This is a genomic window from Paenibacillus helianthi (genome assembly GCF_001909055.1).
Lineage (GTDB): Bacteria > Bacillota > Bacilli > Paenibacillales > Paenibacillaceae > Paenibacillus_AQ > Paenibacillus_AQ helianthi.
In genome coordinates, this window is sequence record NZ_LVWI01000035.1 from 1 (window position 1) to 57,671 (window position 57,671).

At 52.2% G+C, this 57,671-nt stretch carries 35 protein-coding genes and 1 pseudogene (1 of these 36 running past the window's edge); 7 read left to right on the forward strand and 29 right to left on the reverse strand.

All coding sequences use genetic code 11. The annotated features are described in order from the left end of the window. From A3844_RS31855 to A3844_RS10755, 9 genes are all read right to left on the reverse strand, one after another. Nucleotides 1–2,341: glycoside hydrolase family 3 N-terminal domain-containing protein (locus A3844_RS31855; protein ID WP_083606800.1), on the reverse strand; the 2,341-nt coding region annotated here is incomplete at its 3' end. Between the two features lie 28 nt (nucleotides 2,342–2,369). Then, nucleotides 2,370–3,254: a carbohydrate ABC transporter permease gene (locus tag A3844_RS10720; RefSeq protein WP_074107384.1), complete on the reverse strand. Its 885-nt coding sequence runs from the start codon at nucleotides 3,252–3,254 to the stop codon at nucleotides 2,370–2,372. A 17-nt stretch (nucleotides 3,255–3,271) separates the two neighbouring features. Continuing rightward, a complete protein-coding gene (locus A3844_RS10725) occupies nucleotides 3,272–4,174 on the reverse strand; it encodes an ABC transporter permease (protein WP_074085908.1) in 903 nt (300 codons plus the stop codon). Between the two features lie 92 nt (nucleotides 4,175–4,266). Beyond that, nucleotides 4,267–5,970 (reverse strand): extracellular solute-binding protein, encoded by a 1,704-nt coding sequence (locus A3844_RS10730; RefSeq protein ID WP_074107385.1) that lies wholly within the window; start codon nucleotides 5,968–5,970, stop codon nucleotides 4,267–4,269. A gap of 23 nt (nucleotides 5,971–5,993) precedes the next feature. Further along, nucleotides 5,994–8,726, reverse strand: a complete 2,733-nt coding sequence (locus A3844_RS10735) for an endo-beta-N-acetylglucosaminidase (protein WP_341864889.1) — start codon at nucleotides 8,724–8,726, stop codon at nucleotides 5,994–5,996. A gap of 141 nt (nucleotides 8,727–8,867) precedes the next feature. Further along, a complete protein-coding gene (locus A3844_RS10740; RefSeq protein ID WP_074100247.1) occupies nucleotides 8,868–10,526 on the reverse strand; it encodes a response regulator in 1,659 nt (552 codons plus the stop codon). A gap of 23 nt (nucleotides 10,527–10,549) precedes the next feature. Continuing rightward, nucleotides 10,550–12,289 carry a sensor histidine kinase gene (locus A3844_RS10745; RefSeq protein WP_074107387.1) on the reverse strand — a complete coding sequence of 580 codons (1,740 nt, stop codon included), beginning with the start codon at nucleotides 12,287–12,289 and terminating at the stop codon, nucleotides 10,550–10,552. A gap of 190 nt (nucleotides 12,290–12,479) precedes the next feature. Then, on the reverse strand, nucleotides 12,480–16,478 hold the full coding sequence (locus tag A3844_RS10750) for an endo-1,4-beta-xylanase (protein WP_074107388.1): 3,999 nt from the start codon (nucleotides 16,476–16,478) through the stop codon (nucleotides 12,480–12,482). Nucleotides 16,479–16,792: 314 nt separating this feature from the next. Then, nucleotides 16,793–17,983, reverse strand: a complete 1,191-nt coding sequence (locus A3844_RS10755; protein ID WP_208619413.1) for an Acg family FMN-binding oxidoreductase — start codon at nucleotides 17,981–17,983, stop codon at nucleotides 16,793–16,795. A gap of 229 nt (nucleotides 17,984–18,212) precedes the next feature. On the opposite strand from A3844_RS10755, the gene A3844_RS10760 reads away from it, so the two are divergent. Further along, nucleotides 18,213–18,794, forward strand: a complete 582-nt coding sequence (locus A3844_RS10760; RefSeq protein ID WP_074107390.1) for an LOG family protein — start codon at nucleotides 18,213–18,215, stop codon at nucleotides 18,792–18,794. 218 nt (nucleotides 18,795–19,012) lie between these two features. On the opposite strand, the gene tyrS is transcribed toward A3844_RS10760, so the two are convergent. Then, nucleotides 19,013–20,272, reverse strand: a complete 1,260-nt coding sequence (tyrS, locus tag A3844_RS10765) for a tyrosine--tRNA ligase (RefSeq protein ID WP_074085916.1) — start codon at nucleotides 20,270–20,272, stop codon at nucleotides 19,013–19,015. 611 nt (nucleotides 20,273–20,883) lie between these two features. Between tyrS and A3844_RS10770 the strand changes: the two genes are divergently transcribed. Together A3844_RS10770 and A3844_RS10775 are read left to right on the forward strand one after the other, a co-directional pair. Then, a complete protein-coding gene (locus A3844_RS10770; protein WP_074107391.1) occupies nucleotides 20,884–22,518 on the forward strand; it encodes a cellulase family glycosylhydrolase in 1,635 nt (544 codons plus the stop codon). A gap of 273 nt (nucleotides 22,519–22,791) precedes the next feature. Further along, nucleotides 22,792–24,291 carry an amidase gene (locus tag A3844_RS10775; RefSeq protein ID WP_074100252.1) on the forward strand — a complete coding sequence of 500 codons (1,500 nt, stop codon included), beginning with the start codon at nucleotides 22,792–22,794 and terminating at the stop codon, nucleotides 24,289–24,291. A 222-nt stretch (nucleotides 24,292–24,513) separates the two neighbouring features. Here A3844_RS10775 and A3844_RS10780 read toward each other — a convergent pair whose 3' ends face one another. From A3844_RS10780 to A3844_RS10790, 3 genes and pseudogenes are all read right to left on the reverse strand, one after another. Continuing rightward, entirely contained in the window at nucleotides 24,514–25,125 is a 612-nt protein-coding gene (locus tag A3844_RS10780) for a sugar O-acetyltransferase (protein ID WP_074107438.1), read from the reverse strand. A 448-nt stretch (nucleotides 25,126–25,573) separates the two neighbouring features. Then, nucleotides 25,574–25,735 (reverse strand): annotated as a pseudogene (locus A3844_RS10785) (DapH/DapD/GlmU-related protein); the annotation flags it as partial. Between the two features lie 28 nt (nucleotides 25,736–25,763). Next, on the reverse strand, nucleotides 25,764–26,795 hold the full coding sequence (locus tag A3844_RS10790) for an ROK family protein (protein WP_074107392.1): 1,032 nt from the start codon (nucleotides 26,793–26,795) through the stop codon (nucleotides 25,764–25,766). 208 nt (nucleotides 26,796–27,003) lie between these two features. Here A3844_RS10790 and A3844_RS33725 point away from each other — a divergent pair, with 208 nt between their 5' ends. Beyond that, nucleotides 27,004–27,126, forward strand: a complete 123-nt coding sequence (locus tag A3844_RS33725) for a hypothetical protein (protein WP_279629260.1) — start codon at nucleotides 27,004–27,006, stop codon at nucleotides 27,124–27,126. A 56-nt stretch (nucleotides 27,127–27,182) separates the two neighbouring features. On the opposite strand, the gene A3844_RS10795 is transcribed toward A3844_RS33725, so the two are convergent. Both A3844_RS10795 and A3844_RS10800 read right to left on the reverse strand, forming a co-directional pair. Continuing rightward, complete coding sequence (locus tag A3844_RS10795; protein ID WP_074107393.1) at nucleotides 27,183–28,040, reverse strand: AraC family transcriptional regulator; 858 nt, start codon at nucleotides 28,038–28,040, stop codon at nucleotides 27,183–27,185. A gap of 21 nt (nucleotides 28,041–28,061) precedes the next feature. Further along, a complete protein-coding gene (locus A3844_RS10800; protein WP_083606803.1) occupies nucleotides 28,062–28,874 on the reverse strand; it encodes a DsbA family protein in 813 nt (270 codons plus the stop codon). A 294-nt stretch (nucleotides 28,875–29,168) separates the two neighbouring features. Here A3844_RS10800 and A3844_RS10805 point away from each other — a divergent pair, with 294 nt between their 5' ends. Further along, the gene (locus A3844_RS10805; RefSeq protein WP_208619415.1) at nucleotides 29,169–31,673 is read left to right on the forward strand and encodes a glycosyl hydrolase family 95 catalytic domain-containing protein; all 2,505 of its coding nucleotides are present in this window, start codon (nucleotides 29,169–29,171) and stop codon (nucleotides 31,671–31,673) included. Nucleotides 31,674–31,793: 120 nt separating this feature from the next. Here the strand turns inward: A3844_RS10805 and A3844_RS10810 are convergent, their stop codons facing one another. From A3844_RS10810 to A3844_RS10845, 7 genes are all read right to left on the reverse strand, one after another. Next, a complete protein-coding gene (locus A3844_RS10810) occupies nucleotides 31,794–34,157 on the reverse strand; it encodes a glycoside hydrolase family 95 protein (protein ID WP_074107394.1) in 2,364 nt (787 codons plus the stop codon). Between the two features lie 263 nt (nucleotides 34,158–34,420). Next, a complete protein-coding gene (locus A3844_RS10815; protein ID WP_074107395.1) occupies nucleotides 34,421–36,100 on the reverse strand; it encodes an extracellular solute-binding protein in 1,680 nt (559 codons plus the stop codon). Nucleotides 36,101–36,287: 187 nt separating this feature from the next. Beyond that, nucleotides 36,288–37,193: a carbohydrate ABC transporter permease gene (locus tag A3844_RS10820; RefSeq protein WP_074085922.1), complete on the reverse strand. Its 906-nt coding sequence runs from the start codon at nucleotides 37,191–37,193 to the stop codon at nucleotides 36,288–36,290. Nucleotides 37,194–37,208: 15 nt separating this feature from the next. Next, complete coding sequence (locus A3844_RS10825) at nucleotides 37,209–38,156, reverse strand: ABC transporter permease (protein WP_083606809.1); 948 nt, start codon at nucleotides 38,154–38,156, stop codon at nucleotides 37,209–37,211. Between the two features lie 674 nt (nucleotides 38,157–38,830). Beyond that, nucleotides 38,831–41,119: a helix-turn-helix domain-containing protein gene (locus A3844_RS10835; RefSeq protein ID WP_074107397.1), complete on the reverse strand. Its 2,289-nt coding sequence runs from the start codon at nucleotides 41,117–41,119 to the stop codon at nucleotides 38,831–38,833. A 431-nt stretch (nucleotides 41,120–41,550) separates the two neighbouring features. Then, a complete protein-coding gene (locus tag A3844_RS10840; RefSeq protein WP_074107398.1) occupies nucleotides 41,551–45,414 on the reverse strand; it encodes a X2-like carbohydrate binding domain-containing protein in 3,864 nt (1,287 codons plus the stop codon). Nucleotides 45,415–45,769: 355 nt separating this feature from the next. Continuing rightward, the gene (locus tag A3844_RS10845) at nucleotides 45,770–46,204 is read right to left on the reverse strand and encodes a MarR family winged helix-turn-helix transcriptional regulator (protein WP_305953364.1); all 435 of its coding nucleotides are present in this window, start codon (nucleotides 46,202–46,204) and stop codon (nucleotides 45,770–45,772) included. Nucleotides 46,205–46,335: 131 nt separating this feature from the next. Between A3844_RS10845 and A3844_RS10850 the strand changes: the two genes are divergently transcribed. Both A3844_RS10850 and A3844_RS10855 read left to right on the forward strand, forming a co-directional pair. Continuing rightward, nucleotides 46,336–46,791 (forward strand): CBS domain-containing protein, encoded by a 456-nt coding sequence (locus tag A3844_RS10850; protein WP_074085926.1) that lies wholly within the window; start codon nucleotides 46,336–46,338, stop codon nucleotides 46,789–46,791. A 334-nt stretch (nucleotides 46,792–47,125) separates the two neighbouring features. Then, on the forward strand, nucleotides 47,126–48,331 hold the full coding sequence (locus A3844_RS10855) for an ROK family protein (protein ID WP_244169748.1): 1,206 nt from the start codon (nucleotides 47,126–47,128) through the stop codon (nucleotides 48,329–48,331). Nucleotides 48,332–48,444: 113 nt separating this feature from the next. Here A3844_RS10855 and A3844_RS10860 read toward each other — a convergent pair whose 3' ends face one another. From A3844_RS10860 to A3844_RS10895, 7 genes are all read right to left on the reverse strand, one after another. Then, entirely contained in the window at nucleotides 48,445–49,212 is a 768-nt protein-coding gene (locus tag A3844_RS10860; protein WP_074107399.1) for a DUF817 domain-containing protein, read from the reverse strand. A gap of 709 nt (nucleotides 49,213–49,921) precedes the next feature. After that, nucleotides 49,922–50,794, reverse strand: a complete 873-nt coding sequence (locus tag A3844_RS10870) for a PhzF family phenazine biosynthesis protein (protein WP_074107401.1) — start codon at nucleotides 50,792–50,794, stop codon at nucleotides 49,922–49,924. 219 nt (nucleotides 50,795–51,013) lie between these two features. Further along, nucleotides 51,014–54,121: a glycosyl hydrolase gene (locus A3844_RS10875; protein WP_167374666.1), complete on the reverse strand. Its 3,108-nt coding sequence runs from the start codon at nucleotides 54,119–54,121 to the stop codon at nucleotides 51,014–51,016. A gap of 44 nt (nucleotides 54,122–54,165) precedes the next feature. Next, a complete protein-coding gene (locus tag A3844_RS10880) occupies nucleotides 54,166–55,167 on the reverse strand; it encodes a glycoside hydrolase family 130 protein (protein ID WP_074107403.1) in 1,002 nt (333 codons plus the stop codon). Between the two features lie 115 nt (nucleotides 55,168–55,282). Beyond that, complete coding sequence (locus tag A3844_RS10885) at nucleotides 55,283–56,119, reverse strand: carbohydrate ABC transporter permease (protein WP_074107404.1); 837 nt, start codon at nucleotides 56,117–56,119, stop codon at nucleotides 55,283–55,285. Between the two features lie 13 nt (nucleotides 56,120–56,132). Further along, nucleotides 56,133–57,035: a carbohydrate ABC transporter permease gene (locus A3844_RS10890; RefSeq protein WP_074100261.1), complete on the reverse strand. Its 903-nt coding sequence runs from the start codon at nucleotides 57,033–57,035 to the stop codon at nucleotides 56,133–56,135. Between the two features lie 109 nt (nucleotides 57,036–57,144). Continuing rightward, nucleotides 57,145–57,671: the final stretch of an ABC transporter substrate-binding protein gene (locus A3844_RS10895; protein ID WP_074107405.1), read on the reverse strand. The gene runs 859 nt beyond the window's last position; the window shows 527 of its 1,386 coding nt (coding positions 860–1,386); its start codon lies off the right edge, out of view — the gene reads right to left on this strand; its stop codon occupies nucleotides 57,145–57,147.

Sequence of the window (57,671 nt, forward strand, 5' to 3'; positions counted from 1 at the left end):
CGACTTCAAATTCCACGATTTGCGCTGCGCCTGGAGCCAGCGTGATTTTGCGGAAGCCTTTGAGTTCCTTCGCGGGTCTGGACACCTTGCTCACCACGTCGGAAATGTAGAGCTGAACGACCTCGGCGCCTTCCCGTTCTCCCGTGTTGGTCACGGTGACCCGTACGGTTGCGGTTTGGTCTGCCGTGATTGCCTGCGGCTCCACCTGGAGTTCTGAGTAGCGGAAGCTCGTATAGCTCAGTCCGAACCCGAACGGGTAGCGGGGCTGCGAATCGGCTTCCAGATATTGTTTGCCGCGTGAACGCTTGCCGTTGTAGTACACCGGAAGCTGACCCACATCCTTCGGCCAGGAGATGGTCAGCCGGCCGGAGGGATTCACGTCTCCGAACAGAATATCCGCCACCGCATGGCCGCCCTCCTGGCCGGGATACCAGGCTTCCAAAATGGCATCTGCGTGCTCTTCAATCCAGGGCTCGCTCACCGGACGGCCGTTGATATAGACTACAATGACCGGCTTGCCCAGCTGATGAATTTCCTTGAACAGTTCCCGCTGCACACCTGAGAGGGCCAGCGAGATCCGGTCAATCCCTTCGCCGCAGTCCATATCGCTCCAGGCATGCTCTGTCACCTTTGACGCTCCGGTCTTCAGGTCGATGCTGCCTTCGCCGAAATCGCGGGCACTTGAGCCGCCGAGCACCATGACCACCGTGTCGGCCTGTGCGGCGCAAGCCAAGGCGGCTTCGAAGCCTTCTCTGTCGTCGCCTTTGATCCGGCAGCCGGGGGCATACAGCACCCGCTCCGCTCCAAGCTTGCTGCGGACCCCGTCTAAGACGGTGACGATGCTGGACCGCGGCTGCGGTGAGGTATAATCCCCCAGCTGATTGTACGGTGCATCGGCGTTCGGGCCGATGACCGCAACCTTGCCGGTGCTCCCGCTGCCGCTATTGCCTGTGGCACTCGAACTGACGCAGCCACTCAGGCTGTTGTCCGCGCCACTCGAACTAATGCTGCCACTCCTACCGTTGCCTACGCCGCTCGCACGGACGCGGCCATCGCTGCCAGGATTGCCTACACCGCTCGCACGGACGCCGTCACCGGTGCCCCCGCTGACCTTTAGCGGCAGCGTCCCGCCTTCATTCTTCAGCAGGATGATGCTCTCCGCAGCCAGCTTCCGGGCCAGCTCCCGGTGCTTCGCGCTGCCGATGAACTTCTCGGCCGCTTCCGGATCGGCGTATGGCTGCTCGAACAGGCCGAGCTTGAACTTCAGCTCCAGCACCCGCTGCACGGCGCGGTCCAGAACCTCCACCGCCAGCTTGCCGCTGCGGACAGCACCGACGAGATGTTCTCCGAACATGACGCCAGACATCTCCATATCGATGCCTGCCGTGATGGCTTGCACCGACGCATCCAAACCGTCCTCAGCGACGTCATGGCCGGCGGCCAGCATTTCGATGGCGCCGCAATCGGTAATCACGAGGCCGTCAAAGCCCCAGCCCCCCCGGAGAATCTCCTCCAGGAGTGCGGTATTCGTTGTACAGGGCACGCCGTCAATCTCATGGTAGGCGGGCATAATGGACACCGCGCCGGCTTCCACCGCCTTCTTGAACGGCAGCAGATCCACTTCCAGCAGCTCGCGCCAGCCCATATGCACCGGACCGGCATTGCGGCCGCCCTCGGAGCTGCCGTACCCGGCGAAGTGCTTCAGTGTAGCACCCACACTATCCGGGCTGCTCAGCGATTCTCCCTGCAGCCCCTCCACGGCGGCCACCGCCAGCTCGCTGATCAGGTAGGCATCTTCGCCAAAGCATTCCTCCGTCCGGCCCCACCGGGGATCGCGCACCACATCCAGCACCGGCGAGTAGGTCACCGTTCCACCCTGGCTCCGGGTTTCCAGCGCCACCGCCCGGCACATCTCCCGGTACAGGTCCACATTCCACGAGCTGCCCAGTGACAGCGGAACCGGGAATACGGTCGCCCCGATGGCCATATGGCCGTGCGAGCACTCTTCCCCGATCAGGATCGGGATGCCAAGGCGCGAGTTCCCGATGGCATAACGCTGAATCGCATTCACTGCCTCCGCCCCCTGGCGCGGGGACAGCCCGCTGGCCAGGGTCACTCCCGTCCACGGATCCGCGCGGAGCATGCCGTAGAGCGAGCCGATGCCCGTTTCTGCCACCTGACGTTTGAAATCCTCAGTAAGAGTAATCTTTCCTTCGGTATGTTCGTAGACTTGCCAGCCGAAGGGCTGAACCAGCTGCGCGGCCTTTTCTTCCAAGGTCATCTGTCCCAGCAGATGCTCTGCCCGTTCTTGGGGGGAGCGCTGATTAGACTTGTCACTCATAAGCTTCTCTGACCTCCCTTTCCTGGAGTTATCCCTTAACACTGCCGAGTACGAGACCCTTCACAAAATACTTTTGTAAAAATGGATAAACAAGCAGAATGGGGAGCGCTGTCAGAAAGATCTGAGCTGCCCGTCCCGTACGGTCCGACACGAATTTCAAGGTATCCGGGTCCTGCATTTTCATATTTTTCAGCGAATTGGCATCTATTGTAACGGCTTGAAGATAAGTCGCGAGCGGATAATGCTCCGGGCTTTTCATATAGATCAGTCCGTCGAACCAGGAATTCCAATGGAATACCATTGTTAACAGCGCAACGGTCGCAAGCGAAGGAAGTGAAACGGGCAGATAGATGCGGAAGAGCACGGTCAAATGGTTCGCACCATCCATCAAGGCCGATTCTTCCAGTTCTTTAGGCAACCCCCTGAAAAAATTCAGGACAAGAATGACATTGAACACGTTAACGGCACCAGGGAGAACCAGGGCCCAAATCGTATCCAGCAGCCCCGTCTGTTTTACTGCCAGATAGGAAGGGATCAGACCCCCGTTGAACAATATCGTAATGACGAAAATCCATGCATAAATGCTTCTCCAGGGAAACTTATCGTTTTCCTTGGAGAGCGGGTAAGCGGTAAGGACACAAATGAAAAGACTCAGCACAGAGCCGAGTACAAGCCGTTCCGCTGAGTTGAACAGGGAATGCATGAATGTGCCGTACTTCATCACGACTGCATAAGAGTGGAGATTGAAATCCACCGGCCAGAAGTTGACCTGACCTGCACTCACCGCGCCCGAAGAACTAAAGGAGACCGCCAGCACATTGAGCATAGGCAGGAGACAAACGATAGATAAGGCAATCAGGAAGACATAATTGCAGATCATAAACAGCATCCGGGATTTTGAACGTTTATACATATCAGGAACCCCTTTGGTTAGAAGATTCGGTAATTCGCCAGGCGATAGGCCAGATAATAGGAGCTCGAAATGAAGAATAGCGAAATCAGCGATTTGAATAGTCCGATAGCCGTAGATACGCTGTACTGGGCATCAACAATCCCAATACGGTAAATCAGTGTATCCAGCACATCTCCCGAAGAATAGGTGGCAGGTGTGTACAGGTTGAAGATCTGGTCAAAGCCTGCATTCAGCACATTGCCCAGGCTCAGTGTCCCCAGGAGAATAATAATCGGCAATATCCCCGGGAGGGTCACATTCAGCGTCTGCTTCCATCGCGAGGCACCATCCATCAGTGCGGCTTCGTACAGGGAAGGATTAATTGCGGTAAGTGCTGCCAGATAAACAATCGTATTGAAGCCAAATTCTTTCCAGATATCGGTGGCTACCAGTACAAAACGGAACCATTGATTATCCCCCAGAAAGAACACCGGATTGAACCCGAAGAAGGTAATCACCTGATTGACCACACCGGAGGAGGGCGAAAGAATATCCTTCAGAATCCCGGCCAGAATGACCCACGAGAGGAAGTGGGGAAGATAGATCAGGGTCTGAACACCTTTTTTGATAAAAGTGTGCACCACCTCGTTGAGCAGCAGGGCAATGAGGATGGGCACAATCAAATTCCCAATCATTTTCATCACGGCGATCCATACCGTATTTCGCAGCACCGGCAGAAACTCCGGCATTTTAAACACATAGGTGAAATTATCGAAGCCCACCCAGGGGGAATGGAGCATCCCTTTAAATCCTGAGAACTTCTCAAACGCTATCACAATGCCGGCCATAGGATAATAGCAGTAGACCAGCACGAGAATTATAGCGGGAAGCAGCATCAGGTGCAGGATTGTATGTTCTTTGAAACTCCTCAGATAGCGCATTCTCTTCGTCTCCCTCAATCCATTTATTGATATGAGGCCATTCAAATAAGGCGAAGGGGAAGAATCCTCCCCCTCCGCTCACCGATATTCTTTTAATGTGAGGCTTTCCAATCATTCACTTCCTTGGTGATTTGCTCACCGCCGAGAGAGTTCCAGTCCGCTACGAACTTGTCAAAATCCTCGCCGGAGCCTTTATTCATAATAATTTTCGTAAAGACCTCCTGCTCCAGCTTATCCAGCGAGCTTTTCTTGGTCACCATCGTTGGGGTAGGCGCGCCGTAAAACTCGGATTTCAGCTGATTCGGCAAATTATCTTTTTTGATAATGGCAAAAGCGTCAAATTGGCGCATGGTGCCGTAGCCCTTGGCGATATCTCCTTTTTTGAAAGCTTGAATTGCGTTGAAGGCTTCGATCTGCTCGGAGTTCAGTTTGGAGGAATCTCCAGAGGCGAGCGCTGCTTCCACTGCATCGAGATTATCGGGAATATCTTTGGTGGTCGGCCAGGATTGCACGAGCGGATATTTAAAGTAGCTGACAACTGGTGTAACATTCATATTTGCTCCGAATTTGGCATTCTCGGACGTTGCTCCCCACATTTTTTCCTGGAATTCATTCAACAGCTTCACTGCCGCCTCCGGATGCTCGTATCCTTTGCGGATGACCGTATAGGAGTTGACGGTTGGGTTGACCGCTTGAACCACGGGCTTGCTGCCATCTACAGATACGATGGAATAAGGCTTCAAGTTGACCAGATCGGCATTCTTACTGACATCAATGGGCCAGAGTGAATTCCAGTTCCCGCCATACCACATGCCAAGCTTATTGCCAATGATATCCTCGCCCAGCTTGCCTCCATCCTTGACAATCCATTCCTTGTCGATGAGTCCGTTTTTGTACAGCTCCTGCAGCTTAAGCAGAGCTTCCTTGACTTGAGGCTGAATGCCGCCATAGACAATCTTGCCGTCGCTGCCCTTCACCCACATTCCGGGATAGGCCTTAAATCCGGCAAACCAGCCGCCGAGATCGGCAACATCTCCTCCAGTCATTACCGGACCCTGGGCGATGCCCAGCCCGTAGCTGTCCTTCTTGCCGTTTCCATCCGGGTCCTTGTTGACAAAGGCATCAGCGATAGCCTCCAAATCTCCGATGCTTGCAGGTTCGGCCAGTCCCAGCTTCTTCAGCCAGTCCGATCTCAGCCAGAGCACATCATTATTGGTTATGGTTCCCGCCAGATTAGGCAGCGCCATAAGCTTGCCGTCAAAAGTAGCGGAGCTGATCCCGATGCCTCCGTCCTTGTTCATCAGCTCTTTGGTGAACGGCTTGGCAGATTGCTCAAAGGCTTCTGTCAAATCGGCAAGCTGGCCCTCCTCAACAAGCTGCTGCAGTTGAGTGGAATTGACCTGAAACATATCCGGCAGATTATCTCCCGAGCCGATGATGACATTCAGTTTGTTGGTATAATCCTCTGCCTTGGCCGCGGTCCAATCCAGCTTCACCTTGATGCCAAGGGTATCGCTGAAATAACGGCTCCACACATTGTTGTTAATATCATCTCCGGAATCATATACCCAGTTGGATTCTGCCAGCTGTGCCGCTACAATCTCAACCGGAGGATCATACTTCCCGTCCTTTTGTCCTGCAGGGGCATTGGTTCCGGCAGTGCCGGCCGCTGTTTCCTGTGCCTTCGGTTCATTGTTCACTTGGGCCTCATTGTCGGAACAGCCTGACAATACCAATACCATGGCCAGAATAAGAGCTAGACCACTGCTTCCTATCACCTTTTTGCTCGTGTGCATGTAATAGCCTCCCTAGAATTCGTCTATCTAAGTGTAAGCGGAGCCGAAAGATTGCCCGCATAGTCTTCCATGACCACGTATACAGAAGTAGCCGTGGAGGTGAAGCTCAGGCTTGCCTTGGTTGTGCGCCCCCGGATAATACGGGGTTTGCTGCCGCTGCTGTAAGTGGTGTCGAAGGATCTTGGCGTTCCGTTCTCATACACGTACAGATAACGCCAATCCCGGGTCGTAGGCATAGGCAGATTCAGCGTATTCCCGCTCCATGACCAGCTCTCGGCATAAGGAGCACAGACCACATCAATGAAATTGCCGCTTTTGGATACCGGCAGATTGCTGCCGATGGCTACAGTTACCTCATAATCATCCCCGTTCACCGGCATATTGCTGAAGGTAGCCGAGGTCGTTCCTTGGGCAACTGTGGTTTGAGCCGAGACAGCCGCCGGAGTCGTGATTTGATTCAATGATTTAACAGTTACCTTGACCGGGCCTGCCACCCCGGCCGGATTCGTCCAGGATACGGTCAAATCACCATTCGACTGTGAGCTTGCGCTCAGATTCGAAACCGCATTATTCAGGTTGTAGGCGAGGGTCGCAGCCGTTCCTTCACTACCGTCAGCACCTACAGGAACAACCTTGATGGTGCCTGATTGGGCAGGTAATTTCTTAATATAGAACATACTGTCATATTTGCCGCCCATAAAAATGTCATTAACATACACGTTATACTGTTTGACCTGGGCATAGTTGGTGTTCATATCCCAGTTGAGCACCATTTCTCCGGTACCCGGATAAGCAGAAGCGATGGCAAGTCCGGTTGGAGCTGCCGGGGAAACTGCTGATCCGTCATACACGCGGAGCTGGCCGACGTTCATCTGATAATTGGCAACTGCGGCGGAGCCAGGGTTATAGACAAGGCCGAGCGCAGCGATTTTTTGGCCTGCATAGGCGCTCAAATTGAGCTCAGCAGTGGTCCAGCCTGTGGTCTTGTTGCCGCTGCCGGGAACAGCGATTTTGACAACTGTAGTTGGATTGGCTGCCGTTACAAGTCCGATATACATCGTGGAGGTGTCAGTATTGGAAGGCTTATTGTAGGTAACAGATACCTTGGAATTGGCATTTACGCTAAGGTCGGTCTTATACAAACGGAGAAAATTCTCCGCATTCAGATTTCCTTTGACCACAAGTGAACTGCCGCCTTTGTAGCCTCCGATTTGCTGATAGCTGAACCGGGTTGTGCCGGTAAGGTCATAGGAAGGGCCATAGTCAAAATCAACAGCGAGCCGGTTACCGGTTGTATCCTGCCACCACTCCCAGGTCACCGGAATGTCCTGCAAGCTCATGTTAGACCATTCCGCTGTATTGGAGACCGCTCCGTTCACGTAGTAAGACAGCCCGTGTCCCGTATTGAAGCTGGTGCTGAAGTTGTTCCCGCCGATTACCGAGCGTTCAGCAATAACCGAGGCTACACCCGGCCAATTACGGTTATCTGCGTATACATCAGTAACTGTATTGGTGGAAGATGGGGTTGTGTTCTTCGGATTAACATTAGGACCGGACCACCACAGCTGCTCACGCAAGGTCGTCATCCACTGATATTTATTCTCTGACCGGTGGCTGACCGGATAAGACAATCCCATATCCTCATCCAGGCCGGAATGCACAAAATCTGCCCCGAGCGTAGACAGGCTGACTCTGGGCACGCCTCCGCTCAGCTTGCTGCTCAGCTGCGAACTGTTCGTGGTGCTCCAGCGGTTGGCGCCCGCTTCAATCCCTGCGAATCCATTCTTAAGAATGTTATAGCTGGTGCCATTGGTGGTATTGAAGCTGTTAAGATAATTGATTGCATTGGTAATCTGTGTGCCGGTCATCCCGTAATCGAAAAAGAAGGAATTGGATACCTGCTTCCCGCCGTTATACAGGAAGGAAATATTATTGGCATTGAAGGTGCGGGCGAATGTATTGGCACCTGTACTGGTATTGACCGAATCATCCCACTGCACATAAAGTCCGGCGTCCTGAAGAACTTTCATAAATGCGATGTAATTCGGAATGTCCGCGACGGCGATATCTGGACTCAGCTCTTCCTGGTTGATGAAGAACCCGTCAAAGCCATAGTATTGGGCCATTTCAATCAGCTTGAGGGCTACCGTGAACTGGCCGCTGGCATTCTTAACGAGCATCTGCTTATAGGTCTGCTGACCGCGGTCATTATTGGAGAAGAAGATGCCTGCCAGGGAGAGAACCCCATTCTTGTGCGCGGCATCGGTATAGGTTGGATTCGGGATGTTCAGCATCCCGAACTCGAACCACTTCTCCTGCCAGTTGGACTGCGCCAGGCTGTCGTAATAGGAAGGAGGGGTATATGCGGTGGCTGTTCCATGCCAGTAAGAGTAATAATCGGTGTACTGCCAGAAGTTGAAATGGTATTGGGCAAACTTGTTAGTATAGGGGGCATTCTCAATGAAAGCATTTCCATAATCCCCGGCAATGGTTCCCATTTGCACACTAGGATTCAGCGTCTGATTCGCCTGTGTTGCCGTAAACGGGGCGATTCGGGTCTGCAGTGGCACGCGGGACCGGAGCAGCGCAGAATCAGGATCCGTTTGCGGGGTCCAGTTGGCAATCTGACTGCTGGTATAGCCATGTACACTAGGCTGGTTGGCTCCGTGAGCGCTTTCACCAGTGAACGGCCAGGTGTCGCCGGCACTCACTGTGGTTGCCCCTAGCAGCACTAAGGCTATCACAGCTGGAAGCAAAGAGGCCCTCTTTCTTTTTCCCGTCCATGCGTTTCTACTCAATGTCATCACCCATTTCTATAATAATGGTGTTGCCAAAATAACCATAGCATGGGGGAAATCAGCCTCTCTACTATTCAATTTACAGATGAACTGTCTTATTTACAGTTTGGGCTTCTCGCGGTATTCACTCGGCGTCATTCCTACTGTTTTCTTGAAAAAACGGTAAAAATACCCTTCAGAAATAAAGCCGACTGCTTGGGAAACCTCCTGAACACGCAAGTCGCTCTCTTGCAGCAGCAGCTTCGCTTTATTCAGCCGCAGCTCTGTTATGTAATCCAGCAGACCAGTCTTTGTGGTCTGCTTGTACAATCGGGAGAGATAATAGGGATGATGGTTGAAGACCATGCCCAGTCTGGTCATGGATAAATCCTCCGCTAAATGACTGCTGATATAATGCTCCAGTTTCTCAACGATGTCATTCTCCTGATTCGTACTTTGAAGGGTCCGGCAATCAAACAACACATCGGCCAGTTGAATAAAGTAAGCTTTGTATTCATTCCAATCCCTCTCTGCCCCTATACGGAAGAGCAGATCCAGATCCAGCTGTCTGGCAATCTCCTGCCAGATCCCCCACCGGTTAATGGCTGACAAATACATCCCGCCGAGTGATAAGGCAACCTCCAGCCGGATCATCTCTTCATTTCCGTCCGCCCGCACCGGCAGCCCGAGAATATGACCAAGCAGATCGTAGAACTCTCCCCGCTCCCCATTCTCCAAATGCTCCTGCAATTTATGTATCTGAAAGGAAATTGCCGGTGCATGTCTCGGGGTGCTCTCTCCGGGAGCGGGATGGACGGCATCCGCAGTCTCAAGCAGAATCGCTTCCTCCTTGATGCCAAGCCCCCGGTTCAGCAGCAGCTTCAGCGATTCGAAAGGCTCCTGCAGTGCGTCCCATTCGTGAAAGGAGTTGCCGACGGCAAAGGAAAGTGTAATATTCAGCAGTTGATGGCAAGCCGCCTGAATATCCTCCAGCGAGTGCTGGAGGAACAGCAGAGAACGCCGCCGCAGCTTGTCCGTCTCCGTAAGACTCTCGTCCTCTCTGGGTTGAACAAACCAGATCATCCGTGAAGCTTCATAGGGGTAAGAGTAGCACGACAAGAACGGATGGAGATATTCTGCGGCGATATTCTGGATGGAATAGATGATCAGCGCCCGGTCAGACGGGGCGGTTATTCCCCGCCAATGATCGATACGTGTGAGGAACAGCAGCACCGGAGACTGGCTGTCCAGATGAATCTGAAGATGCTCGAACTGTTTCACACGCTGGGTCAGTGCAACCGGGTCCCCTTGCAGCAGACGATTCATCAGTTCTTTGCCCATATACGGCAGTGTGGAGCGAAACTGCTCTCTGGAGCGCTCGATCAAGCTCTGGAAGCGGACAGCTTCCTGCAGCTGCTGGAGTGCAGCTATGACTGCCGCTCCAATAACCTCATACCCTTCGGTCTTCAGAATATAATTACCGGCCCCTCCGCGCATAGCCTGCTGGATCAGCTGAAAATCATCATAGCCGGAGAGAAAAATCATACGGCAATGCGGCCATCGCTGTGATACCTGCTGCTGCAGCTCCAGCCCGCTCATTCCCGGCATACGGATATCGGACAGCACAATATCCACCTTGGTCTCTTCCAGCAGCCGGAGCGCTTCCTTACCGGAATGCGTGCCATACACCTCCAGCGCATCCAGCTTCAGATCCAGAAAATACCCAACCAGTCCGTCCACAATAATCTTCTCATTGTCCACAATCAATAACTTACTCATGAAATCCTCCTTCTATAGCAGGGCTAGAGCGGGATGCGCAGCGTTACACAGAGCCCTCCCGAATGACCTATTGCGAGCTCCAGACCGTAGGCTTGCCCATATCTGAGCTGCAGGCGGCGGTGTACATTGAACATTCCGGTTGTTTCCCCCGAATAAGCGATCGTGTGCAGCCGGTGGTTCAGCTCCTCAATCATTTCCGGATTCAGATGCCCGCTGTTATCCTCTACTCGAATCATCAGTAGATTCTCATGGTGCTCCACTTCAATTAGCAGCAGCCCAGGTCCCTCCATCTTCTCCAGTCCATGCAGATACGCATTCTCTACCAGAGGCTGCAGGATGAGCCGGGGAACCCGGACAATCCGGCAAGCCTCCGGTATTTCACCCCAGCGGATCTGAATATCCGGGAATCTTAAGGACTGGATACCTGCGTAGGCCTGGGTATGCATCATTTCATTCTCCAGTGATACCTCGTCCTCGCCGGTACGGGTGATATAACGAAAGTAATTGCCCATGTGAAGCACCAGCCGCTCCGCACTGTCTTTATCTTCCTGCCGGATTAGCGTCAGCAGAATAAAGAGACTGTTATATAAAAAATGAGGATTGATCTGGGACTGGAGCTGCTTCAGTTCTGCATGCTGAGAGCGTGTCTGCTGCTCCGATACCTCCCCGATCAGGGTGCCGATCCGGCTTACCATCGTATTGAACTGCTGAAATACATCCTGAAATTCATCATTGTAACGGTGCTGTAGGCGGAGCTCCAGATTCCCTTCCCCCACCTGTGCCAGAGAGTTGACCAGCCGCCGCATCGGCTTATGGATAAGCAGAAAGATTCCATAGGAAAATATGTAAACAATCAGAATAGAGACCAGCGTAATGACCCAATACCAGCTCTGATACTGCTTCAACACACCTAATGCTTCCGCTTCCGGCACATAATGGACAAGCGTGAGGCCAAGAGACTCCGATTGCTCATAATAAATCAGATACATTTTATGGTCCATTTCAATCCGGTCCATTCCGCTTGCCGTCTGACGCTTCTGTTGTCCGGATACCCATTGGCGGATCGATTGGGTGATGGATTCATCCTTCGTATCCCCTATAACCCACTGTTCAGGTTCATTCAAGAGAATGGAGCCGGCATTTTTCTTGCCTGACATTTGTGCCATGGACTGCTGCAATAGCGGTATAGACAGCTCTACCTCTATCATAAACATCATGTCATTTCCCGTAGTCGGATACAGCATTCCAAGAATCAGACGATTATTCACAAAAGTAAACGGAGATTGCGTCCGCTTGTCTTTACCGGCTATCACTCTGATCTCATCATCGGGGATGGTGCTGCTGAAGCTTGTTGTCCAAATCGTACGGCCAAGACTGGGGAAATAGATACGGATATCCTTGATGTACGGGCTTGAGCTTTTGAGAATGGAGAGCTTGTTCTCAATTCGTAATATGGTCTGGCCCCGTTCATAATCGTCCATCGAATCGGGAATGACCCCCGCCTTGAGGAAATCACCGTCACTGCTGATATATTCCCGCTCCAGGCGGAGAATCCGGTTGATCTCCGTTTCCAGCGAGCTGAGATAAAAATGCACATTGGAGGCGCTGGATTGCAGGATTTCGTTCTGAACCTTGTTTACACTCGAATGGTTCATCATCAGACTGAGCGTTTGAATGGGAATAAGCACAACCAGGAAGGAGATAATGATTTTGGGCAGAATGGTTAAGCGTTGTCCGAATAGATTGAAAGAAACAGGCTTCATAGGCAGGCTCCTTAAACACTCAAGTGGACGGAAACATCTCGATGGAATGATTATAGGCCTGTCCGTTTGAAAATACATCCGTTTGCCTGCAAATAATTGTCTGTTAGAATTCACAAAACAGCCAGCCGCCGGAAATTTTACCCGCGGCTGGCTGTTTTCTATTAAAGGATAATGTGTGTATGAGCTGTGATTACAGCTTCCAAATACGGTACACAATGACTGCCGCTTCAGCGCGGGTGAGCGCTTCACCCGGAGCAAGCTTGCCGTTCTTCCCGTTCACGATGCCGTATTTCACCAGGGATGCCAGGCTCTCTCTGGCATAATCAGAGATTTGGTCTGCATCCGAATATGCACTCAGTGTTCCGCTGCCGCTGGCCTTCTTACCGGCTGCTGCCAGAGCGCGGGCAGCGATCACCATCATATCCTGGCGGGAAATCGCCTGATCCGGTTGGAAGGTGTTATCTTCATAGCCGGAGACGATGCCCAGTTGCTTCGCGGCAGCAAATTCTTTGCTGTAATAAGCGTCCCTCTGGACATCGCTGAATGCGGTTTGATCCTGGCCTAAGCCGTTCAGCTCAAGGGCTCTCATAAGAAGTGCGATGAAGTCCCCCCGCTGCATCGAAGCAGCTGGCGAGAAGCTGCTCCGGGAGGTGCCCTGGATAATATCACGGGCTGACATGGCGGACACTGCCTGCTGTGCCCAAGGCACGTTCCCCATATCTTCAAAGCCTATGGACGTATACGCTGCCGCATAAGTACCAACTTGGGCGGTCTGGAATACAAGCGCTCCGCTTCCTATGTCATATCGGCCATTAGGGATCGGGGTCATGCTGCCGTTGTCAGCGAGGTTCAGGGCCACTAGCGAATCTGAATGGCTAAGCTGCTCCGCCGTTGGCGTGTAGGGAATAGATACCTTAACAGGCGCATTCGGATTGCTCCATGCCATAACCTGGCCGCCAGTAAGCACGCTCAGTTCGATCACTGGACCGCTGCCAATCCGGTCACGGGCTGCCGCTCCCAGACGGTCTTTGGAGCCTTCTTTTACTCGGATGGACACGTATTCCAAGTTTTCAGTCATGCTGGTCAGCATGTTGCTTGGAATCTCAAGGATTGCTTGGTCTGTCTTCAGTAAAAGAACGAAGTTTTCCGTCCCCTTTAAATGTTGGGCCGGCAATTGCACTTCATACGATAGGGCTTTGGCCTGTTTCGGCACTTCGATGATGACCTGTTTCTTGCCGTTTGCTGACAGAGCGGCTTGTTCAAGCGCTTTGTTCAGGTCGGTGCCCAAAACTGCTGCCTTGGCCCCTCCGCCATCAGTCTTCACTTCGGGTTTGATCGTAACCACGCCGTCCTTGCCCACAACACTTCCCGGCTGTGGAGTAGATCCGCTAACGCTGCCGTTGCCGGTAACGACGGGTGCCATCGGTGTCGGTGTAGGTGTAGGTGTCAGTGTAGGTGTTGCCGTTGGTGTCGCTGTCGGTTCTGAACCGGCGGGTTTACCGGATAGGGTCAATACGCCGTACACAGAGGTGTCCTGATAGCCGTTTCCGGTCGTATCATTCCATGCGGCAACACTTTGACGGGCGCCGTTTTTGGCATCATTAATCTGTATGTCAAATCCCAGTTTCTTGTTATTGCCGGCTGTTATTTTTTTAAAGGGAATCTTCATTTCAACCGTGTAGTTGGTTCCGGTAACCTGGGTGGCCGATTGGAAGCCTTCAGCGATGCTTGCCGGATTGAAGGTCGTTTCGTTGTCAAAATTAACCCTGAATTGTCCGTCATCGTCCTGGTAGAACGTTGTTTTCCCGTTGTTTTCGTCCAGGAACATTTCGACGGAATCCTGTTCCCATACGTTAGCACTGCTTTTATCGAGCTGGGCATCGCTAACCTGGATGAGCACATACAGATTCTGATCATCCCACAGGGTTCTCGCCACACCACTTGCACCCTGCCAAGCCATCTGGTACCGGTTAACCTGCATTTGGGCCGCATTGCTCCAGACCGCATCAACCGTCCCGTCCACAACAGGTGTGGCATAATTCGCGGTGGACTGGTAGGCATCCGTGGGATCAGGCTGGTGCTCTACCCTATACTTTGCAGGATCAATGACGCCATAGTACGCCGGTTTAGCCTGCAGGTTCTTGTCGAACAGAAGCGGGTTGGACGCGGCCCTCCAGCTCGTATGGTCATCCAGTCCCCAGAAGGTCACGCGCTTGATATGGGCTGCATGAGCCCTGAAGATATCCATCAGCTGTGCGTACAGATAACCCTGGGCATCCGCCAGCTTATCAGTAAGCTGATTGTTGCTGCCAGCCTGAATGTCCAGCTCGGTGATACTTACTTCGACGCCCAGGGAAATAAACTTTTCCAAGGTCAATTTCACGTTCTCCGGGTTCGTGTTCACATTGTAGTGCGCCTGCATGCCGATGCCATCGATCAGGAGCTTTCCCGGATGGGTAAGCGCATACTTTTCGTTGATGGATTTAACCATATTGTAAATGGCCTGTGCTTTCTTCTGGTTATCTTCGTTGTAGTCGTTGTAGTACAGCTTAATATCCCAATCGGGATGTTCGTCCAGCACTTCTCTCGCTGTCAGGAAAGCCTGCTCCAAATAGTCTGGTCCAATGGCATCGTACCATGGAGATTGACGGAGGGACCCTTCCCAATCGGAGGGATTCGCCGGGTTATCGTTCATCGCTTCATTGACGACATCCCAGGAAATTACCTTGTCACCAAAGTGCTCCATCACGGTTCGGATATGGGTCTTCAAGTTAACGAGCGCTTCGTCCCGTCCCAAGGGAATGGTATTCCCAGCTCCATCCTTTGCCGTATTCATCCATACCGGAGACTGCTGATGCCATACCAGTACATGTCCATGCATCTGCATCCCTTCAGCCAGAACCTTATCTACCATTGCATCCGCTGCCTCAAAGGTAAACTTCCCCTTCACCTGCTGCAGCGCATCCGGTTTCATGGCATTGCCAGCGGTAGCGACATTGTGGTGCATTTTTAGAAGCTCAAGCCGGACGCCTTCGAGATCCTCACTTGTGATGGCGTTGCCGATCAAAAAATTGTTTTGATAGGCATTTTTTACAGGAATCAGGTCCTTCTGTATGGCAATTGGGCCTGTGCCGGTTTTCTCAAAGCTGATGTCATCGATATAAAAGGACGCGGTTGCCTGATTTGAGCTTTCGATATAGAGGGTCAAATATTCGCCGCCTACACTGTTATAGCGGTAGCTTCCCTCGAATTTAACCCAGCCGTCGCTGGTGCTGATGGTTTTGGGTGAAAGAGCCACATAATTCGCGCTGCTTCCACTGCCGGTCTGCGTAGACAGCTGGAGCTGGGAGCTTGCGGGATCCAACAGCTTGACCCAGGCCGATATGGTATATTCGCTTCCCTTGTCTACATATTTCTCCACACGCAATGAAGGCCCGTTCCAGGTAGCAGATCTGTTCTCTACCTTCAAAGCATAAGAACCATTCCGGGTATGGTTCTCCTCCCTTGTGATGGTCAGCTTCTCTGTCCCGGCTCTGCCTTCAAAACCGCCCGAGGTCTGGTCTTCAAAGGTAATGGTGTTGAAAGGCAGCGCTGGGTCTCTAGGCGGCTCTTCTCCACCGTCCGAAGCTCCCTTCCCGGTAATGCGGAGGTCTCCGATGTAGAACGGAATCGCAGCCCCGGCTGCATTGGAGTTCATGCGCAAGGCTTGATCTTTGCTCGTATCAACGGTAAATTCCTTAGTCAAAATAACGGCTGCACCAGCTTCATAAGGCACTTCTGCATAATTCCCGTAGCTGCTTACGGTTTGGAGCGCCGCATTGGCACCACCCGGCAGATTTACACCCGCATCAACATAAACGACAGCGGTCACCGTGTAGGTTTTTCCGTTCTCGAGTCCAAGGCTGCTGAATTTAAAATCAGCCGCATCCCAGTTGTTCGCCCTGTTGCTTACGTATAACGCTGCTCCGTCAGCATTGCCGGCAAAACCTTTACCGGTGACAGCCGTCAGGCTTGCACCACCCGACTGAACGGCCCCGCCTGCCCCCCCTGCAAAGGTTTCATGATAAACCGTAGTGGTCTCTTCTTGTTGCAGAGTTTCAGCTTTCACATCCGGAGCAAGCCCGCCAAATGGAATCAGCAGGATCACCGCCAGGAAAACCGGGAAGAAATGTTTGAACATTTTGATCATGTTTGCACTCCTCTAAACGGATTTTGTTAAAGCGCTTACAACAATAGAAAAGCCGCCCCCTTTCTCAACCCAAATCGTAGCATAATCCAATTATTGCGTCTTACTCCAAATTAAAGATTGTGTCGTGGTTTTTTTAGTTCATTTCGCTGAGTCTTTGTTCTTTGGAAAAGAGCAAAAAAAATACCGCAAGACATCATCTGTCTTTGCGGTACCCATGAAGACACCAGGGAATTCCATCTAAAATACATGGCTGGAAGTTCATCCATTCAAACTTGCTCTTACTCAAGCTTGCTCTTACTCAAACTTACTCCTACTCAGTCCGCAATAAGATCCGTAACCTCTCTTCTCATACTCAGCGGGGTATCCTGTGTCGGCTGGCCCACGCGGACCAGGAGCTGAATCGTTCCGCCACCCGGAGCATACTCCTTGTGAATCCTCGTGTAAGGCTCCTTCATTTCAGGGTATTCCTCCAGCACCTGGCTCAGAGGCTGCATCACCAGTCCTTCCTCATGTCCGGCCAGAATCAGCCTGCTGTAGAGCATGCCCGCCTTAACCTGACTAGTGCGGCTATTGTCCTTGCTCACAATCAGAGCGTAGGCCGGTGAGTGGTCCGCTGCCTCCCGGGCTGCCTGAACGGCAAGCTTGGTTGATGCTTTCTCGTTATTAAACGACGGAAAGAGGGTAATCATCCCCTGAAGGAGATGTTTCTTCACACCTGTGGTTCCTTGTCCTTCAAAGGAGAACCCGTAGCGGTATTTATTCTTCTGATATTCATTGGAACGGAATATGCGTGCTGATTCGTCATTCATCCGCGCAAGTCCGGTTTCGATATTCGTCCCCTCTACTCCATAGGCTCCCAGTTTCTGAATGCTGGCAGAATCCTCCAGTAGGGTTAGGGTTAAATCCTTATCATCATTGATCTGCTTCAGCTGAGCTGTCTGCTCCGGTGTCAGCGGATCAGGCTTATAGGCCATCCGGTTCGTATCCGGCAAAAACAGATAGTCGAACAACGGATTCACCTGAGGTGCTGTCTTGGTGAGTGTAATGTCCGCCACAGCCTTCTGATCCATGCTCTCGCTTAAGTTCTGCTCATCGTATTCACCATCCGGGAACAGCTTAATCTCCGTCTGATACCCAAGCTGCTCACCGGCAACCTTAAGGTATTCCAAAAAGGTTCCCTGCGAGACTAGGGTCTGCCGGGCCAATGGGTCTGTTTCCAGCGCAAGCCTCGTATGATCTGTATACAAGGAGAGCTTAAGTGGATTTTGCTTGTCTAGGCGGATTTTCCAGGGCTGCATATTGTGTCCATTCGCTGCCAGGAGCCCGTATGCTGCCAATTGCAGGCGTGGATCTTCGAATTGTCCGGCATAATCCCGCTTCCAGGGATCCAAATACTTCGCCTTCTTGAATACACCGCTTGCCGTGAATAGTACGCTAACCAGAAGCACGAACAGAACAACAACAGACAGAAGTACAATCATTGATCTTTTGGTACGCTTACTCATAGCCATCTCCCTTTGTACATCTCTATTTGTTAAGCCTATTCCCATTCAGACGGAATGCCACCCCGGATACAATGACAAGCCGCACATTCCCCCGGGTCCATTACATCAATGCCCGCTTTCTATCCTACCTGAGTGCAATAAGTGGATTGATGTGCTACCGTTAAGAAGTCTGCTCCGGGAGACGGCTTCCGGTAAGTGAATTTACTATGCAAAGGAGAGTTATTCACCTATGAAAAGTATCGCTGTATTTTGCGGATCGCGTGACGGAGCTTCCCCCGTCTACAAGGAAAGCGCCCATGCGCTGGGAAAAGCACTGGCAGAACACGGCATCACCCTGATCTACGGCGGGGCAACGGTTGGCCTCATGGGCGAGGTGGCGGACGCCGCTCTGGGAGCCGGAGGGAACGTTATCGGGGTCATCCCCCATTTTCTCAAAAGCCGGGAAATTGAGCACAAGCAGCTCACGGAACTGATCGTGGTGGATTCGATGCATGAACGCAAATTAAAAATGTCGGAGCTGGCTGAAGGATTCATCGCTTTGCCGGGCGGCCCGGGGACAATGGAGGAATACTTTGAGATTTTTACGTGGGCGCAATTGGGACTGCATCAGAAGCCTTGCGGCATATTGAACGTCCAGCATTATTATGATCCGCTGATTACCCTGTTCGACCAGATGGCCCAGGAGCAGTTCATGCTGGAAAAGCACCGCTCAATGGTCCTCACCGACACCACTCCAGAGGGTATGATCCAGCAATTCCTGAGCTATTCCCCGCCACCAGTGAAAACGTACCTTACGGATGAGCGTACCTGATCAGAGATTAAAGAATTCTATAGCCGGGGCTTCCGGCGGTAATCTAATGAAGCAAGCCGCAAATGACCAAAAACGAAAAACAGCGATCCTCCAATGACCGGAGGATCGCTATTTTGCTGCTTTTTACTCTTTTAAGAACATAAGACGCTGTCTCTGTTGTAGGCGTATCTATTTATGAGACAGCGGCTTTTTCCTGCTGAAGATCATCTGTATACTGCCTAGGCCAGCTTAACCAGACTGTAGTTTTTCTTGCCTTTGCGGATGATGATGAACCGCCCACCGATGGCGTCTTCGGCAGTGACCTCCGCCCCGATATCGGTAACGCGCTCACCATTAAGTGAAATGGCTCCCTTGGTGATGTCTTCACGTGCCTGGCGCTTGGACGGCTCAATACCCAGATCGACCAGCCAATCCACGATATTCTTCGAATCTCTGCCTGATGTGAAGGTCGGCATTTCCTTGAAGCCTTCCTCGATTTCCTCCGCAGTCAGGGAACGGATATCTCCGCTGAACAGGGCTGCGGTAATACGCTTCGCCTGCTCCAGCAGTTCCTCACCGTGCACGAAGCGGGTCATTTCCTCCGCCAGTGCCTTCTGCGCTTCGCGCTTATGCGGCTCGTTCTGTACCTTTTCCTCCAGGACGCCGATTTCCTCTTGGGTCAAGAAGGTGAAGTATTTGAGGTATTTCACCACATCGCGGTCGTCGGCATTCGCCCAGAACTGGTAGAACTCGTACGGTGTTGTTTTTTTCGGATCAAGCCATATTGCGCCGCCAGCACTTTTGCCGAATTTGGTGCCGTCCGATTTGAGCATCAGCGGGATGGTCAGGCCGAACACCTTGGCGTCCGCCCCTTCTTTTTTACGGATCAGGTCCAGTCCGCTTGTGATATTACCCCATTGGTCGGAACCGCCGACCTGCAGCTGCACATCCTCGTGCTGGTACAAATGCAGGTAGTCAAGCGATTGCAGAATCTGGTAGGAGAATTCCGTGAACGAAATCCCGCTCTCCAGACGGCTGGACACCACATCCTTGGCGAGCATAGTGTTGATGCTGAAGTTTTTGCCATAATCTCTTAGAAATTCGATGACGTTAATCTTATGGGTCCAGTCATAGTTGTTGACCATACGGACTTGATTGTCGCTTTCGGTCACAAACAGCTTCTTCATCTGCGCCGTCAGCGCATCCACATTCGCCTGAATTTGCTCCATGGTCTGGAGGGAACGCTCACTCTGGCGGCCGCTCGGATCACCGATGGTTCCTGTTGCCCCGCCAATCAGAATGACCGGACGGTGTCCGGCAAGCTGGAAGCGTTTCAGTACCATGAAGGGAATTAAATGGCCGATATGCATGCTGTCGCCCGTTGGATCTACGCCGCAATAGAGTGAAACTGCCTTCGTGTTCGTTAACTCCCGCAGTCCTTCTGCATCTGTCTGCTGATTGATGGCATCGCGCCATTCCAGTTCATCGATAATGTTCAAGCTGATACAGCCCCTTTAATATGATTTTCGTATTCGTCTGATGTACGTTGAATCAGGTAACTCGTACCTCTTTACGGTGGACCAGGCAACAACAAAAAAATCGCCCCCTTGTCTATACAGACACAGGGACGATTATGATTAACCGTGTTACCACCCAAATTGCACAGACCGCCTGACGGCAGGGCCCGCACCACTCACAGCGAGGTATCGTTCGCTTGATTTCCGCTTGGCATTACCCAAGATACTCCAGAGTGTAATTCGCAGTCCATGTGTGTGCCAGGGTTCCATCCCCCCCGGCTTTCTGTGACAGGGACAAAGGCTGCTACTGTCTCGTTCATCGCATATCAGCTATAAGATTACTGAAAGTATAGTCAATTCAAAATTTGTTGTCAATGCCGGACCCGCCAGTTCTCCAAAGTGTAGACCAGCTTGCCTCCATAAAATCAGATTTTTTTGTTATCTATTTTTAATAACTATTCCCAAACAAACCCTTATATGTTATGTTGGATATATATGGATATTGGGAGGTGGTCTGGTCCGGGTACCGAATACACTTCTGGGAGCATGCAGAAAATTGAAAGCAAATCTAAATCCGCAAAGGAGGAACTACCATGAAACCGAGCAAGTATTTTTCGTTCCGCAGCTTTTGTTTTTTGGCCCTAACGTGTGTCCTTATCCTCTCCCTCTCAATCCCCCAGAAGCAGGCAGCAGCAGCAGGAGTCTCAGTCAAGGGCTTTCATGTAAGCGGTACCAAATTAATTGACGCAACAGGCAGCCCTTTTGTCATGCGGGGTATAAATCATGCGCACACCTGGTATAAAAATGACCTGGCAACCGTTATCCCTGCCATTGCAGCCACCGGCGCTAATGTAGTGCGGATCGTGCTCTCCGATGGGGGCCAGTGGTCCCTCGACAGTCTGTCCGATGTGCAGAATATACTTGCCCTTTGTGATCAGTACAAGCTGACCGCCATGCTTGAGGTGCATGACGCAACAGGCTCGGATAACGTTTCTACGCTGAATGCAGCTGTCAACTATTGGATCAGCATCAAGGATGCGCTAATCGGCAAGGAAGACCGGGTCATCGTTAATATTGCCAACGAATGGTTCGGCTCCTGGAGCACCCAGGCCTGGGCCAGCGGCTATCAATCCGCCATTCCAGCCCTTCGGGCCGCAGGCATCAAGAATACGCTGGTCGTGGATGCCGCAGGCTGGGGACAGTATCCGTCCTCTATTTTCACTAGCGGGAACGCCGTGTTCAATTCCGATCCGCTTGCAAACACGATCTTCTCCATTCATATGTACGAATATGCCGGAGGTTCAGCCGCCACGGTAAAGGGCAATATTGACAATGCCCTGGCCATAGGGGTACCGGTCATCGTCGGGGAGTTCGGCTGGAAGCATACAAGCGGAGATGTCGATGAAGCAACTATTATGAGCTATGGGCAGGAAAAAGGCGTTGGCTGGCTCGCGTGGTCCTGGTATGGAAACGGCGGCGGCGTAGAATATCTCGATATGGCCAGCGGCCCTGCAGGCAGCCTCTCGGATTGGGGAAATTCCATTGTGAACGGTCCCTATGGCACGAAGGCAACCTCAGTACTCAACAAAATCTATACCACACCCGGTTACGTGCCTGTTCCGGACAATGGGACAACACCTACACCTACACCTACACCGACACCGACTGCAACACCGACACCAACCGCAACGCCAACACCTACTGCAACACCTACACCTACTGCCACACCGACACCTACTGCCACTGCAACTCCAACAGTTTCGCCAACAGCCGCTCCAGCCGGTCTTGAACTCTATTACCGCGCCGGTAATACGAATACCACGGACAACGTGATCAAACCCCAATTCAATATCAAGAACAACGGCACCTCTGCCGTCAACTTGAGCGGGCTGAAGATACGGTACTATTTCACCAAAGACGGATCGCAGACGCTTAATGGTGCAATGGACTGGGCACAGATGGGTGCAGCCAACATTACCATTACTTTTGGAACTGCCAATGCCGCAGGTGCTGATTCCTATCTAGAAGTCGGCTTTACCCCCGGAGCAGGTTCTTTGCCAGCCGGAGGACAGACCGGAGATATCCAGCTGCGGCTATTCAAAGGCGACTGGAGTAATTTTAACGAAGCAGATGATTATTCCTTTGATGCCACCAAAACAGCATTCAGTCCCTGGAATCATGTAACGCTGTATCAAAACGGCACACTCGTGTCGGGCGTACAGCCTTAAGCGCAGTCGTTATCACCTGAATCTGTATAAAAACAAAGGGGAGTACCTTCGGCCGCTGCCGGCCCGCAGTACTCCCCTTTACTTATCGATTCGATGACAAACGGGCGGGACAGGGTTGTCCTCTGATTCTTCAATTAAGCACCGGCTGGTGTATAATGCAAGGAGCATCTCTGATATTCACTGGTATAGTGATACATAAGGCATACCAATTCCAATACTACAGATCAGCGGACCTTGCCGTTCAAGTGTCCCTGCCGAAAAGAGGTTATCATCATGACATTGTCTGCTTATTCCACCTATGATGCGCTGGGACTTGCCGCGCTGGTCCGTGCGCGGGAGGTGTCGCCGCGTGAGCTTGTAGAGGCGGCTTTCGCCAGATTGGACGAGGTCAATCCCCTGCTGAATGCCGTTGTCCGCACCCGCCGGGAGGCGGCCTTGAAGGAGGCCGATGCCATGCCGGCAGATGATCCGTCCCGGCCGTTTGCCGGTGTGCCCTTTCTGCTGAAGGATATCTCCCAGGCGATTGGTGGTGAGCCGCTCACTTCTGGCGCCCTCCTGCTGAAGAATAACATTGCCAAACGCGATTCGAACTATGTCGCCCGTATCCGAAACGGCGGGTTTATTCCGCTCGGGCACACGAATACCCCCGAGTTCGGGCTGAAAAATATCACCGAGCCGCTCCTGCACGGGCCTGCACGGAATCCCTGGAGCACGGACCGCTCGCCCGGAGGCTCCAGCGGCGGAGCTGCCGCCGCAGTGGCTTCCGGAATCGTACCTGCTGCGGGCGCCAGCGACGGAGGCGGCTCAATCCGCATCCCGGCCTCCTTCACCGGCCTGTTCGGACTGAAGCCTACCCGCGGCCGTACGCCGGTAGGGCCGGGAGTCGGCCGCCAATGGCAGGGCGCCTCCATTGATTTTGCGCTGACGCGTTCCGTGCGCGACAGCGCAGCCATGCTGGATCTGCTGCAGATTGTGCAGCCGGAGGCCGCGTTTCAGACGCCGCTGTATCCGGGCGTCTATCTGGACGATCTTATAAATCCCGCACCGCGCAAGCTGCGGATTGCTTTCACAACAGCCTCGCCTGTCGGAACCCCAGTCACCGGAGAGGCGGCTGCAGCTGTATTAAAAACCGTAAAATGGCTCCAGGAAGAAGGCCATGAGGTCGAAGAGAAGCTTAGTCCGGTAAACGGCGTGCGGCTGATGGAAAATTACTATACGATGAACGCCGGAGAAGTGGCGGCCATGTTCCTGTCTCTGGAAACCGGGATGGGCCGCAGCATTGCGGCACATGAGGTGGACATCGTGACCTGGGTGCTGGGGGAAGCCGGTAAAAAGGTCTCCGCCGCCGAATTCGTGCACAGCCTGAACGAATGGGATGTGGCTGCCGCACAAATGGCGGGCCTGCTGAGCCGCTTTGACCTCTACATCACACCTGCGAATGCGGATTCCGCACCTAAGATAGGAGAGCTTACCCAGCAGCCGGAGGAAATAGAAGCTTTGCTGCACGTAAGTGAGCTGCCGAAGGATGCGCAGCGGCGGATGATCTACGAAATGTTCGAGCCCAGCCTGACTTATACCCCTTTTACACAGCTGTCCAATCTCACGGGTCAGCCCGCCATGAGCGTTCCCCTGCACCTTACACCGGCAGGCCTGCCTATTGGAGTTCAGGTGATGGCTTCCAAGGGCCGCGAGGATTTGCTGCTGCAGCTGGCCGCCCAATTGGAGCAGTCGGAGCTGTGGGTGGGGATGAAGGGGAATCCAATGTTTCCTTGAGTGGTGTGACAGCATTTCGTGCACGCCTGTTGATTAGCCAAAAAAGGTAGAAAAAAGGTCGCCTATTCGTTAAAGTGTTTGTACCCCTACAAACATCCGAAACGAGGCGACCTCATAAAAAAGTCTTCCATCTCGAAAAGTTCCGCAAGGCCATCCGGTAATTCTCACTCCTGACAACCTCTCCCCTTTTCAGTCAACAAATCCTCATCCCCAATAACCGTATTAAATATAATCCGACACGTCAAACTCTTTGTCTTTAAAATAATATTTCCGGTCCTCTTCCGTGATTTCACGAATAATCTTGCAGGGACTACCCGCTGCGATAACATTATCAGGTATGTCTTTGGTTACCACACTGCCTGCTCCAATCACAACATTGTTGCCGATGGTCACGCCGGGATTAAGGATAACATTGCCGCCGATCCACACATTATCTCCGATCGTAATCGCAATACCGTATTCATATCCTGAGTTTCTGGAATCCGGATGAATGGGATGACCTGCCGTATAGATCGATACATTCGGAGCAAACATGACATTATCACCAATAACAACCTTGCCGACGTCAAGAATGGTACAGTTATAATTAGCATAGAAATTTTTCCCTACCGTGATATTTGTTCCGTAATCACAGCGGAAGGGGGATTCAATATGCACATTTCCACCTGATTCACCAAGAATATCACGTATCAATTCCCCTCTTCTGTCGCTTTCATCGGGGCGAAGCAGATTATATTCATGAATTTTGAGTTTATTGGCGATCCTCTCTTCACTTAATCCATCCAGCCAAGCTTTGTACGGGAGTCCTACAAGCATTCTTTCTTTTTGATTCATTTTCATTTCCTGCCTTTCTTATGCTTCTTGATGTCTTTGATTTATTTTTATAGGTTCTTTGTAGTGGGTAGCTGTAACGCGGTACCCTTAGCAACCATTAACGATCTGTAGCGTGGCAATTCGAACCGGATACTCTTTTTCGGGAACCACGTCATACCTGTACTCCCGCTAACGTAATTGGCACACATATTAATTAAGATCAATCCGGCAAAAATAAAGGTGACCGAATGTGAAGTAAGCTTCTTATTCATGAGAACTCACTGTAATTGTACCTTTTACTCCTTCACTCGCTTCATACTAGGTTATGCTCTGAATAGAGGTTAGATAGAGTACGGATTATACCTTTTCTAATTATGAGATCATCATCAACAATCAGGATGTTCATTGTCGCAATCCCTCCTGGCCGTCTAAAAAATTATATAGCCTTAATTATTTGAGCCGAATTACCTCAGACTACAACGTTATCCGGAACATCACGTACGACCACAGCCCCTGCAGCAATCACTGCGCTATTTCCAATAGTCACTCCTGGTGCAATCACAGCATTCCCGCAAATCCACACATTGTTCCCGATCGTAACGGGCTTTCCGTATTCCAGGCCAGAATTCCGAGTTTCAAAAGATACATTCTTGCATTTTTTACTTACGTATCTCCACCAATTGGTATGAATATGACAAGCTTTCCAGCGCCATTGTTATTAAACCGTGCATGTAGTCTTCTTCCTGATGTTTGAGCAGCGTAAGCTGCGGCATATGCATCTCCGGTATATCCTTTAGACACTCCTGACGAATCAGGTCGACATCAGCAGGCTGTACCAGACTTCCTGTTAAAGCAATCATTTCCGGATTCATGACCGCGATTAGGCTGCTCACTGCACGCGCGGCCACAGAATGAAAAGTGTTCCGATCATGCAATTGCTGAAACTGTTCTTCCCGCGTCAATCCATAAGGTAAAAAGGAGATTTCTCCGGCAAAATGTGTGCTCCCTCTATGGATATGCCCGTTAATCATCATGCCTGCTCCAGGGAAACAGCCTTCGATAAAAGTCGCAACAGCAACAGATTTTTCTTCTTCATGTTCCTGTTTGTGGTAAAAACCATACACGGTTAAGTTCATATCATTCTCTAAAATAACTTCAATCTCATATTTCTCACGGATTAATTTCTCAATTTCAACGCCAATTAATTCTTCAATATCGCTGGTATTCATAACTCCATGATTGACTGCCCCTGGAACACCAATTCCTACCGCTTGAATCTCCGGATAGAGGGTAATAAGGCGGCCGATGATCTGATCGATAGCTGCAAAATCCAGTCGCAAATGTTCTTCATGTCCATGGTCCACTGCATCCCCGGCCAAATTAGCCACCATGAAATCAATGGAGTGTTTCTTCAATCCAGCCTTGATGATAATACAAGCAATATAGGCAAAATCCATGTTATACTGGTATACTTTTGCCGGCCGTCCGCCATTAGATTCTTCTGTTTCCAGCTCCAGCACTTCACCTGTTGCTAAAAGTTCATTCAGAATGCTCCCGCAAGTGCCTATGCTCAGGCCTGTGGATTTTGCCACAGCAGCTTTTGTAACCTTATTATTTGCTTTGAGTGTCCGCCGGACAAGCTCCTGGTTCATTTTCTTAACACGTATCGTGTTATTTGTAATTGGATTCATAGCTCCCCCTTATTGCATCACTTATTATAATACTTATTTTAAGTATAAACATAAATCCTTTTCCTCATTCTGTCTACTCTTTATTTACTCAAATAAAGTACACTCCTGATTGTGTCTTTTTCGGAGAGATCCAGAGAAATGGACAAGAACTTGATCCCACAAAATAGAAAACCCGCGCCAAGCGCGGGTTGTATGGGGCTATGTTTTTGTGTCTATTGACTTTCGCCTTCGCATACCCGGCAATCCGGTCCATAAAGAACCGGCCCCTGCCTCTTCCACGCTCCGCAGCGGCAACAATGTAGTCCTCCAGCATGATGACCGGCCCGGATGATTTAGAATCAACTGAAGCCCCTTCAGTATGACTTTTGGGAGCTGTGGGAGCAGACCTTACCCCGAGCGGAATTCCCGGGGTGTCTGTCCGGTCTCACGGTGGAACAGGCGGGAGAAGTAATGGACCGAGCTGAAATGATATTTCCCGGCAATTTCTGTGATACTCAGCGAGGTATGCAGCAGATCCTCCTTGGCCCGGTTCAGCCGGAAGCGGTTCATATACTGGACGGGCGAACAGCCGGCTGACTTTCTGAACAGCTCGAAGAAATGCCCCCGGCTCAGCTTCAATTCCCGGTAATAACATTCCAGCGGCCTCGGCACTTCATGCAGCAAATCCTGTTCGAGCCGCTCCAGCAGCGCGCTGATCCGGCGGTCCGGGAACGGCGGGTCCCTCAGCATCTGTTGGAGGAAAAAATCAATAAACTCCTGGAAGTTCCGCTGAATGCTCAAATTGCGGATAAACGTCTGCTCATTTACAAATTGACCTGAAGTGTAGAACTTCTGAAACCGTTCAGCCCACACACGGACAGAACCGGCCTGAAGCTGCAGCGGGAGCGGATACGGAAGTTGCGGACCCAGCCATTCCGGCAGCAGCGGCTCCGGTTCATAACAGATCGGGCAGGCCCAATCGAAATGGCCCTCCCGGTCCACATGACCCCAGTCGAAATAACAGCACAGATGTACCATCGGCTCTGCCGGATCAGCCAGCCATTCATGGGACTGTCCGGGAGGCAGATAGACCAGTGAGCCCGGGCTTACCTGGACTTGTGTCCCCTCGGTCTCCAGTACCCCGTAACCCTCACTGAGCAGATAGACAGAGCTCATATAGCAAATCCGTTTCGAGCTTGACTGCCCCTTGGCAAAAGGATACCGGGTGGCCAGATAGACATACGGGTGCAAGGCTGAAAGCTTCATCTCACCATCCTCCTGCCATGCTTATTGGGCGCCGGCGGATGCTGCCTCCGCTTCAATGGCTGCCGCTAATTCCTCATACGAACCACCCTTCAGCAGTTTGCCGTTCACCATAAACTGTGGTGTTCCATTGACTCCATAGTTTCCAGCCGTTTTGAAATCCTCCTTCACCGGCAGCATGTAAGTATGCTCCTGCAGATCTTTGGCAAAGCGGTCATAGTCTATGCCGCCGATATTATTTTTGACGAAATCAAGCAGAAACTGCGGTGTGGCCCAGATCTTGGTCTCATCTCCCTGATGGTCGTAGAGCTTGCTCATGAACTCCCAGAATTGTTCGTTGTCCTGGGCTGCAATGGCTTCCCCCGCACTGGCCGCCATGATCGAATCACGGTCTATAAAAGCAAAGTTCATGAAGAACAGCTCTGCCTTGCCGGTATCGACGAACTCTTTTTGGAAGCGTTCGAAGTACGTTTCCTTCCACTTTTTGCAAGAAGGGCATTTGAAATCTGCGAATTCAATCACCTTCACCTTGGCTGTGCTGCTGCCCAGATGGGGCTGCTTCTCATATTTCAGGCCTTCGGCATCGTAATCCCCGCGAATCTCCGTGTAGTTCGGCAGTCCTCTGAGGCCTGAGGAAGCCGCTGACGGCCGTAGAAAAAACACGGACGCTGCAATCACGAGAACGGCAATCATAACGACAGATATCACAAAGGCAGATCCTGACCGGGGCTGCCCGGTACGGCTCTTGCTGCCCCGGATGGAACGAGTCTGATTGGCTGAATGAGGCTGATGGGCTGAGTTCGAAAGATTGGATAGCTTGCCCTTTGCTTTGGACATGGTTAAGATCCCCCTCAAAAGAATTTCATCATCTGAACAATAAATGATAACGCTTTCTAAATTAATCGTAGTGATTCTTTCCAGCTCCGTAAAGGTACGTTTGCGGTGCCTTGCGTACCTTTTTCCCTGTGCAGGCCTTTCCTGGCAGTTGTGATCTACCTTTCGATTCCCTATTGCCTGATTACTGTATAACCATCCGCGAATTCATCCGCCGATCGTGCAAAAATACGACACCTTGCTAAATACAACCGGCCATCACCCGGTTACATTGTAGAAGACTGGAGGCCAGGGTTAATGCGCCGACTGCTACGGCTGGCCTGCTACGCGTTTGCAGAGATGAAAGGAGGAGAACCTATGCATGAAACCACAAGTATAGGAAATTCAGAGGATTCAATCCTGTCTTTGCCGCTGGAAAAAGCACTAGCTCAGGAACATGCGGCACGGCATGACCTTACTTTTGAGGGACCGGCAGCAGATTTTTTTGAAGGAGCGCTCCTGGGAAACGGCGGGCTTGGGGTGGTGCTCACCACCCGCCCGGATGCGGTGATGCTCCATTTTGGACACAATAATGTCTGGGATATCCGCATCGCGGAGCAACATGCTGAGGAGATTACGACCTTTAAAGAGGTCTATAAGCGGTTCGAAGCGCTTCCCGCTGAATTACCGCAGCTCATGGACCACCCGTGGTACCGGGAATATTGCGAGATGGCCGGGGACAACTACAGCAAAAGCTACCCGCGTCCGATGCCCTGCGGTTCACTGCTGCTCCGGTATGACCGGCGTACAGCCGAGGTGCTGGGGCACACCCTCCACATCGGGGACGGACGCTGCACGGTTGAGTTTCTGGTCCAGGGGGAGCGGGCTGTATTGGAGGTTTTTGTGGATGCCGTTCAGGACCGGCTGTGGATGTCTGTATGCAATTCTGCTAACGGAGAGGCTCTATCGCTATTTCACGAAGCACGGCTCATTCCCGACCCCAACACGCCTTCCGGGTTCCCCCCCGCTGTAATCGATGTTGATCCCACGGCGGGAGTGCTGTCCTTTACCCAAGTCCTGCCCTGTGTGGAAGCTCCCGAAGTTCCCTATAGCGGGCATGACCAAGATAAGGCTTTCCGGCTGGCGGTCAGCATCACAGGCGCAGTTCCTTCGGCTGGCGGTGAGGGGGACCGGCTCAGCATCGCTGATACCGGCAGCGGCTTCTCCGCCTGCGCGGAGCTATGGGAGGGCCGCAGGACGGTAATCCAGCAGGCGGCAGTGCAGATGCACCCGCCCGAATTGTCCGGGTACAACGATGCCTGGCAACGGACAAACGAAAAGTGGCTGGAATACTGGGAGTGCTCCAGTGTGTCCCTGGAGGACGAATATCTGGAGCGGGTCTGGTACCGCAATCTGTACTTTTTAAATTGCTCTGTCCGTGAAGGGGTCACCTGTCCCGGGCTGTTCGCCAACTGGAGCTATGGTTCCATCGGGTCCGAATGGCATGGGGACTATCACATGAACTACAATACACAGCAGCCATTCTGGGCAGCATTCTCCAGCAACCATCTGGACAAGCATCTGCCTTATGCGGATATGGTAGACCATGTGCTGCCGGTCAGCCAACAATGGGCACGGGACTACTACGGGCTGCGCGGTGCTTATTTCCCCCATTCCGCCTACCCGGTAGAAATGACGATGATGCCTTATCCGGTTCCGCACTGGGGCTGGGAGGTCTGTGAAACGCCGTGGACCGTGCAAAGCCTATGGTGGCATTACCTCTACTCCATGGATGAAGCCTTCCTTCGCAGCCGCGCATTTCAGCCGATCCGGGAAGCCGTCCGGTTCATGGCAGATTACATGCAGCGGCCGGAAGCCCGGGGTCCGCGCTGGAATGACGACTGTTATCATATCTTTCCTACTGTCGTGCCGGAGCTATACGAGATTGCGCCGGGCTTTGCCCGGAACAGTGATTGTCTGATCGATCTGGCTCTGACAAAATTTATTTTCCATGCATTTATCCGGGCCTGTGCGGTGCTTGGACAAGAGGAAGCGGAAGACGGCCTGCTTGCAGAGGTTCAGGAAATTCTTAATCACTTTCCCGAATATCCGACAGCCGAATCCAATGAAGGCCAGGTCTTTGTGTCGGTGGCAGGAGAGAATCCCGAGGTCGTCTACAACGTCCCAGTTCCGCTCGCAACAGTCTTTCCCGGAGAAGAGCATGGTCTGCACTCTTCCCCGGAAGAATACCTGACGGCGGTGGAGACCTACCGCAATCACCGGAATGAAGGCGGGAATGAACTGGTATTCCAAGCCCTGGCCGGGGCGCGGCTCGGTATCCTCGATCTGGAGCGGTTCAAGCGGCAAATTGCCTATTGTCTGCTGCCTAACGGCACCTGCACCGACAGAGTGCTGATGAGCGGGGGACGGTACCCGGATACAGCGGACTTTGACTTCATGTCCCGGATGGGTGTCTGGTTCGAGAATTTCTCGCTGCCCGCCGTAATCAATGAGTGCCTGCTTCAGAGTTACAACGGGGTGCTGCGGTTCTTCCCGAACTGGCCGGAGCATCAGAGAGCAGAATTCCGCAGCCTGCGGGCAGTGGGCGGCTTCCTGGTCAGTGCAGCTTTTGAAGCGGGTGAAGTGCAGTGGATTGAGGTGTTCAGTGAAGCAGGAGCCGATTTGTCCTTCTATATCCCTTGGGCCTATGGAGCCGAATGTACCGGGGATTCCGTTGGGCGGCAGATCTGCACAGGAGGGACAGGAACGCTGCGAACAGTTGCCGGGGAGACCCTCCGCATGGTAAAACACAGCAGGGAATAGCTGGTTCTGGTTATGGATTCAGATCCCCCACATTGAAGCGCCCTCCAATCTCTGATTGAAATTGGAGGGCGCTTTTGCAGGGAATACTTCACTTCACAAAAATAACTGGGGTCATTGCTTCTAACCTAACTCCAGCTGTTCCAAGCGGCTATTCAGTGTATAACTTCCCCCAGCCCCGGTGAGAAGAGTACTCCGGTGTTCACCCGAGCGGACAGTTATTGTACCCGCTGAAAAGGTGCGTAATGTAGCCGTGGTTAGTATTCCATCCTTCCAATCCATATCTACCTCGACCTTCCCTTTGGCGCAAAGCCCTGATACCGAGCCTGTGCTCCAATCCGCTGGAAGCGCGGGCAGCAAATGAATCTCTCCAGCCCGGCTCTGCAGCAGCATCTCTGCAATGGCAGCCGTTCCGCCGAAATTGCCATCAATGACGAAGATATTGCTCTCCGCTCCGGCAATACCAGCCTTTGAATAGGTCAGCAGATTGTCCAGACATAACCCGCTGATCAGATGCGAGATATGCCTATAGGCCCGCTCCCCGTCATGGAGCCGGGCAAAGTACAGCCCAAACAGCGCGGCGGTAAATTCCACATCCTCCAGCTCATCCTGCATCATGCGGTTCTCCAGCGTGACCCGGGCCGCCGCGCTGAGCTCCGGCGTCTCCTCGGGTGTAATCCGGCTAGCCGGATAGAGTGCAAACAAATGGGAGAGATGACGATGCTCCGGCTGTGCCTCCCTGTAATCCTCCAGCCATTCCTGCAGCTGTCCCTGTCTGCCGATCTGCAGCGGCGGCAGTTTGTGGATCGCCTCTTCAAGCTGCGCCTGAAGCTCTTCATCCTTATTCAGCAGCGCTGCCGCTTTCAGACAGAATTCAAAAAGCTCCCGGACCAGCACCTGGTCCATAGTCGGCCCCATAGAGAGCTGCCGGTTCTCACCGCTATGACCCTCCGGATAGAAGCTGTTCTCCGGCGAATTCGAAGGTCCTGTCACCAGCCAGCCGTACGCCGGATGTATGGTCATGTAGTCTAGGAAGAAGGCTGCTGCTTCTTTGAGCACAGGATAGGCCTGCCCTTCCAGAAACTCACGATCCTGACTGTATTCGTAGTGCTCGATCAGATGCATGGCGATCCACACTCCCCCGGTGACATTGAGCCCCCATGAGGTTTCCCAGCCGGGTGCGGTGAATCCCCAGACATTGGAGAACACATGAGCAACCCAACCTGTATTGCCGTAGAAATCCCTTGCTGTCACTCTACCCGCACGGGACAAAGCCTCAATGTAACGCATTAGCGGTAGATGACTCTCTCCCAGATTCGCAATCTCGGCAGGATAGTAATTCATCTGGGTATTGACATCCAGATGATAATCGCAGCTCCAGCCCATCCGGCAGGCTTCGCCGTCATTCCAGATCCCTTGCAGATGCAGCGGCAGCGGCGAGTCTGCACGTGACCCGGCAATCATCAGGTAGCGGCCGTACTGCAGGAACAATGCAAACAGCTCCGGGTCTCCGCTGTGATTCTGCTGCAGCAGGGCGATGCGTCTGTCCGTCGGCAGATCCGAAATCTCCGAGCGTCCCAGCCGGACATCGACCTTGCTGAATTCCTGGCGGTAATCCCGGATATGATCCGCGCGCAGGCTGACATAGCCCTTAGCAGCCGCCTGTTCCAGACTTCTTGCACTCTGTGCCTGCAGGTCCGCTCCTGCATGCTGGTAATCAGTGCTGACCGTAAAATAAATCCAGGCTTCATCCGCCCCGGCTACTGTCAACCGGCCATCCCGGCAGCTTAAGGTTCCCCCGGAAGCTGACACCCTGATTCCGCCTTCAGCCCTTACTCCACAGGTACCATCGCTGTGCACCTGCTCTCTCGCTTGGGCTTGAAATTCCAGGGTATCCCCGTTCACAGAGCGGACAATGAACGGGCCTGTGCCGCCAGCAGCACTTAACGTGAAGGATACACCGCCAGGCGATTCACTCCAGATCCTCGAAGCTACAACATCATCTGCATGGGAAGCAAAAACCTCGCGCAGCACCGTGCAACCACCGCTCTGAGACTCCGCATGCGCAACTGCACGATCCAAATCCAGCCCGCGTCTGAACCGGGCTTCCATATTCCCTGCCCGCTCCACTTCCTTCTCAGCTTCCCCTTGCCTGTCCGGACTTTCAAAGGAGAACACAATCTCGCACAATCCCAGGTGGGTCCCGTAATTCCGCTTCTCCGGCTGCAGATATCGCTTGGCAAGCCGGTCACCTTCTGCATAATCACCAGCCATAAAAAGCCCCTGCATGCGCCGTAGTGCCTCCTTCCCGCCAAACGGGCCGGGAACAGCCTCTTCTCGTCCAGACCAGTAGGTCACCTCGGTCATACTCCACACTTCACGCTGCGGAGCCGCCATAACCACTGCGCCGATCCTGCCATTTCCGATCGGCAGTCCCTGGCCCCAGCCCGCAGCCGGGCTGGAGTACCATAATTTCAAATCGCTCAATTAGCATCCTCCTGTCTGTCCTCTGATCTGGCATATGAATAAAACCTCCGTTCAAACCATCCGTTCCCTAAAAAACAATAGCAGAAACAGCGATGCCGGCCTTGGCAGGCCGGCATCGGGTGGGCGTAGCACGGTTGCTTGTGCAGCGTTCATGCCGGTCTCCGCTTTACAATTTCGGGTGCTGTGCAGCGTTCATGCCGGTATACTCAGTGAAGTCTCCGTCTGCCGCTTTGCGCCCAATCTCCTCCTGCTGGCACCCAGGCTTATTTCACTGAAGCGTCATACGCCTTTTGCAGAATTTCCAGATAGCGGTCCAGCTTCAGATCCTTCAGACCCTTCACATAGGCATCCCAGTCCTTGTTCAGATCCTTATTGCCGGTAATGAACTGAAGCTCATTCTGCTCAATGTAGTTTCTCAGATTCGTCTGCAGCATGCTGGCTTCGTCAATCTCTGTCGGATCAATCCAGATGGACCAGAGCGGGAACAACTCCTTAGGTTCATGACCCTGGTACAGCAGCGAAGCATTGTACAATCTGCGTTCGTAGCCGTTCGAGGAATAGATATCAGTCGCCTGAACGAAGGTGTCGCGGTATTCCTTCGGCATGTAGAAATGTCCCATTCCGCTCCAGCCCGCATTACGCGGCGCTTCGCCTTCCGCCATCGGGATCGGTTTGATCACCGGTTTGACATCCTTGCCGAGCGCGACATCGCCTGCCACCGGATCGGTCCAGTCGATTCCCTTCATGCCGCTTGCCGCGTTCGTCTGGCCTTCCGGTGTGAACATATAATCCACCATCTTGATCAGAGCCACTTTTGCCTCTTCACTGGCTTTGTTGGTGATGACAAATTTGGCGCCTGGTGACACCCCGCCCGCATCATGTGTCGTGTAAGAGATCCCTTTCGGTCCGGTAAGCGGTGGCAGGGCATTGTAATGTGCGGAACGGGTGTTGCCTGGGTCGATGTTGATGAAAATCGCCGGATGCATGCCTGCACCTGCGCCGAGGATTTCGGCATCCGCATTTTCACCGATTTTCTTAAAGGCCTCTGCATTCTGGGTAAAAGCCCCCGGATCGATCAGACCGGCATCATACAGCGATTTGATATAAGTCAGACCTTCCTTCCATTCCGGTTTAATAGCAGCTGATTGTACCTTGCCGTCCGTCATATTCAAGTAGTTGCGGTCATCATCATAGACGAAGCTGTTCATAAGATAAGGAATAATGCGTACACCAAAATCTTCAGTGGAACCGCTCAGCGGCACTTCATCGGCTTTGCCGTTGCCGTTCGGGTCCTTCGTCTTGAAGGCTTCCAGCATTTGCTTGAACTCCTCTGTAGTCTTCGGCTCTTCCAGGTTCAGCTTCTTCAGCCATTCGGTGTTGATCCACATTTTGTTCGGATAGGAGCAGTGGAAGCACTCGGCGTAAGCGCCCAGGCCATAGATATTGCCGTCCGGAGCCGTATTCAGCGTTTTCATTTCAGGGTGCTTTTCCATGGCTGCTTTGATATTCGGTGCATATTGGTCAATCAGGTCATTCAGCGGAACCAGAACGCCCTGCTGGCCATATTTCAGTACATCCCCCTGGGAGAATTCATCAATGTAGGCAGTGAGCAAATAAGCATCGGGATAGTCACCGCTGGCGAGTGAGATTTGGCGTTTTTCCTTGGCGCCGTCGGAGGGATTAATCTGCCAGTTGAATTTGATGCCGAACTTGTCTTGAACGAATGTGGTGAATTTATTGGTCGGGATATCAATGCCTGATTCCTGGACGGCAAAGACGCTGACCTCCACAGGTTTTGACGCCTCCGCTGCGTTTCCGTTGCCAGACGCTGTGCCGGATGCTGTACCGGACGGGCTTTCTGTATTATTTTTGCCCGAGCAGCCACTGATCACAACTGTAAATACCGTTACCAGCATTAACAAGGCTAACAAACTTTTCTTCAAAGCTGATCAACTCCCTCTTTGTAGTTGGACAGGTTGGTTATGTGTTGCCAAATGGAAACGGATGCCCGTCCTTAAACAGACAATATCCGTTTATAGCGAGAAAGATAAGGATCATTTATGGCACGAAGCATATAAATGCTTATCTTTTAAGAAAGGCCTCACCCCCTTACCGGTTCATCGCTTCCCCTTACCCCTTGACTGAGCCGACCAGCATGCCCTGTACGAAATACCGCTGTACAAAAGGATAAATGACAAGCACAGGCAAGGTGGCGACGACTATCAGCGCATATTTCAGTAGTTCGGCCATCTGCTGCCGCTCTACCATCGCCATGGCATCCATCGCCCCGGCACTGTTGTTCTGGATAATGATACTGCGCAGCACCAGCTGCAGCGGGAACAAGTCAGCCGATTTCAGATAGATCAGGGCATCGAAATAGGAATTCCATTGGCCGACTGCATACATCAGCACCAGCACCGCAATAATCGGCTTGGAGAGCGGCAGCACTACACTGCGGATGAAGCGCATATCGCTGCAGCCGTCAATCTCACTGGCCTCCAGCAACTCCTCGGGAATGGAGGACTGGAAAAAGGACCGGGCAATAATCACCTGCCATACCCAGATCGCATTGGGAATCAGCAGCGCCCAGCGCGTATCGATCAGGTGCAGCTCCCGGACCACCATATAGGTGGGAATCAGCCCGCCGCTGAAGATCATTGTAAAGGTAATGATCATCATCAGCACATTGCGGCCAAAAAAAGCTCTGCGCGACAGCGGGTAGGCGATCATAATCGTCAGGGTCACACTGATCAGCGTACCGGCGGCCGTATAAAAGATGGAATTGGCATACCCGCTGATAATCTCATGCGTACTGAACAGGACCTTGAAGCCCTTGAAGGAAATATCGACCGGCCACAGCCAGACCCGGCCCGAGGTGACAGCTGCCGGACTGCTGATGGAGCTGCTGATTATGAAGATAAGCGGATACAGCACAACGATAACTACAAGGATGAGTACGGTGTACACCACAGTCAGAAATATCCGGTCACCGACGGATTCTTTAATTTTTTGGGGAACTGCTGCCGAAGCTGCCATACAGGAACTCCTTTCTTACCAGATGCTGTTATTGGTGATTCGTTTGGCCAGTCCGTTCACGGTAACCAGCAGAACCAGATTGATCAGTGAATTGAACAAGCCGACCGCGGTAGCAAAGCTATAATTGGCATTCAAAAGGCCGATCCGGTAGACATAGGTGGCTATAATCTCAGAATTAGCGATATTCAGCGGGTTTTGCAGCAGATAGACCTTTTCAAAGCCAATCGCCATCACGTTACCCACATTCAGAATCAGGATAATCACAATCGTAGGTACGATTCCGGGAAGATCGACGTGGCGGATCTTTTGAAACCGTGAAGCGCCATCCACCTTAGCCGCCTCATACAGTGTGGGATCGATGCCAGCCAGTGCGGCCAGGTAGATCACGGCGCTGTAGCCTGCGGTCTGCCAGATGTCAGACCAGACATAGATGGAGCGGAACATGCCGGGCTCCCCCAGGAAATTCACCGAATCCAGGCCGAAGAAATTCATGGCGATGTTGGCGAACCCCAGACGCGGAGCCAGAAACAGCATAATAATGGAGACCATAACTACAGTGGAGATAAAATATGGCGCAAACGATACAAGCTGGACGAACCGTTTGAACCTGCCGCCACGGATTTCATTTATCATCAGCGCGAGCAGGATCGGAATCGGAAACCCGGCCAACAGCAGATAGCCGCTCAGCAGAATGGTATTCTTGACCAGCGTCCAGAACAGCGGATTCTCAAAAAACAGCTCGAAGTGCTTAAAGCCGACCCAGGGGCTGCCCCATATCCCCTTAATTACGTTGTAGTCCTTGAAAGCCAGTACAGCATTCGCCATTGGATAATACTTAAAGATCAGAAAGAACAGCAAAGGCGGAATGACGAGCAGATGCAGCTGCCAGTGTTTCATGATATTTTTTCCGGCGGTATGCAGCCAGCCCTGGCGTTTGCTTCGGGGCGCCGTTTGGGTGCTCATAACCATTTCTTTTTCCAGATGAATCTCCCCCCTTAAAAGTTTGGCCAGCTTTACTTCATTGATTTTCTTCGAACAAAACTTGTTCGGAAGCACATGCTTAGTTTGGCCAGCCGCTGCTCCCTTGCATTACTTCGAGTAAAACCGCTTCGGAAGCATTCGCTTTGTATTGATAGTTTGTGTGATAGCGCTTTCTCACGAGTTGATCATAGGGCATGATAAGCGGCTTTGAACAGGTACACTTCCGTATTTTGCGTACAGATTGCCCGGTTTGCAGGGGGCATCACTTCCTGGGACGGCCTGATTTCCGCAGTCTTGCAAGCGGATACATTATTTGGTATACCCCTTGGGCAGAAACGGCTGCACCGCCCGGGAGGGACAATGCAGCCGCTTTATTTTTGGGGTTGCAGGAGACTCTGCATCCCTCTCACCGAGGCGCCCCCGCATCTCCCTGTCCTTCCCAACTTCCCCGGACCAGGAGATAAGCACAAGTGGAAAAAGTGAACTTAATACCGCCGAAAACAGCAAATGTGAAGATTTAGGTAGAAAAAGGAAACTTAAAAATTCCATATCCCCCTCCACCGAGGGAAATGAGCTAGATTAGTTTTACTTTTTCCACTTATTCTGCCGAGCGCAGGGTGCTCGGGCCAGTTAGTTTTACTTTTTCCAACACTTTTCTATTCAGCATTCGATTGTCTGTAGGTGCTGGGGGAAATGCCGGTTAACCGTTTAAAGGCTCTACGGAAGGAATGTGAGCTGTTGTAGCCCACTCTTGCCGCAATCTCATCCACCGTATACCTGCTGTCCTTCAGCAGGAGCGCCGCCTGATCCATCCGGACCTTCACCAGATGATCGGAATAATTCACACCAGTCACCTCCTTGAACAGCTGGGAGATGTATTTTTCCGGCCGTTCCACATGCTCTGCCACCCGGTACAGGGTCAGCTCGGTGTCCGAATACATATCCTCGGTATACTGGTAGATCTGCTTGATGATCTGGGTATGCGCGTCCTTCTTTTTATTGGCGATGTACCCGCAGAGTCCCTCCATGACGGCATGGAATTCGGCCTGGATGTTATCCGCCGGCTCCGAGGAACTGATGTCGATGATCCGCTGCTTGACGCTTTCGAACAAAGGAGATTCCATGAAGATTTTTTGATCCAGCAGCTTCAAAAAGGTGCCCTTCATCTCCCCGATCAGCTGATGCTTCATCTCAATGGACAGCTCCCGGCCGCCAAGATTCTGCGCAAAGGTGGAATCCATAATGCGTTTGGCCTCAGCCAGCTCCCCGGCACGAATCGTACTGATCAGCCGCTGCTCCGTATCAAGCGGATAATAATAGGTCGTATTCTCGATTCTGGCCTCATGATTCCACGTCATGCCTTTCTTGTTCGTATACACGGCATATTCCAGCGCCTGCTTCGCTTGCTCAAACGACCCGCTGACCTCTGTTACTGAAGCGAAATAGCCTCCGAACCCGGACTGCACCGAAATCTTGTATTCCTTCAGCACATATTGCGCCAAATTCTCCATGATGTGTGTAATCGCTACCTCCTGGTCTGACGCAGATTCATCAGGGCCGGAGAAGAACAGGCCGACCATTTTGTCCGAGCCCATATCGGCCATAGGCAGCGGTCCGGTAAGCGAAGCGAGCGCCTGCTTCACCAGTAGGCGGGCGGCGTTCAGCTCATTGAGGATCTCCACGCTATCCATCCCGGCATAGCCGTTAATCTGGATCAGTCCGGCATAGCCGGTTCCCTGATTCAGCCCGATATCCGCCTGGGCGGCAGCAGATACAATCTCCTCCCGTGACTCAAATTCTCCGGCAACCAGCCGCTTAATAAAAGCATCCCTGACCAGAGGCAGCTGACGGTTAAGCTCGCTTTCGAGCAGCTTATTCTTGGTGATCATGTTGGCAATATTTCCGCTCAGGAAATCGAACTCACTCTGCTCCGCCGTCTCCTCCTTGCCGAACTGCTCTTTCATCACACTTAGCATCCGGTTGATCGGTGCACTGTTCCGGTAGGCGAGCACCAGGCCGGCCAGTAATCCGAGGAACAGAGCGCCTCCGGTAATCAGCCAGGACATATATTTGATTCTATTGGCATTCTCCAGCAGGATGCTTCGGGGAATACCTGCCTGGTATACCCAGCCGTTCGAATCCGAACGGGTTGAAATCACCAGATCATCCCGGTAAAACTGGCTGACCTTGCTGTTATCAAACGAGGAATCCGCATGAAGCCGGTTCACATATGCCTCATCTTTTCCTTGCAGCACAATGGTCTTCCCATCGGCATCGCTGATATGAACCCAGCCCCCGTAGCGTTCAGTCAGGCCAGACAAGAGGCTGGCGATGATTTTCTCGTCGATCATCACGACCACAACGGCCGGAGAAGAATCATTGAAGCTGTCGAGCGGCAGTGACTGCATGTAGGTGATCACCGAGGTTTGTGCCCCTTTGCTGACAAAGGCGCTCAGCGGTTTGATCTCACTCCGGTGGGTTTTCTGCAGAACCTGCTTCTTCCAGTCCGCCAGCGGAAGTTCGTTGTAATGATATATCTCATAGTAATGCTCCGGACGGTAAGAAGAGCCGGGGGTCAGCACCAGATCGTAATTGGCCAGATAAATATAATAATCCTGCAGGAAATCATTCGTCTGGCCGAAGGTCAGCACATTGCGCATGGTCCTCCAGATTCCGTAGACATTGGTCCCCTCTCCCCGTTCATTCAACAGTACGTTCAGTTCGGGATTCACCGCGAGCTGCCGGGTCAGCCCCTCGACTTCAGCCATCCGGCGCTCAAGAATCTCCTGGCTTTTTTGCAGCTGGATCACACTGTTCTCAATGGAAATGGACTCTGTTACAGAGATCGATGTACGGTAAGACATGTAGCCGCCTATGCCCGGAATAATTAGAATAATGATGTAGGAGATCAGAAATCTGCGGAAAACCTTGGAGTATTTGAGCATGGTTGGATTCCCCTCTCAGTTGGTAGCGCTCACAGCATAAGCTTAAAACAAATTGCTTCACAGTCAAGCTTTTGTCTCCAGCGCCATTCGAAAAGACGGTCTAGATTGCAATACGACCGGGAGCATTCCCGGCGGCTAGAACGCCTTTACTCCCCATAAAAAGCTTATCTTTCTGGTCAGGCGGACACAGAATCCGCTGAATGCTCTATAGTCATCATCCTCGTCCTGTATAGGAAGAATGGAATAGGGCCTTCTAAATCCGCATCATCAGAAACATTTGCTGCACTACGGCCACGTATACAGGTTCTATACATAATCCGACTATTTTCATTGCCTGGGAAATGATGCACAGGCTGCAGCCGAATCGTTCGGATTTCTTCTCGATTGAAAAGGAGCCGTTGCCGGCTCCTGTGCTTTTTATCTGCTCCTCCTTAATCGCTCAGTTGTTCTCCGCCACCGTTCCTGTCCTTATATTCATGATCAGTGGCAGCCTCGAGGATATCCTTGAATGCCCAGTGGGTGAGCGGAACATCGCTCCACGGGGAGGCTTCGGCACCGAAGAGCGGGCCTCTGCCGAGTGCCCTGTTCATCGCGGTCACCGCTTCGGCACGGGTCAGTGCCTTTCCGGGACGGAAGGTGCCGTCGGCATAGCCATTCAGTATGCCTGCTCCCTGGGCCTGAAGAATGGCTGACCGTGCCCAGTGACTGGCGGCAACATCTGTATATCCGCCTCCGGGGATGGGATTATTCTTGCTTAGCAGTGCAACAAGACTGGCCAATTCCGCCCGCGTGACCTGTTGATTCGGCTTAAAAGTGCCATCCGGGTAGCCTGTCATCAGTCCCATTTCTGCTGCGCCAGTTATTGCTTCGGCTGCCCAATATCCGGAAGGCACATCACTGAAGACTGCAGCCTTTCCTTGCTTCTCCCGTGCAGAAGCCTTAAATAGCAGTGCCGCCATTTCGGCACGGGTTATCTTGTGATCCGGTTTGAAGGAACCGTCCGGATACCCGCTCATATATGCCGCATGCTGTTTCACCGGCCCCTGGCTTGCTTCCGGCGAAGCACTTGGAACAGGAGTGGCGGATGGAGACGCGGTCACTACCGGACCCGTAGTAACAGAGGGTCCTGAAGTTACCGGTGCCGGTGATGCGGTAGCGGAAGGTGATGGTGTTGACGTAGGTGCCGGTGTCGGTTGTTCGCCAGGTGTTGCCGGTTCACCGGCCTTGGTGCTGACGCTGTATTTCAGCTGATCGGCGAACATCAGCGCACCTGATTTCTTCACCACCTTCAGTACGTGAACGCTATCGGCCAGCTCTGCAAGGCTGAAGAGATTCTGCAGAATCTGCCGGTTGCTGCTGTAAGCGCTTGCGGTCTGAATCAGCTTACCGTCCACATAGATTTCCATGTCGCCCATATCCGGCCCCTTGGGTCCGGACAAGGAGATTCCAGTCCCGCTGAATGTATACTCAAAAGAATCACCGTCTGTCTCTGTAAAATGAATATCGTTCTGATAATCTCCGCCAAAGGCAAATGTCAGTGGAAGAGTACCCGCGGGCAACGCGGCGAGGTACGCCGCCTTGAGGGTTACAGTGTCTCCTGCAAGTGTATAATCCGTACCTTCCATCAGTTTATAGGTGCCCTGGCTGATGCCGCCGAACAGCTCCGGCTGACGAAGCAGTTTAACTTCGATATCTGCCGGGACTGCTTGGTCGAAGGCTGCTTCTACCGGATTAATCAGGTCGGGGATTTCCACCTTAAGCATATCCAGCAGCATGAAGCTGCCTGATTTTTTCACAGCCTTGAGGGTATGGAAGCCTTCAGGCAGACCAGCAATGCTATACAGATTCTGCTGGGCCTGGCGTCCGTTATGATAAGCGCTGACCGTTTGCTGGAACCTCCCATCCACATATATATCCATGTCGCCCTGTGAGGTATCCGTTTCTGTATAGAGCTGTATGCCAGTGCCTCTGAAGGTGTATTCGAAGGAATCCCCATCCTTCTCGGCATATTGCACATCATCCTTGTAGTCGCCCATTCCTCTCCCGGAACTGCGTGACCAGGTGCCATTGTAAGTGATCCCTGGATCGTCATTATTGATCAGCGAATAGCGAACCGTAGCTGAGCCTGTAATGGTCACTGTCAGCACTTCGCTTGCGCCTCCGTCAAAGATGAACGAGAGCTCCGCCGCACCTGAAGGCAGATTGAAAAGATATTCCTTCTTGATCTTCACAACGCCTCCGCTGACGGAATAATCGCTTCCTTCCGTAAGTACAGCCCCGCCGTTCTTAATCTCCAGAAGGGAGTCACTGCCTGCAGGCAGTGTGACAGCTATATCAGCCTGTTTGTCAGGCGCCTTGTCGAAGCTCCCTGTGGCAGGGGCAATGAGCTGATTAACACTGATCTTCAGCGCATCCAGCAGCATGTACTGGCCTGAAGCCTTAACCACCTTAAGCGTATGCTCACCGTCGGTAAGGCCGTTGGCACTGTAAACGGTCTGCTGTGCTTCCTTGGCTCCAGCGGTATAGGTGCTTACCGTTTGCGGACTCACGGCATCATCCAGATAGACCTGTACGTCCCCTTGCGAGGAATCCTTCTCGGTTAGCAGCTCAATACCTGTTCCCTTGAAGGTGTACTCGAAGAAATCACCGTCTGTCTCGGTATAATGTACATCTGCCCCGTAATCCCCGGCGGTTCTGCCGGACTGCGACGACCAGTCGCCGCTGTATGTGATGCTGCTGTCGCTGTCATTGATATAGACCGAACGGGTAACCGGGCTAGGAGAAGGATTGCCGCCCGGCTGTCCTCCTCCGGGAGCTGCAGCCGAATCCGTGATTTTCACAGTGATATCCTGTGAACCCGGGGTCTGCTCTTTGCCTCCGTTGCGCTGCCATGAGCCGGTATAACGGACGTTCGTATCGTCATCGTTGACGGTGGAGGTTCCGCTCTTGGCGGTTACCTTCAGCATCCGGGATGCATGCGGCTCCAGTACCCCGCCGCTGAAGCCCGTGTCAAAGGAACCCAGCTCACTATGACTCCAGAGATCGCGGACAGAGGCCGGTCCCTCAAGTCCAATGTCGCTCCATTTGACATCCACTGCAGCACTGCGGCTGCCGAGGTTGAACAAAGCAACATTATAGGTTCCATCCCCGTTGTTGGCATACCAGACCTGCTGCTGGGTATCCATAGACACCGGATGGGCGGGATGTCCGGCCTGATTGACGGCAATAACCTCGTTATTGGTTAGCAGCTGCATTCCATAATCGTCCAGCCGCGTCATATCATTTCCGATATAGAGCTGTGCCGCCGAGACCGCCCAGAAGGTCATGGCGGTCTGCCGCTCATCCTTCGTCAATCCGTCCATAGCACCGTTCCCGACATTCAGGGAATCGTAATCATTCCAGCCTCCGGGTCCGGCATCTCTCCACCAGATCGCGGCGTCCGGGAACAGTCTGGCAATGTTGGCCCACTGCGTCAAGCCGACATTACTGTCATAGGACTCCACATCCCACTGAATCCGCCAGCCGTTGGCATATTTTTTCCAGAAATCCACATAGTTATGGTCCAGCGCCCAGGATAGCTCGAACCAGATATTATGTCTGTCCAGAGCCTTGGACCAGGCCTCGACATCACCGCGTGCATCACGGCTGAGGTTGTTGATACCCGACCCCGGGGTTACACTGTCGAATTTTACAAAGTCGATGCCCCATTCCCCGAGAAGATCAGCTATGGAGTCGATGTACTTCTGGGCACAGGGATTTTGAAAATCAATTTTGTAGCTGTAGGAATCCCAGTAATCCATGATTTTCAGCGGCTGCACCGCAATGTCACGTACCCGGCACTCCCCGTTGGTTCCATAGATTTCAAGGTCCTTGTTATACGCGTCAATTGACAGGCCTGGAATCAGATAGATCCCGATCTTCTGCCCGTTGTTATGCACATAATCAATGACCTCCTGAAAACCGTCCGGATAACGATCAGTGCTCGGCAAAGGCCGGCCGTATTCATCCATGCTGCCATTCCAGCCCGCATCAATATTAATGTATTCATAACCGTAAGCTTGCAGCTTCTCGTGCATGGCGTCGGACTGCTTCTTGATACTCTCCGCCGATATCCAGTTGCCGGAGGGTTCATACACCTGCATACTGTAGCTGCTCCAGCCCATATATGGCTTCTTCGCCAGCGATTTGTCCGCCGCCTCCGCCACATTTCCTGTGGTTCCTGTCCATCCGGCCTGTACAGCCACCATCATAAACAGCAGCAGACTGACCCCGATCTTATTAGCCAAAGACTTCAAATTATCCCAGCTCCCCTCGCAGTTAATAAAGCGCTTTCCTTTTCGGACGGACCTGCCCGCATGTATATGCGCCTTCAAATGACAGCGCTTTCTACACGAGTAGATCATAGGGGGCCGCCGCCCGTTTTGAATAGGTACAATTGCGGTGTTCGGCGTACAGCTCTCCCGGTTCAGAGGGGGCAAATCCCGGCAGAACAGCCAAATTCCCTTATCTCACAAAAAAACCCTGAGGGGATGACTCCCGCCCAAGGCTCAACATTTCCACAACCCACTTGTTTTGCACATTAAAATTCAGTAACCATTTAGTTGTACTATGCTTCTCTCAGAGAGTAGAATTCATCCCGGAACGCTTGTCCTACTCCGGAATTTCTTCATGAATCGCAGCATTGAATTTCCGTAAAAGCTCGCCAAAAATCACACGTTCCCCATCGCTCCAGGCACTTAGCATTTTCCCTATGCTCTCTTGCCGTGCCTGTTTGTTCTCATTCAGCACCTCTTCACCCATATCCGTCATTTCAAGCGAATACGCGCGCCCGTCTACCGGGTCGGGGATACGCTTCACATACCCTTTCTGTTCCAGGGCAGCAGCCTGTCTGCTGACTGTGGAAATATCCAAATGGAATTCGTCGGACAGAGCCTTCACTCCGGCCGAGCCGTGGGAGGCAATTTGATGCAGCAGCAGATAAGCGGAGCGGTCCAGATTACCAATTTTTCTATAGGTGGTCATGGAGACGAGGCGCCGGACCAGAATGGCCATCTCCAGCTCTATCACATCAATTGAATGATCCATGATAATAGTGTCCTTTCTTGTAGAAAATGCGTAGTATGATCATTGACATTACCATTCTCACTTGTATAATACAAGTATATACTTTCATTATACAAGTTATTTTGCGGAATCGTAGCCTGCGGAGGGAAATTATGAAAGCTCAAGAGTTTATGGTCAGACAAGTATACAAAGTCAAGGAAACCGATACGGTTCGCACCTTTATCGAACGATGCATTCAGTTCCGGATCAGCGGTATGCCGGTAGTAAATGAGAGAAATGAGATTGTCGCTTATTTAAGCGATGGGGACATCATGAGGTATATCGGCAAACATGAGGATCTTATCGTCGATTCTTTTTTTCAGATCAATGTATTTGTCGGGGATAATGAGGAGTTTGAGGAGCGGACCCGCAGACTGCTGAACCTGAATGTCATGGATATCGCCAAGAAGAAGGTGATCACCGTTCCCTGGGATGAAGATATTGAGAGAATCGCCACCATTCTAGGCAAAAAACAGATCAAAAAGGTCCCGGTGGAGCGAAACCGTGTGCTTGTGGGTATTATCAGCCGCGGCGATGTGATCCGTCATACCTTCAAAACCCTGCTCTAACCCGCCTTCAGGTATCTGATAGCCCATAGAAAAAGATGTGAAACAGCTCGTCCAATATGCTGCGGGTTAATTTGAAGGGCATTATGAATTACGCCATCGGCTCTGCCTTCTGCATGCTATTCATGATCTGTCTGTATCCCGGTCTGGCGACCGTACAGCAGCCATAGATTTTTCCAGCGGCGGAATCTGCCGCTGTAAGACGGGTGATTTTCAGCTCCTCCTTGTTCGTTATGAAAGTTGCGGACCCACCCTTTTTATGGCATTCTGTTAACAGGTTTAGTCGAAATTCCCCTCTCTACCTGATCGGGATACTTGCTAATAAGGAGAGACCTTTGTGCTGCCTATTCATGAACTTATTCCCAGTTCCAGAACCAAGGATATGTATTTGTCTGTCAGAAAAAAAGGGACCGTATCCAAACAAACACTGCTCGAGGAAAGCGGCTTGACCGTCAGTACCTTAACCCGTATCCTCGATGAACTGCTTGCCCAAAGCCTGCTCCTGGAGGTAGGCTACGGGGAATCGACCGGCGGCAGAAGGCCCACGCTCTATGAGACCAATCCTGCCTACGGCTATGTGTTCGGCCTGGAAATCTCCCGGACCCATTCGAGGCTGGTCCTTGCAGATCTGCATCTAACCCTGCTGGATGAATATACATGGGCTATGGATGAGTATGCCACTCCAGAACGTCTGATGGATTCCGTGTATGCCCAGGTGCTGCGTATGCTGGAGCAGGCTTCCATTGACATCAGCCGGGTCATCGGACTTGGGATTGGGGCTGTTGGCCCCTTGGACCGTAAGGAAGGAACGATTCTGACACCCGCCGGCTTCGCCGCACCAGGCTGGTCGCAGGTGCGCATCAAAGAGCAGTTGGAACAGCGGCTCGAGGTGCCGGTGTGCCTGGATAACGGTGCCAACACCGCGCTGCTTGGCGAATACTGGGCCGGCGGCGACCGGCGGCAACATCAGCTGCTCTACCTGCATGCCGGCATCGGTCTGCGCTCCGCCATTATGAATGAAGGCCGGATTCTGTACGGTGTCATCGACACCGAAGGGGCTGTCGGGCAGATGATCATTGAGAGCACTGGTGTCGCCTCAAGCGTCCCGGGAGGCAATTACGGGGCATGGGAATCCTACGTTTCCATCCGCACTCTGGAAATGCAGGCCCGTAAGGAGTGGAAACGCGGTAGAGCCACCATCCTCCGAGAGCTTTCAGACCGCCCGGAGGATCTGGAATTCAGCCATTTAATTGAAGCCTTGCAGGCCGGGGATTCCGCAGTGAACAGAATCTTCGGGCAAGCGGCAGCCTATTGCGGCATTGGGCTGGCCAACCTGATTAATATTCTCCACCCTGAGGAGGTCATTCTGGGCGGTCCCTTATTCTCGGCTGCCGATGTTTTCTATCAGGAGGCCACAAGGACCGCCCTCGAAAAAACCTACTACCGCGAGCAGTATAAGGTCCGCTTCACCAAAGGCAGCCTAAGCGACAATGCGGTCGCGGCAGGTGCGGCTGCCCTGATCCTGAATCAGCTTACGTATTGAGACGGGTACACAAAAAAACAGCGGTAGCCTGGACGGAATTACAAAGTCCCAGACTGCCGCTATTGTATTGAACTATTGTCTCCGTCAGATCAAGCTAACCACTATCATGAATCTTACGTTTTCCGCCCGGCTTTAACATGTTTTAGCTGGGCAACAATAATGACGCTGATAATGACCAGAAGGAACCATGAACTGATCTTACTGAAGCTAACCAGATGCCAGGCCTCATGCTGGTTGGGATATTTCCATGCACTAAAAAATGTGGCTATATTTTCAGCTAACCAGATAAAAAAACCGACAAGGAAAAAGGCCAGGGTTAAGGGCATCCGATAAGTAATGTTCTGTACCCGGTAGATGATCCATGTTCTCCAGAAGACTACAAGCACAAGCGCCGTCAGCCACCAGCGAAAATCCGGAAGAAAATGATGTGTGAAAAAATTCAGATAGATGGCTCCCCCCAATAGCCCCGCAAAGGCAAGCCCCGGCCAGCCGGTCATATCCATCCTCAGTCTGCGCCATACCTGACACATATAGCTTGCTACACTGGCATACATAAATCCGCTATAGAGCGGTACACCGAATAGCTTCGTATATCCAGGTTCGGGGTATGACCACGATCCCATCCTTACCTTATACATTTCCAGCATTAATCCAATAATATGAAATATACAGATTACTTTAATCTCATCGAGCGTCTCGAGTCCACTGCGGTACATAAGGAACTGCACGGCAAGAAGTATAAGTAGAACGGCATCATAACGGTAAATGAAGGGCAGCTTGACTACGCTGGAAAGAGCCAGGGTTCCAAAGATCGCAACCGGAAAGATACAGCTCATCGCCTGATGATAGCCAAAATGCAGTAGTTGTATGATTGATTTCAATAATGGTATCTCCTCTAATGTGCGTCACTTTTGTTGAAGAACAGCAGCATGATCAATTTGAATTTAACACATATTTTATCGTTTAACAATATATTTCAATTGATAAACGATATTTTATTACTGTTTTAGACATTCCAATGGTCTGATCTGATCCTCTCATACATCCCATAATTCCGTTTGCGTAATGTGTCATATACATTTTACAGAAAAGGTAAATAAAATATCACGTTCCATGCTATTTCCTTTTTATGCTCAACGCACTAATTGAACCGAACACCCAAATGAATGCAACCAAATATATTATTTTAACTTGAACCTCGTCATGAAATGCCAGAATAGCGAAAACCAGTAGAATTCCAGCTCCCACTTGAAGCGGAAGCATAATTTTTCGCAAGAGGATCGGGGACAAAAAACAGATGATACACGTCAAAAAAATAAGCGGTTCTATAGCCACTGCTTTCGACTCCCTTATGGTATCTCATTTCTCAGATTATGCCACAATTTACTCCTTTTTCTCAATTACAAATTTAGACTATAGCCGTGTTCCCACAAATAACGAAAAGCCCGTTTGGAGCCGAAAATATCACGGCATGCCAACGGGCTGTATTTTTTAGATACAATAAATGAACTGCTGCTTGCCAACTGTGCCGCCTCTTGGACAGAATAGCTTAACCTTATCCCATAATTGTTCTCTCTTCGAGACCAGCACTCAGATCTCAATGCTTCTCCGCTGTATGCCTGCTGCGATCCCGCCCACCTGAACCCGGGTAATCTCTCCGCCATGGTTCAGGCTTAATCCACCCTTAATCTCGGAAGGACAGCTCATCGAATATCCTTGCCTGAACACTACATGCTGAGCCTGCTGAATGGACAGCTGCCCGTATTTGTACAAATAACTAAGTAACGCGCCGCTTGCGGTCCCTGTTGCACTCTCCTCGGGAATGTCGTACAGCGGCGCAAAGTTCCGGCATTCGGCTGCGGCATCATCCGGGGTATCGAGTGTGAACAGATGGTAGCCGATGACGTTATATTTCTCGCTGACCGCTGTTATTGCGGCAAAATCAGGTTGTATCCTGGCTAACAGCTCACGGGTACTGACCGGAATCAGAATATCCCGCAGCCCCGTGGACACAATCTGAATAGGCAGCTCCCCGGCCAATTCCTCTGCGCCGATTCTAAGCGATGCTGCAATTTCTTCTCTTGGCAAGGTTTCATAGAACTGTGGCAGCGACTGCGACAAATAGACATCCCCGTCATGGCTGATGCTGACCTCCAATAATCCGGCTTTGGTCTCCAGGGTATAGGTGGCATACGTAGCCAGGTTCAAGGAATACATCAGATAAAAAGCAGCAACCGTCGCATGCCCGCACAAATCCACCTCGCTGGCCGGAGTGAAATAACGGACCCTAAAGTCGGCAATCGCCGATTTTTCCACAAAAGCCGTCTCCGAAAAGCCAACCTCCTTCGCCGTACGCTGCATTTCCGCTGCATTCAGGGAGCCTGCATCCAGCACTACCCCGGCGGGGTTTCCACCGCTTCCGTCTTTGGCAAAAGCATTTAAAGTGTACACTTCCACATTCATCCCGGCCATCCTCTCCATATCTTTTTCTAGTCGTATAACCTGCGGCTTGTCCTAGAATGAAGATTATAGTTCATTAAGAGAACGGGGACAATATGCGAAAAAACACAATACCCCAAAATTGCAGAGTCAATTTCCCGGCGAATATGTGCTGCTCTTAGGTTTGCCGCTGGCTTCTGAAGTTCAATATGCCTTGTTCATGTAACCACTTGGTTGTCTGTGCTAAGCCTGCTCTACATGAATAAGCGGAGTTGCCGCCAGTCCAAACTTTACAAACGCGTACCGCGCCTGATACACATGCGTATCCTTATCCAGGTCCTTGTCTGTCCAGCCCGGCTTATCCTTATAGCTGTCCGGCCCGACCTTGTAGACTTCACCTTTGATATGATGATGTGGTCCCAGCAGGTTGCGGCAGCTGCTCGTCAGCTCCACTTCGATGACATTACACCCGCTATGCAAAAAGGACGAAACTTCTGCGTGGTACGGCTCCCACAAAAAGGTGCGCACCTCGGCCCCGTTAATGAACAGCTTTGTTACTATTGCATCAGGTGGGGCCTGAAAGAAGCATTTCACAGCAGTTGCTTGCGCTGCATCGACGGTCAGGCTCTGACGCAAGCGCATATTGCCGGAGAAGAAAGGAAACCCTTGCCGGGTTAAATCCCCTGTCTGCACCTGCCGTGGCGGCTCCGTCAAACGGAAGGGTCCATCCGTGAATACCGCTCTGCGTTCTCCGTCCGTGTACCCCGAACCCGAATGTACTCCAAAATCGCCAAGCAGATAGATACTCTCCAGCTCCTGATCGATCGTAAGCTTGTTGCCTTCCGCTTCGAATGCCTTAGCCCGGGCCAGTCGTTCCGAGATTTCCTGTGAGCCAAGGAACTCCATTCTCAGAACTAACGTATTCCGGCCGGATACCGCGAGGCCGCTGATATCTAGGGTCTTGAACGAGATATCCCGCCACCAGCCGCCGCTGACCGCCTCTACCTTAACCCCGTTCAGTTCGATCTCCAGCTCCTCCGGCCGTTCCAGTACAAGAAACAGCTCCCGCTGTCTGGCCGTGTCGAAATCGATGTGAAATTCAAATTCCAGTTCCACCGCAACCGGCCGTCCGTAACCCAGCAGCTCCTCCTGGATAAAAATCACCGGCTGCGGCTGTGACCATTCCCCTCCATCCACACGAAGGCGTGCGTTGTCCAGCGTCAGACTGTTGAGATCGGAGTGCACCAATTCCCAATCTGTTGCCAGCTTCACCGCCATGGTCGCCCGGTTATCCACATTCTCCCCTGGCACCACAGGTTCGGTCGCCTTACCGTCCCCTGTTAATGATGGTGAATTCGGAAGCGGATCAAGCTTCAGTATATAGGACTGGCCGGGATGCAGCGGAAGCCGCAGGTGCACGCCCAGCCCCAGCAGTTCCCGCTCCATCTGCTCCAGCTCCAGCGGACGGATATCTCCGGTTTCTAGATCAATCAGCGAAACTGTGCCCTCACGGGCCAGCTGTATATTCAGCAGCGGGTAGAACTCCGTGCCGGAATTCACCACATAATGCAGCGTTGAGCCCGCAAGCTCCAGGGTCCGTACATTGATCGTATCCGCAGCGACAGATTCTCCGTCTTCACCGCTGATTCGGATGAAGGGCTTGCTGGCGGCGGACACCGCCCGGCACAACGCCTCGCGGCTCCATTCCGTCAGAACAGCAGCCTGCATGAAGCGTGCGAATTCAACATCCTCCTTACCGTCAACCAGCGACGGACAAGGATCAAGAGCAATCAGCTTCCCCCCCTGCGCAACGAACTTCCGCAGAAGCTGCGCAGTCTGCCTGTCGACGGTCACACTAGGCGGTACAATAACTACACGGTACGCCGCTTCGCCGACGATGAAGCGCCCGCCGCTGACCCTGCCATGTCCGGCGATAATGCCCTCGCTGCCATAGTCATGCTCGATCAGGCTCTGGCACAGCCATCTTGTGAGCTGGGCAAAAGCTTCATGATAAGGCACCACAGCGGAATGATCCCCGCCGCGCTGTAGCGTCCATGCTGTACGCACCGGATGCAGCAACAGAACCTCCGCCTGGGCCGAGCCTTCGGAGAGCAGCAGGGACAGCCTGGCGAAATAGTCATTGAAGCCTTTATAGTCGCTCCACCAAGGCTGCTGATAAAACAGGGATGGCGGGTAATCCCGTTTGCGCAATCCCCTCAAAGAGTACCCCTGCAAATGCTGGCACATCAGATTAATGCCATGTACGAACTGCCATTCGCCGATTCGTTTAAGGTCAGCGAAGCTGACGTTCCAGCCGGAGCAGCCAAAGCTCTCGGTTATTGTCCGCTTCTTGCCGAGCTGGCGGGCCACCGAGCTAACCTGCTTCGGCACCAGCGCATCGCTCCCCACAAACCTGCCCAGCCAGTCGCAGCCGGGAATCTGCAAGTGTTCATAGAAGGCCATCGGGTCACCAACAGAGGTCACTTGATGCATTAGCTCCTGCTCATCGACGACATGCCCGGTCGCCGACCAGCCCTTGCCTGCGCACCAGTCTCCGATTTGCTTGGCATATGCCTGCGTGAACATGAAGGTTACGGTCTCCCAGTAAGCATATCGGGCCTCGCTGCAGCCTTCGGTATCCAGAAAGAGCGCTGGCAGAACCGCCCTCACATCGCCTCCATGCCTTGAAGTGAACATCTCCCCCAGCTCAAAAGACCAGGGAAGCCCGCCGCGCCCGAACTGCGGCTCATCCGTGAATACACCGCTCAGCTCCGCACCGATGGATTCACCGAATTGCTCCCAGTAACGCTCGTAGGTGGTATCGATAAATTCTTTTACTGCCATCGGACTGAGCGTATCTGTATAGTAGGAATTTACTTCATAGCTGATTCTCAAGGAGGCACCGGCTTCTTCGCCAGGAAGCAGCAATCGGTAGCTCTGTCCGTCCGCTACGGCGGCATACCAGCCAATTGTCCGTTCCAGTTCCGGCGCATCCTGAAATGGAGCCTGTTCACACAGCAGTTGCTTCTGCTGATAGGCCAGTCCTTTGGCGGGCACCTTCCCGTCTGCAAAGCCGCTGGGCCAGCCGTTTTCATCATAGAACCAGGCGTTCATCCCGAGCTCGCGGCTTTTCTCAATCGAAATGCGGATGGCCTCCATCCATTCTTCGCCCATGTATGGCGTCTGCAGCCCGCCCCGGGCATGCATGAAGAAGCCCCCAATCCCCGCCCGGTGCATCTCTTCAATCTGCCGCTCCAGCTCCCCCTTCTCCAGCCGGTCATTCCAGGACCAGAGCGGAACGGAGCGGTATGCGTTAGGCGGGTTCTTCAGGTCATCCCGCAAGTTTATCATTTGTTCATCTCCCCGTTCGCCATCCGGTTTATCATGGTTGTTCATCAGCCTTTCAGGCACAGGGAGATCAGGTCATCCACATGTGCAGTCGCGAGGCATTCGATCGTATCGGCGGAGCCGTAGTAGATTTTGACCTCACCGTTATCCTCCAGAATCATCCCTCCCGGAAAAATAACATTGTTGCGGAAGCCGCCTTCAACCTCATAGCGGGTCTCCGGGGCGAGCAGCGGCTGCTTGGACATGCCGATAATTTTCTTCGGATTCTCCAGATCCAGCAGCATGATGCCTGCGGTGTACCGTTTCTTCCAGGCAGGCTCCCAGCCGTGTTTACCGCGTGCCGGGTCAATATCCACCGCATGGAAGGTTGTCAGCCAGCCCCTGTCCGTCTTTACCGGAGGTGCGGCAGGTCCTACCTTGTCATTGGCGAAAGGAACATGCTCCACAGCGAACAGCAGGTCGGAATTGCCCCAATATTTCATATCCGGGGATTCCGAAATCCAGGTATCGAAGCGGTCCTTGCCGCCACGGCTGTACACGGTAAACGGACGCTCCAGGCGGACGTAATTGCCGCCTATTTTCTCCGGGAACAGCACCATGTTGCGCAGATCGGGCGAAGACAGGCTGAGGATCTCAAATTCTTCAAAATCATCCGTCACTGCGATCCCGCCCCGGATGCCATGCTTGGTATCGACCGCAAAGCACATATAGCAGCGCTCCCCGATCACCGTCAGACGCGGGTCGTAAGCGCGGATGATCTCTTCGTCATGCAGCTTGAAGCATTTCTTGGGACTGGCCTCCCAGTGGAAGCCGTCATCACTGAAAGCAATCCCCAGGTCGGTCGTGTGATGCGGCTCAATCGTCTGCTCCGTAAGCGAGCCATAGTCATTGCGGAACACCATCACATATTTGCCTTTGAACTTGGTGACGCCTGCATTGAACACAAGCGCTGTCCTATAGGGAACCATAGACGCATCCAGCACCGGATTGCCGGGATAGCGGTGAATCAGCGGACTGGATGTAAGAATTGCGGGAACCTGAACGGTCATGTTGTAAACCTCCTGATTATTGCTTGTAGTCTTAAAAACAGCCTAAAGTAATAGTATCATCTACGTTGTTATAAGCAGTATATTCCATAGGGAGAGGAGATCGTAATGGCTCAGCCTACCCCTTCAGGGAACCAGCCGTCATCTGCATAAAAGATTTATTGGCAAAGACATACGCTACGAGAATCGGCATAATCGACAGGCAGGCACCAGCCATCATGTAATGAGTCTGCGAGGCGGCGGAAATGCCATACTTCAGATTCGCCAGGCCCACAGTGAGTGTCTGCAGCTCCGGCTTCGTCATGGTGAACACGAGCGGCAGCAGATATTCATTCCACGCGCCGCGGAAGGTAAAGAGTGCGCCTACCCCCAGTCCAGGACCGAGCAGAGGAAGAATAATAGTCCAAAAAGTGCGGCCGAGTGAGCTTCCGTCAATCCGTGCAGCTTCATCCAGTTCACGCGGAATGCCTTTCATGAAGCTGAGCAGGATAAAAAAGATCGAAGCATGCGCGGAGATCAAAATCAGAATGACCCCCCACAGCGAGCTGTGCAGGTGCAGCCTGACCATCAGGTCGAACTGCGGACGCAGCACCACCGCCCCTACGGCGACAAACATTGTGAATGACTGCATGCCGATATAGATTTTTTTGCCGAAAAAATCCATCCGGTCTACTACATAGGCAGCCATAGAGGCTACCAACAGTGTACCGGCGACCGTGGAGAGCGACACGATTAGACTGTTGACCGTATACGTCGAGAAGTGGGCTTTGTCCCAGGCATCCGCGTAGTTGGAAAAATGCCATTTGCTTGGCAGGAAGGTTGCGCCTGTAGTCAGCTCAACGTTTGTTTTGAACGAGCCGAGAATGGTAATCACCACAGGAATCAAGGTTACAAAGGCGAGTGCCAGCAAAAAGATCCATAAAACCGTCTTTCCCGTTATCTCTTTTGTTCTCATCTCACATCTCTCCTCAATCAATCCGATTCATTCGTCTGGAGGCATAGAAGTAAATCACGGAAATCATCCCCACAATAAGCGCAGAAACAAATGCGACCGCACTTCCATATCCAAACTCCTGCACCTGGGTTGAGGCTGAGCTGCCCCCGACCGGAAAGAACAGCTTATACAGGTAAAGGAACATGACTTCCGTTTTGCCCGCAGGGCCGCCTTCGGTAAGCACCATTATGCTCTCATAGCCCTTCAGCGCATTGATGATCGCCAGCATAATGACCATCTGCAGCACGGGTCCCAGCATCGGCAGGGTGATGAAGCGGAACTGCTGTATTTTATTAGCTCCATCCAAGGAAGAGCTCTCGTAAACATCCTCGGGAATATTCTGAAGTCCGGCCAGGAACAGCAGCATATAGTTGCCGACCGCACCCCACACCGCCACCAGAATGACCGTAAGCATGGCATGTTTCGGACCCAGCCAGTCAATGCCGGAGGATGAAATGTTAAATTTGATCAGGAACTGGTTCAGAATTCCGTTGTACGAATTAAAGATCGTAAAAAAGACTACAGCCATAACGGCCGTACTGATTACTGTTGGCATGAAAAAAACGGCCCGCAGCAGCTGTCTCCCTCTGATTTTACGGTTCAGAATCGCCGCCAGGAGCAGGGACAGCGGGATCGAGAGCAGCAGCTTGCCTCCCGCATAGACAAAGGTATTAACGACAGAATCCCAAAACTCTGCATCACGCAGAATCCGGCTAAAATTATCGAGGCCGATGAACCGGGCAGTTCCATAGCCCTTGTAATTGTAGAACATATAGCGGAATGCCCAGGCAATCGGGTAAATTCCCAGCACAAGCGTGAGCAGTGCGCTTGGCAGCAGAAAGCTGTAGGCAAAGGTGGCATTCTTGGTTTTGTTCATGGGTTCCTCCAGGCTCCTTTCCTGTCTTGCTGTCAAAAGATAAGGATGGGGGAAGAAATCCCCCTCCTTAAATGGTCTCTGTGAAATGCTCGGATAAGCTTCTCTTAACTTATTTTGCGAACTTCCCTGCAAGCGCTGCCGGATTAAAGCCTGGGTCCGGTTCGGCTTTCAGGCCGTCATTCTTCATCGCATCATCCAGCGCAGCGTTGTAGCGTTTGTTCAGATCGGCAATCGTAGCATCCAGATCCCCGCCGTTCAGCATGTATTTGAAGAAGGCGTCGTCCGATTTCATGCCTTCCGGTGCCACTGCCGGATACACCGGCCATACCCCGTCATACTGATTCGGCAGGAACCCCTCGATACCTTTGACTTCAGGGATTTTGGCGGAGGCGCTGATGGAAGGGACCATTGAGATGCCATAACCATTCTCCTGATAGGCTGTCAGCATTTGATCACTGTACATATACTCCATGAACTTCCAGGCAGCATCCTTATGCTTGGACTTGGCACTCAGAGCCAGCCATTGTCCGCCGAGGAAGCCCGAAGCGCCCTTTGCGTTGCCGTCAATCGTAGGCGCAGGTGCCGCAGCCCAGTCGATTTTGGCCGGGAACTGTGTGCTGTAGACCCCTGGTTCCG

Excerpts from the sequence above, each read along its gene's own strand:
- A3844_RS10820 (WP_074085922.1), bottom strand. The coding sequence starts at position 37,193 with ATGGCAGCTTCGGCAGCAGTTCCCCAAAAAATTAAAGAATCCGTCGGT.
- A3844_RS10745 (WP_074107387.1), bottom strand. The coding sequence starts at position 12,289 with ATGAAGCCTGTTTCTTTCAATCTATTCGGACAACGCTTAACCATTCTG.
- A3844_RS10835 (WP_074107397.1), bottom strand. The coding sequence starts at position 41,119 with ATGCTCAAATACTCCAAGGTTTTCCGCAGATTTCTGATCTCCTACATC.
- A3844_RS10760 (WP_074107390.1), top strand. The coding sequence starts at position 18,213 with ATGAAAAGTATCGCTGTATTTTGCGGATCGCGTGACGGAGCTTCCCCC.
- A3844_RS10720 (WP_074107384.1), bottom strand. The coding sequence starts at position 3,254 with ATGTATAAACGTTCAAAATCCCGGATGCTGTTTATGATCTGCAATTAT.
- A3844_RS10845 (WP_305953364.1), bottom strand. The coding sequence starts at position 46,204 with ATGGATCATTCAATTGATGTGATAGAGCTGGAGATGGCCATTCTGGTC.
- A3844_RS10875 (WP_167374666.1), bottom strand. The coding sequence starts at position 54,121 with ATGATAAACTTGCGGGATGACCTGAAGAACCCGCCTAACGCATACCGC.
- A3844_RS10725 (WP_074085908.1), bottom strand. The coding sequence starts at position 4,174 with ATGCGCTATCTGAGGAGTTTCAAAGAACATACAATCCTGCACCTGATG.
- A3844_RS10850 (WP_074085926.1), top strand. The coding sequence starts at position 46,336 with ATGAAAGCTCAAGAGTTTATGGTCAGACAAGTATACAAAGTCAAGGAA.
- A3844_RS10825 (WP_083606809.1), bottom strand. The coding sequence starts at position 38,156 with ATGAGCACCCAAACGGCGCCCCGAAGCAAACGCCAGGGCTGGCTGCAT.
- A3844_RS10750 (WP_074107388.1), bottom strand. The coding sequence starts at position 16,478 with ATGATCAAAATGTTCAAACATTTCTTCCCGGTTTTCCTGGCGGTGATC.
- A3844_RS10755 (WP_208619413.1), bottom strand. The coding sequence starts at position 17,983 with ATGAGTAAGCGTACCAAAAGATCAATGATTGTACTTCTGTCTGTTGTT.
- A3844_RS10795 (WP_074107393.1), bottom strand. The coding sequence starts at position 28,040 with ATGAAGCTTTCAGCCTTGCACCCGTATGTCTATCTGGCCACCCGGTAT.
- A3844_RS10890 (WP_074100261.1), bottom strand. The coding sequence starts at position 57,035 with ATGAACAAAACCAAGAATGCCACCTTTGCCTACAGCTTTCTGCTGCCA.
- A3844_RS10800 (WP_083606803.1), bottom strand. The coding sequence starts at position 28,874 with ATGTCCAAAGCAAAGGGCAAGCTATCCAATCTTTCGAACTCAGCCCAT.
- A3844_RS10805 (WP_208619415.1), top strand. The coding sequence starts at position 29,169 with ATGCGCCGACTGCTACGGCTGGCCTGCTACGCGTTTGCAGAGATGAAA.
- A3844_RS10880 (WP_074107403.1), bottom strand. The coding sequence starts at position 55,167 with ATGACCGTTCAGGTTCCCGCAATTCTTACATCCAGTCCGCTGATTCAC.
- A3844_RS10775 (WP_074100252.1), top strand. The coding sequence starts at position 22,792 with ATGACATTGTCTGCTTATTCCACCTATGATGCGCTGGGACTTGCCGCG.
- A3844_RS10885 (WP_074107404.1), bottom strand. The coding sequence starts at position 56,119 with ATGAGAACAAAAGAGATAACGGGAAAGACGGTTTTATGGATCTTTTTG.
- A3844_RS10770 (WP_074107391.1), top strand. The coding sequence starts at position 20,884 with ATGAAACCGAGCAAGTATTTTTCGTTCCGCAGCTTTTGTTTTTTGGCC.
- A3844_RS10740 (WP_074100247.1), bottom strand. The coding sequence starts at position 10,526 with ATGAGTAAGTTATTGATTGTGGACAATGAGAAGATTATTGTGGACGGA.
- A3844_RS10870 (WP_074107401.1), bottom strand. The coding sequence starts at position 50,794 with ATGAATGTGGAAGTGTACACTTTAAATGCTTTTGCCAAAGACGGAAGC.
- A3844_RS10730 (WP_074107385.1), bottom strand. The coding sequence starts at position 5,970 with ATGCACACGAGCAAAAAGGTGATAGGAAGCAGTGGTCTAGCTCTTATT.
- A3844_RS10780 (WP_074107438.1), bottom strand. The coding sequence starts at position 25,125 with ATGAATCAAAAAGAAAGAATGCTTGTAGGACTCCCGTACAAAGCTTGG.
- A3844_RS10790 (WP_074107392.1), bottom strand. The coding sequence starts at position 26,795 with ATGAATCCAATTACAAATAACACGATACGTGTTAAGAAAATGAACCAG.